Source organism: Streptomyces sp. V3I8 (assembly GCF_030817535.1).
GTDB lineage: Bacteria > Actinomycetota > Actinomycetes > Streptomycetales > Streptomycetaceae > Streptomyces.
This window is the reverse complement of the sequence record NZ_JAUSZL010000002.1, coordinates 8,047,671-8,103,058: the sequence shown is the minus strand read 5'-3', so window position 1 is coordinate 8,103,058 and position 55,388 is coordinate 8,047,671. Positions and strand designations below refer to the sequence as shown.

Genomic DNA, 55,388 nt, shown 5'->3' with positions numbered 1-55,388 from the left:
CCCTCGCTCAACCGGGACGGCGTCGGCGCGTCGTTCCTCGCCCAGAACGCGGGCAAGAAGTCACTCGAACTCGACCTCAAGGACACGGCCGACCGCACCCTCTTCGAAGACCTGCTCACCGGCGGCGACGTACTGCTGGAGAACTTCCGGGCGGGTGTCCTGGACCGGATGGGCTACGGCGCCGAACGCCTCGCCCAGCTCAACGAACGCCTCGTCTACTGCTCCATCTCCGGTTTCGGGCACACCGGCCCGATGAGCGACGCCCCCGCCTACGACCAGATCGTCCAGGGCCTGACCGGCATGATGAGCGTCACCGGCACCCCGGACACCGCGCCGCAGCGCATCGGCTTCCCGGTGTGCGACACCACCGGCGGACTGATGGCGGCGTTCGCCATCAGCACCGCACTGCTGCACCGGGAACGCACCGGGGCCGGCAGCAGACTCGACGTCTCCATGATGGAGGCCTCACTGTCCACGATGGGCTGGGCCGTCTCCAACTACCTGGTCAGCGGCATCCCGCCGCAACCGCTGGGGGACCAGAACCCGACCGCCGCGCCGTCCGGCACCTTCCACGCGTCGGACGGCCCGCTGAACATCGCCGCCAACCAGCAACGCCAGTTCGAGGCCCTGTGCCGGCTGGCGGGCGTCCCCGAGCTGATCACCGATCCCCGCTTCGGCGAGCGGGAACAGCGCAAGATCCACCGGGCCGAACTCAACACCGCGCTGGACCGGGCCCTGGCCGCACGCCCGGCCGCCGACTGGGAACGCGAACTGAACGCCGCCGGCGTGCCCTCGGCCCGGGTCCTCACCGTGCCTCAGGCTCTGGAGCAGCCGCAGCTGGCGCACCGCCGCTTCGTCACCGAACTGAGCCACCCGGGACGTGCCGACCAACCGCTGCGCGTGGTGGGAAACGGCGTGCTGTTCGACGGAGAGGCGTTCGCTCCCCCCTTCCCCCCGCCCCTGCTGGGCGAGCACAACAGCGAGCGCCGGCTCCTCGCGCAGCGCTGGTCCGGCGCGGCCGCCGAGGCCACCGCGTCCGCCGAGGAGGCCGCCGCCTCATGACCGACGACCAGAGCGAGGCCGCTCTGTGGTGGGCCACGGCGGTCAGTCACATCGAGCCCGGCCGTATCGAGCTGCGCGACCGGCCGGTCCAGGAACTCATCGGCAGGACGAGCCTGGTCGACGTCATCTGGCTGATGCTGCGCGGCACGATGCCCTCGCGGCCGGAATCCGCCCTGCTCGAGGCGGCGCTGGTCGCCGGTGTCGACCACGGCCCGCAGGCTCCGTCCATCGCCGCCGCCCGTATGGCGGCGACCTGCGGCGTCGGCCTGAACAACGCGATCGCCACCGGGGTCAACATGCTCGGCGACGCCCACGGCGGGGCGGGCCAGCAGTGCGTGGAGATGCTCACCGACATCCGTACCGCCCACGACGACGGCCTCGGCTGGGACGACGCGGCCCGTGACGTCATGGCCGAGTGGCAGAGCCGCTCCCGCTACCTCCCCGGATTCGGACACCGCTTCCATCCCGTCGACCCACGGCGCGACCCTCTGCTGAGTCTGGTGCGGCAGGCGGTGAGCGACGGCGTGGTCGACGGCGACTTCCTCCACGCCGCCCTCGCCGTCGAGTCGGCTCTGCGGCAGCGCCGGGCCGGCGTCCGGCCGGTCCCGATGAACATCGACGGGGCGACCGCCGTCATCTACGCCGAGCTGGGCTTTCCCGCGCCCCTGGCCCGCGGTCTGTTCGTCCTCAGCCGTTCCGTGGGCATCCTCGCCCACGCCTGGGAGGAGAGCGGACAGGGCCGTCGCAACAAGGGCCCCGTCCCCCGCAGCGTGCTCCCGGCCCGGCTGCCCCAGCCGAAAGACGTGTGAACAATCCGCGTCACACCCCTTGTCACACCACCGGCGCATCCCTAGCGTGGCTTTCCGCCAATCGGCAACCACCGTACGGACCGCCCGAACCGTACAGCGGACCATGATCCGCCCCGCTCCTCCCTTCCCCCACGTGAGAACTCCGCAGCCCCGTCACGGACGAGTCCATCAGGCACCGTCACGAAAGAGGGACCATGGACAGACGCAGCTTCCTCACCTCGACCGCCGCCGGAACGGCCACCACCGTCACCCTGCTCAACGGCACCACCGCCGGGGCGGCCGCATCGGACACCCTGGCGCGGCCCGTACCCGCCCAGGCCCACGCCGCCACCGGCAAGGACTTCCCCAAGCCCGGCGGCAACCTCGGCAACCAGAACCACTCCTCGCTGAAGAAGATCGACGCCGGCAACGTCCGCAGGCTCGGCGGCGCCTGGCACATCAACCTGGAGAACGGCTCCACCGCCGCCCACCAGCAGTGCGCCGTCATCGCCCAGGACGGCATCCTCTACCTCGTCACCACCCAGCAGAACGTCTTCGCCGTCGACGGACGCACCGGCAAGGTGAAGTGGAAGACGAACATCGGCGCCGAGACCACCAACATGCGCGGTCTCGCCCTCGGCGGGGGCCTCGCCTACACCATCTCCGGCGACAACAAGGTCCACGCCCTCGACCAGAAGACCGGTGCCGTCGCCTGGACCCGCGAACTCCTGGTCGAGGACCAGGGGGACCCGGACTGCGACCCCGCCGGCGGCCAGTGCGGGGGCAGCAAGGGCGGCCTTGCCGGAGCCCCCGTCCACTGGGACGGACTCGTCTACATCGGCACCCAGGGCAGCACCGCCGGCGCCCGGGGACGCGCCTACGCCCTCGACGCCGCGACCGGCGAGGTCGCCTGGGTCTTCTGGGGAACCCCCGGCCCCGGCGAGTACGGACACGACACCTGGGAGGGCGACTCCTGGAAGACCGGCGGCGCGGTGTGCTGGATCCACCCCGCCGTCGACCCCGAACTCGGCCTCGTCTACTGGACGTTCGGCAACCCGTATCCCCGCACCGACGGTTCCACCCGCGGCGGCGACAACCTCTTCGCCAACTGCATCGTCGCCATGGACGCCAAGACCGGCCGGCGGCGCTGGCACTTCCAGTCCGTCCACCACGACATCTGGGACTACGACAACGTCATGTCCCCCGTCCTCGCCGACATCCTGATCAAGGGGAAGAAGCACCGGGTCGTCGTCTACGGCAGCAAGACGGGCATGTACTACTTCCTCGACCGCGCGACGGGCAGGCCCGTGCACGGCATGGAGGAGCGGCCCGTACCGCAGCACGAGGCACAGAAGACCGCGCCCACCCAGCCCTTCCCCGGCGGAGAGCCCTTCGTCGAGAGCGAACCCCGCATCGACAAGGCCACCCGGCCCGTGCCCTTCTACGCCACCGGCGGCCTCTTCGAGGTGCACTGGGACCGCCCCACCATCCTCTACCCCGGCGCGGGCGGCGGCGCCGACTGGTCCTTCCCCTCCTTCAGTCACCGCACCGGCCTCGTCTACGTGGGCTACGGCCTCATCAACTCCGCCTACTCCAACACCCACGGCGGCCGGGTCAACACCGCCCGCCCGCTCGGCGAGTACTTCGCCGGGGGCCTGGCCGCGGTCGACCCCCGCACCAACACCGTCGCCTGGCGCCAGGAGGGCGACTGGTCCCTCGCCCACGGCAACGGCATCCTCAGCACCGCGGGCGGCGTGCTCTTCCAGGGCCGCCCCGACGGCGTACTCACGGCCCTCGACGACCGCGACGGCACCGAGCTGTGGACCTGGCAGTGCGGCGCGGGTGTCAACACCAGCCCGCTGACCTACGAGATCGACGGCGAGCAGTACGTCGCCGTACTCGCCGGCGGGAACGGACTGCCCTACCCGGACATTCCCAAGGGGGACCACCTGTGGGCCTTCAGGCTGGGCGGGAACGTCGGGCCCGCCCCGGCGCCCACACCGCCGTCCAGACGCAACCAGGTCCGTGCCGCCGCCGTCACCGGCGACACCGCCGGGAACACCGTCACCCTGGGCCGCGTCTGGGACAGCGCGAAGAACGCGCCGGGCACCACTGAGAACCTCGTGGCGCAGAACGCCATGTCACCGCAGCACCTGAGCATCACCAGGGGCACCGCCGTCACGTTCGCCAACCCGGCCGACAACAAGGCCGCGCACGGCGCGGTCTCCTTCTTCGAGGCCGAGTTCGACACCGGCCTCCTCATGCCGGGGCAGTCCCACAGCCACACCTTCGACACCCCCGGCGAGTACTTCTACAACGACCCGATCGCCCCGCAGAACACCGGCAAAGTCGTCGTGAAGTAACGATTCACTCCACACGCTTCAGCCTGGACGGCACGTCTGCCCTCCTGGCGTCACCACACCGGACACCATCACACCGGACACACATCGCGAGGACTGCCGCATGACGACAACACCCGGACAAGGACGCCGCGTCCGGCCTCTCGCCGCCGCCCTCACCAGCGTCGTCGGCACGCTCGGCGTCACGGTCGCCCTGGTGGCGACCGGCACGATCAGCGTGGCCCAGGGACGTGCCGGCCAGGGAGCCCAGCAGCTCGGCGACCCCGACCACGGCGTGTGCCGCGGCGTGGACGCGCGCTGCTACCACGACTGGGGCAACTTCGACACCTCCAAGGGCTTCAAGGTCCTGCTGTACACCCGTACCGCCGGCCCCCGCCACGCCAACCTCGGCCCCGCGCTGGCGCCCGGGACAAACCCTCCGCTCAGCGACGCCAACGCCGTACAGAAGGCCGTCGTCAAGATGGGCGCCGACCACGGCTTCCAGGTCGACCACACCGAGGACGTCTCCCAACTGTCTTCCCCTGCGGCCCTGTTCAAGTACAACGCCGTCATCTTCTACTCCACCAGCCGTGACGCCCTCGACGACGGGGCGCAGACGTCGCTGCGGCAGTACATACGCGGCGGCGGCGGTTTCGTCGGCGTCCACAACGCCTTCGGCACCGAGTACAACTGGCCCTGGTACGAGGGCCTGCTCGGCAACGCCAACTTCTACGACCACGGTCCCGCCCAGCCCGGCACGGTCCGCACCGTGAACCGCAGGGACGTCTCCACCAAGTCGCTGCCGTCCAGGTGGGACTTCTCCGACGAGTGGTACAACCTCGTCCCCGCCCCGACCCGGGTCCGCGTCCTCGCCGAGGTCGACGAGAGCACCCTCTCCCAAGGCGTCAGGGGCAACTACCACCACCCCGGGCACGGGGACGACCACCCGGTCGCCTGGTGCCAGTACTACGACGGCGGGCGCGCCTGGCTCACCACCCTCGGGCACGACGCCAAGGACTTCAGCACCGACGGTTCCTTCCCCGGAGCCGCCGAGTTCCAGAAGCTGATCCTCGGCGGCATCGAGTCGGCCATGGGCAGGAAGCCGTTCTGCAAGTGACCTGTGGCTGTCGCCCGCCGGGCGGCGGTCACAGGGCCGCGCGGGGCCCGAAACCCGCGGCCTGTTCCTCACCCACCATGAAAGGCAAGGCCGTCATGAACAACGAACCGCAGACGCAGCACCGGGACCAGGCGCCCGCGCAGACCGGCGGCAACTGGCAGACCCCCGACTTCACGGTGGTCGACACCGCCCTGGAAGTCACCGCCTACCTGCTGCGCGAGAAGTAGGCGACCGCCGTGCTGCTGCGCATCCTGGGGACAGCAGCCGGCGGCGGCCTTCCCCAGTGGAACTGCGCGTGCCCCGGCTGCGCCGGGGCACGCCGGCACCCTTCCCGCCGCCGTCTCCACGACAGCCTGGCCGTCCACGGCCAGGACCCGGGCGCCTGGTTCCTCGCCAACGCCACACCGGACGTCGCCGAACAGCTCGAAGGCCGGCCCGCCCTGCGGCCCGGGGCGGGGCAGGAACGCACGCCCGTGATCCGGGTCGTCCTCACCGACGCGGAACTGGACCACACCCTCGGGCTGCTGCGCCTGCGGGAGGCCGCACGCATCGACGTCTGGTGCACCCGACCCGTACGCAAGGCCCTGACCACCCGGCTGCCCCTCACCGGCATCCTTTCCCCCTACACCACGCTCACCTGGCACGACCTGCCGCTCACCGGCGCCGGACAGCCGGCCGAGATCGCGGGACTGGAGGTGAGCGCCCTGCCGCTGTCGGCCAAGCGCCCCCGGTACGCGGCCGACGAACCCGCGCACCCCGCCTGGACCACGGCACTCAAGGTGCGCGACCCCGGCACGGACACAAGCGCTCTGTACGCACCGGCACTGGCCGCCTGGAGCGACCCCCTGGACGCCGAGATCGCCGGAGCCGACTGCGTGCTTCTCGACGGCACCTTCCTCGACGAGGACGAACCGCGCCGCACCGGTGTCTCACGGCGCACGGCCACCGGGATGGGACACCTGCCCGTCGAGGGTTCCGGCGGCACCGCCGAACGCCTCCACCGGGCCGGGGCGCAGGTCCTCTACACCCACCTCAACAACACCAACCCGCTGGTCGACCCCGGCGACCCCGCCCACGAACGGCTCGCCGGCCTCGGCCTGCGCGTGGCCGAGGAGAAGATGGTGGTGCACCTGTGACCACGACCGTTTTCCGGACCGCAGTCCCCGTTCCACCGCATGCGAACGGGACGGACGACAGCCCATGGGACGAGGAGCGACTGGAGGCCCGGCTGCGTGAGCTGGCCACCGCCCGCTACCACGACCGCCACCCCTTCAACCAGCGCATGCACCGGGGTGCGCTGAGCCCCGGCGAACTGCGGCTGTGGGTCGCGAACCGCTTCTACTACCAGTGCAACATCCCCGTCAAGGACGCCTACATCCTGGCCAAACTCCAGCTCCCCGCCCAGCGCCGCTCCTGGCTGCGGCGCATCCAGGACCACGACGGGACGGGCGACCGGGAGGGCGGCATCGAAAGGTGGCTGCGGCTCGGCGAAGCGGTCGGGCTCGACCGGCGCGACCTGTCGGCACACCGGCACCTGCTGCCCGGGGTCCGGCTGGCCGTCGACGGTTACGTCAACTTCTGCCGCAACAACAGCGCGCTCGAAGCGGTGGCCTCGTCCCTGACCGAGCTGTGCGCGCCCTCGATCATGCTGACCCGCCTGGAGACCTTCCCGCTGCACTACCCCTGGATCGACTCGGGGGGCCTGTCCTACTTCCACAGCCGCGTCCCCCAAGGACGCCGCGACGGAAGCGAGGCGCTGTCCTGGGTGAAGGAGTGGGCGGTGACCCGCGAACAGCAGGACCGGGCGCTGGCAGCCCTGTCGTTCAAGTGCGACGTCCTGTGGAGCCTGCTCGACAGCGTGCAGGGCGCAGCACAGCAGGAGACACCGCGATGAGCGGCGACCCGCCCTGGCGCCCCTGTGTCCTCGCGGCCGCGGTGCTGCGCCACGACCGGGTCCGGGGAACCGACGTCCTGCTGCTGCCCGAACGCGTCGTCGTACTGCACGGTTCAGGACGCGCCGTTCTCGACCTGTGCGACGGCAGCCGCACCGTCGACGAGATCGCCGACCTGCTGTCGACCGGCGCCGACACCTCCTGCGTACGCCACGAGGTCTCCTCGTTCCTGCACCGGCTGCGCACGGAAGGCTGCCTGCGATGACGACTCCCCCTCCGCCCTGGGCCCTGCTCTGCGAACTCACCCACGCCTGCCCCCTGCACTGCGGGTACTGCTCCAACCCACTGGAACTGACGCGTCGTTCACAGGAACTGAGCGCCTCCCGATGGGCGGACGTCTTCCGCCAGGCGGCCGGCCTCGGCGTACTGCACACCCATCTCTCCGGCGGCGAGCCCCTGCTGCGCGGGGACCTGGAGGAGATCACCGCGAGCGCGGTGGACGCCGGGCTGTACACGCAGTTGGTGACCAGCGGCGACGGACTGTCCGCACAACGACTCGACGCCCTGGCGGGCGCCGGTCTGCACAGTGTGCAGCTGTCCGTCCAGCACTCCGATCCCGGCCGGTCCGACGAGATCGCGGGCCGTCGGTCCTTCGACGCCAAGCGGGCGGCGGCCCGGCTCGTGAAGGAGCGTGGCCTTCCCCTCGGCATCAACGTCGTCCTGCACCGGCACAACCTCGACGCCGTGGACGACCTCGTACAACTGGCCGTCGACTGGCGGGCGGACCGCGTCGAACTGGCCAACACCCAGTTCTACGGCTGGGGTCTGCTCAACCGCGCCGCTCTCATGCCGAGCCGGGAGCAGCTCCGGGTGGCCGCCGAAACCGTGGAGCGCCGGCAAGAACAACTGGCCGGCGCTCTCGACATCACCTGGGTGGTGCCCGACTACTTCTCCGGCACGCCCAAGCCCTGCATGGGCGGCTGGGGTGCGGTGTCCCTGACCGTCACGCCCGACGGAACAGCGCTCCCCTGCCCCGCCGCGGCAGTCCTCCCCGGCCTGTGCCCGCCGAACGTCACCGACCGGTCACTGCGCTGGATCTGGGAGGAGTCACCGGCCTTCAACGCCTACCGCGGCACCGACTGGATGCCCTCCCCCTGCCGTACCTGCGAGCGGCGCACCGAGGACTTCGGAGGCTGCCGGTGCCAGGCCCACGCCCTGACCGGGGACGCCACCCGCACCGACCCGGCCTGCTCCCTCTCCCCCGATCACGCCGCCCTGGTCGCCCTCACCGAGCCCGGGGCCCCACCACGGCTCGTGCCACGGCGCCCCGCCTCACCGCACCGGCCGATCCCGGCCGAACGCGGCAGACGGTAACCGCCCGAGGACCGCTCGCCGCCCGAGGGCCGGTCTGCGACAGCAGGGCGTCCGCGGCGTGCAGGAGGCGGACGGCGCAGCCGGCATGGGGGTGTTCGGCTGCGCGCCCTACGTCGGCACCGCATCCGCATGGTGCGGACACAAATGGGACTGCGGACCGTTCAACGACCCACAGGGGTACTTCCTCGACCACACCAACGACCAGGTCACTCCCAACACCTACGCGGCCCGACGCAGTGTCGCCTGCCACGAGATGGGGCATGCGCTCGGCCTGGACCACGACGGAGCGGTGCTGGACGCCTTCTCCGGCAAACCGAGCACGACGGGACCCCGGCGTACGATGCCACCAGCCCTTCTCGTCGGCGTCCGGGCCCGGGCAATGGCGATACCGGGCGCTCAGAGCTGCCGGGCAGGCCGGCACCGCACACTGCTCGCTTCACGCCTTCCGCGCTGCGTCGTCCGTGGCCGTCACTGTCGACGGTGAGGTCTCAAGGTCGACAGTGACGAGCTGGTGGTCGGCCCAGATGTAGCTTTCGGGAAGCAGATCGGTGACGGAGACGGTCCGGAGCCGGTCGCCGGCCCCCACGATGACCTTCAGGGCCGGAAAGTAGTCGAGAAGGACCTGGCGGCACCGTCCGCACGGGGGAACGACCCCCCGGCCGCGGTCGCCCACGGCGACGATCGTGTCCAGCCCATAGACGCCTTGGGCAGCTGCCGTGCCGAGGAGAACCAGCTCGGCGCAGGGGCCGCCGGTGAAGTGGTAGGCGTTCACCGCGGTGATGATGCGGCCGTCCCGGGCACGGCCCGCGGCCGCCATGGTGTGGTTGTCGCCCCGGCAGCGAGTACGTGCGACATGGTCCGCGGCCTGGATGAGCTCGTGGTCGACGCGGGGAGCCTGCGTGGTCATCTTCTCCGCCTTCGTGAGGATGTCAGGCGACGTCCACCCGGATGACGACGGTGCGCAAGCGAATATCGACCGTGTGCTCGCTCCGCCGAATGATGCTTCTCCGCCCTGTGTCAAGGCGTCCACCCGGGCCTCCTGCACCGTGTCGGAATGCCGCACCCGGTGCGGCGGATCAAGACCGGCCCAGCAGCCCCGCCGTCTCGAGTTCAGCCGAGCCCGCAGCGATCAAGCGCGGCACGAACCTGGTTGAGCCCCTCCGCTCTCCGATGGTCCCGGTCAGACATCTGGTCGTCTCGGCGCCAGCGCCAGGCCGAGAACAACGCCCAGTTCAGAGCGCGGCACCGGTGGATCAGGTCGTGGTCGGCCCCCGCGCAGTGCTTTCCCACCTCCTCGGGCGCATGGGCGAGGTCGAACTCGATCGGTCCCCGGCAGCAAGTGGCGAGGTCCACGAAAAGCGGCCCTCTCCTTGTGTTCAGGAGGTTGCCCGGATGCGGCTCACCGTGCAACAACTGGTCGCCGGTCTGGTCGCTGCCGATCGCGGCACTCAGACCACCGAGTGTGCGACTGAGGAGTTCCCGGTCGGAATCGGGCAGTTCGGGGGACTGCTCCCGGTCGTTCACCTTTCTCAGCGCCAGGGCGACTCGATCGGTGAAATGCGGTGCCGCCAGATCGATCTGACGCAGGGCGGCATGGTGCCGTATGAACGCGTCCGCGTAGTCGGCCGGCGCGATCTGTGATCCCACAGGTTCGTAGTAGGTCCAGAGCGAGACGGCGAAGCCATCACGCAGGAAGACCCGCGGTTCGACCCGAGGATCGAGCTCGGCCACCGGAGCGCCGACGTCGGCGAGACGGCGGGCGACCTCCACTTCGAACTCGGAATCGGCCAGATGTCCCGAAGGTGCGACCCGGGCCAGAACACCGCAAGGGACCAGGCGCAGCGCGATCCGGTCCGAGTTGTGGATGACGACCACGTCGTCGGCCCGGAGGCCCAGCTCCGAAGCGGTCGCCCGTCCTGCCTCGACCGCGCGGCGAAGTGGTGATGGTTCCATGCCGTTCTCCCTAACTCGGTGGGCCTGAACAACATCTTCGGGCTGACCTGGAGCATCAGGAGTTCCCAGAAGGCAGGGCGGATCATAGGCTCGTCGGTGCTCAGTTCGCGAGGGTCGCGGTGGCCGGGGCTGGAGAGTCAGTGGATGCAGGACAGGTCGCAGGCCTGGGCGGGTTCCCGGGTGAGGCGGATCGGCGCGTCGAGCCCGGAGGTCCCGATCACCGGGACGTGAGTCCACAACCGTGCACCGTCATACGTTCCGTCGCTCGTCCATGAAACACACCGCCCGTCGGCCCGACGTCGTCGTGGTGGGTGCCGGGGGCAGCGGCGCCGTCCTCGCGGCGCTGCTCAGTGAGGACCCCGGTCGCAGTGTGCTGGTGCTGGAGGCGGGTCCCGCGCCCCGTCACCTCCCGGGGTTCCCCGCCGGGTTGCTGGACGCCCGGCTCGTCCCCGGCGCCCAGCCCGGACACACCGCCGTGCAGCCGTGGGCGGTACGTCTCACACCGCGTCATCCCTACACCGTCGCCCGCGGACGCTTCCTCGGCGGCTCGACCACCGTCAACGGCGGGTACTTCGTCCGTGCCCGGCGGGAGGACTTCGACCGCTGGTCGGCCGCCGGCGGCCCGGCGTGGTCGTACGACCGGGTGCTCCCGTTCCTGCGCTCCATGGAGACCGACCTCGACCACGGCGCCGATGACCTGCACGGCGGCAGCGGTCCGGTGCGGATCCGGCGCTCACGACTGGGGCATCCCGCCGCCGCGGCGTTCCGGGCCGCCGCCCGTCAGCTGGGTTTTCCCGAGGAGCCGGACAAGAACGCCCAGGGCGCGCCCGGCTTCGGTGCGGTGCCGTCCAACTCCGTGGACGGTCTGCGGCTCAACACCGGCGTCAGTCATCTTCTGGCCGCGCTCGGCCGCCCCAACCTCATGGTGAACGGCGACAGCCCGGTGCGTCGAGTCGTCGTCGAGCGCGGCCGGGCGACCGGCGTGGTCGTCGAACACGACGGGCGCCGCACGACCGTGCGCGCGGGCGAGGTCGTGGTGTGCGCCGGCGCGTTCGCCTCGCCCCACCTGCTGCACCTGTCGGGCATCGGACCGCGCCGCGAGCTGCAACGCCTCGGCATCCCCGTCGTCCACGACGCCCCCGCCGTCGGCTCCCGGTTCGGTGACCATCCCCAGGTGGTCATGGAGTGGATGCCCAGGCGGCCGATGCCCGCGCCCACCGGCTCCTGGCTGGGGGGCGCCCTGCATCTGTCCTCGTCGGACGGAGAGCACCCCGGGGACCTGGAGATCCTGCAGTCACTCGTCCCCATGGCGGGGCTGGTCGGCGGACGGGTGTCCGTCCCCGGCGCTCCCCTCGCGTTCCTCGTGTCCGTCCAGACCCCACGAACCAGCGGCAGGCTGCGCACCCGATCCGCGGACCCGGCCACCCCGCCGAGCATCGACTACGGCTATCTCGGCACCGCCGACGACAGACGCCGCCTGCGGGAGGCGGTCCGCGCCGCCGCCACGCTCGTCACCACCGGCGCGTTCGACGAGGTCTCCCTCGGGCTCGCGCATCCGGGGCAGGACGTGTGGAACGACGACGGACTGCTCGACCGATGGATCGACGGGCGTCTCGGCACCTCCCACCACACCTGCGGCACCGTGCCCATGGGACCCGCCGGCGACCCGGGGGCCGCTGTGGACGGCTACGGAAGGGTGCACGGTGTCCGCGGTCTACGGGTCGCGGACACCTCCATCCTCCCCACCGCCCCCTTGCGCGGTCCTGCGGCGACGGCCGTCCTGATCGGCGCACTCGTCGCCGACGCCATGCGGCGGGATCTGCCCTGACTCAGGATCCGGTCCGGCGGAGCACCGGCGCCGGGACCGGTGTGCAGGCGGCTCCGCATCCGCGGACGCCCGTCCGACCGGCCCGGGGACGACCGGATACAGTGCGCGGGACGGCAGCCTGGTCAAGGAGGGGAAGCGTGACCGACACCAGCGACACCCGACCCGCCGACAGTGCGGCGCGAGCGCCGCGGCGCAGCCTGCTGCACCGCCTGATGCGCCACCTCCCTCTGATCGCCCCCGTCCTGCTGTGGGCCGTGCCCTGCGGGGTCCTTCTGCACACCGGCCAGCACTGGCCGCTGCCCGTCACGCTCGCCGGCACCGCCCTGTTCGTCCTCGGCCTCCTCGGTATGCCGCTCGCGATGGCGCGCGGCCACGGCCGGCGCCAGCAGGACCGGGCGGCGATCGTCGGTGACACCCTGCTGGGTATCAGCTGGGTCCTGTTCACCTGGTCCGTCCTGCTCGGTGTCGTGCTGCGGCTCGCCCTGACCGTGAGCGGCGTCGGCGAGGGCCAGGACCGGGCGCGGATCGTGACCTGGGCCGTCCTCGGCACAACCGCCGTACTGCTCGCCTGGGGGTACGCCGAAGCCCGCCGCGTGCCACGCGTACGCCGGCTCGACGTGCAACTCCCGCGCCTGGGCGCCGGGTTGGACGGCCTCCGCGTCGCCCTCATCACCGACACCCACTACGGCCCGCTCGACCGCGCCCGCTGGTCGGCACGGGTGTGCGAGACGGTGAACACCCTGGAGGCCGACCTGGTCTGCCACACCGGCGACATCGCGGACGGCACGGCCGAACGCCGCCGCGCACAGGCCGCCCCACTCGCCACCGTGCGGGCCACCCGGGCCCGGGTCTACGTCACCGGCAACCACGAGTACTACAGCGAGGCCCAGGGCTGGGTCGACCTGATGGACGAGCTGGGCTGGGAGCCGCTGCGCAACCGCCATCTGCTGCTCGAACGAGGCGGCGACACCCTCGTGGTCGCCGGCGTGGACGACGTCACCGCCGAGTCCTCCGGCCTGGCCGGCCACCGCGCCCACCTCGCCGGAGCCCTGCGCGGCGCCGACCCCGACCTGCCCGTCCTGCTCCTGGCCCACCAGCCCAAGTTCGTCGACCGGGCCGCGGCGGGCGGCATCGACCTCCAGCTCTCCGGCCACACCCACGGCGGTCAGATCTGGCCCTTCCACCACCTCGTCCGCGTCGACCAGCCGGCCCTCGCCGGCCTCAGCCGCCACGGCGCCCGCACCCTCCTCTACACCAGCCGCGGCACCGGCTTCTGGGGCCCGCCGTTCCGCGTCTTCGCCCCCAGCGAGATCACCCTGCTCGTGCTCCGCTCCCCGCGGCAGCCCACCTCGATGTAGGACCGGCCGGGCGGACACGTCCGTCCGGAACGGCACCACGGCCGGCAAGGGCCGGAGTTTTCCCCTTGGTCACCGTCGTGCACATCGCTTTCCGGCACACCTACGGTGTCCCGCGTACCCATGCCGCACCGCACCACCCGGGCCGGCGGGTGAACCGCGAGCGCGTCGCCCGAGTGATGCGTGAGCGCAACATCCACGACATCCGCGGCGTCACCACCCGGCGCAAGAGACGTTCGCCGACCCGGCCGGACCCGAAGGCGAAGTCGACACCGGGCGAAGCCGACACCGGGCGAAGGCGATCCGGCGGCCGCTCAGAGGTGGCCGTCCAGGAACTTCCGTACCTCGGCGACGGTCATGGGCCCCGTGGCGTGCGCCACCGCCTCTCCCTCCTTCAGCAGGACGCAGGACGGGGCTTCGGTGATCCCGTACCGCCCGGTCGCGGCCGGACAACGCGTGATGTCGGCGCGGACGGCCGTCAGGCGGCCCGCGCAGTCGTCGGCGATGCCACCCACGACGAGGTCCATCACCCGGCAGGGCTCGATCGCCTTGGGCCATGTCCCGGTGAAGTACGCGAGGACCGGAACCGCGCTCATCCCGAGGATGAAATCGAACTCCGCGTCCTCACGGGGTCGGTGAACCCGCTTCGCCATGGAAGCTCCTGACCTCACGTCCGTTGTTCCCTCCCCATCATCCCCCACGCGGTGTGCCGGGCCGGACCGGTCGGCCGCCCGGTCGATCCGGCGGAAGCGGGGCGCGATTCCCGGACCGCTCGCGGACACGGTCGTGGACGGTCGAAGTAGGCGTCAGCTGGCCCCGAGACCGACCGCCAGCGTCAGTTCAAGGACCCGGTGCGGCGATGCGAGATCCGGAAACAGCTCCCGCAGCTGCGCCATCCGGTACCGGACCGTCTGGGGATGGACGAACAACGCCGCCGCCACCTCCTCCCGCCTGCCCTGGTGCAGCAGCCACGCCCGCAACGTCTCCTCCAGCCGCCGTGCGGTCGCGACAGGCAAGGTCCGCAACGGTGCGAGGGCCCGGGCCCGCAGGTCCGCGAACGCGTCCACGTCGGCGCTCAGCACCAGCTCGGGCAGGTGGTCCTCGGTGTCGCGGATATCGCAGGAGAGGGAGCGCGCGCGTACGGCTCGTGCGTACGAGGCGGACGCACGCGTCCATGGCCGGGCCGGGCCGACCACGGCGGCGCGGTCGGTCAGCTGCCGCAAGAGATGTGACCGGTCCGCATCGGGGACGAGCAGCACACCGGTGGCGTCCGGCAGATCGTCGAGGACGAGGGTGCTCGGGTCGAGCGCGCGGTAGGCGGGCCGCGCCTGGGCGGCGGGCAGCAGGACCGCGGTCAGCGAAACCGGAGGCTGCCACCCGGCCCGTTGGACAGAGGCCAGCAGCACGTCCGGGCTCGCGCCGGCGAGGAGGTCGCGGGCCAGATGTTCCAGTTGGCGCTCGTGGGCCCTGCCCCGGGCGGCCAGTTCGTCGGCGTGGCCCGCGGCGCTCGCGGCGGAGAGCTCGTCGATGTAGGCAAAGGTCAGCTCGGCGAACTTGGCGACCTCGGCGGCGGGCAGGCCCGCGGGCACGGCGCCCGCCGCCAGGCATCGCCAGGCCACGCGGGCGCCGACGCGGTAGGCGCTGAGCAGGGCGTCCATCGAACGGCCGTCGCGCACCTCGCCGCGGCCCAGCTCGTAGGCCGCGTCACCGGCGTCGCCGCCTGTGGCGTTCCCGCTCGCGAGGTCCAGGTAGTGCCCCAGGGCGGTGCGGACGGCTCGGCGGATGGTGACGCCCATGCGGCCAGAAAGGGCGTTGGCGTAGGGAGGGACCTCGTCGATGATCGCCTGGACGACCTCGTCGGCGGTGGTCCTCAGCGCGGCCCGCAGTGCGGTGACCGTCGTCTCACCCAGGGCCAGTTCACTGGCCCTCTGGATTGCATGGCTCATATTTTTGTTCCCTGCGAACAATTCAACCGACCAGATTCACATCCTGCGGTCAGGACTTTACGCCTTGAGGCACAGCAAGCTGGAGTCATGACAAGTGCAGCCCTCCGCAGCAGGGCGTGGAAACTGCTGGAGACGGTCACGACGCCGCTGCTGCCGTCGGATTACCTCGACCTGGTCAGCCCGCTGCGTGCGGGCGCCGACCTGCGGGGGCGCATCGAGGCCGTGCACCCCGAGACGGGTGACGCCGCGACCGTCGTGATCAGACCGGGACGGGGCTGGCGCGGCCACACAGCCGGTCAGTACGTGCGGATCGGGGTCGACGTCGACGGGGTGCGCCTGTGGCGTGCCTACTCCCTCACCTCGCCGACGAACCGCCGGGACGGCCGTGTCACGATCACCGTGAAGGCGATCCCGGACGGCAAGGTCAGCAACCACCTGGTCCGCAGGGTGAAGCCGGGCACGCTGATCCAGCTCGACCAGCCGACCGGTGACTTCGTGCTGCCGCGGGCCAGGCCCGCCAAGGTGCTCTACCTGACGGCCGGCAGCGGCATCACGCCCGTGATGGGCATGCTGCGCGACACCGAGCTCGACGACGTCGTCATGGTCCACTGCGCGCCACAGCCGCAGGACGTGATCTTCCGCAACGAACTGCACGACCTGGTCGCGGACAAGAAACTGCGGCTCACCGAGGTGCACACCGACACGGACGGCATGCTCGACATCGCCCGTCTCGACGAACTCGTGCCCGACTGGGCCGAGCGCGAGACCTGGGCCTGCGGGCCCGCGGGCCTGCTCGACGCCGCCGAAGAGCACTGGACCGGGCACGGCGTCCAGGAGCGCCTGCACACCGAACGCTTCCGCCCCGGCATCGTCGTCGCCGGCGACGGCGGCGAGGTCACGTTCAGCGTCACCGGCAGGACCGTCGACGCGGACGGCGCCACGCCGTTGCTGGACGTCGGCGAGGAGGCCGGCGTGCTCATGCCCTCCGGGTGCCGCATGGGCATCTGCTTCGGCTGCGTCACGCCGCTCAAGGCGGGCGCCGTCCGCGACCTGCGCACCGGCGAGCTCACCGAGGCCGAGCCGGGCGTCCTCATCCAGACCTGTGTGTCCGCCGCGGCGGGCCCCTGCGACATCGAACGGTAGGAGCACCTTGACCGCCATCGACCCCACCGCCCACCTGACCGCGGAGCAGATCGAGGAGCTCGGCCGCGAGCTGGACGCGATCCGCGACGAGGTGATCGCCGACCGCGGCGAGAAGGACGCCGCCTACATCCGCAAGGTCATCTCCGTGCAACGCAAGCTCGAGCTTGCCAGCAGGGGTGTACTGCTGTTCTCGATCTTCCCGCCCGCGTGGCTGCTCGGCACCGCCGGGCTGTCCGTGGCGAAGATCATGGACAACATGGAGATCGGCCACAACATCCTGCACGGCCAGTGGGACTGGATGCGGGACCCGAAGATCCACTCCACCACCTGGGAGTGGGATCACGTCTCGCCGTCCGAGCAGTGGAAGCACTCGCACAACGAGCTGCACCACACGTACACCAACGTGATCGGCAAGGACAACGACCTCGGCTACGGCATCATGCGCGTCGACGAGGACCAGAAGTGGCACCCGTTCCACCTCGGCCAGCCGCTGTGGAACTTCCTCAACGCCTGCTTCTTCGAGTACGGCATCGCGGCGTACGACCTGGAGCTCGGCAAGAACCTGCACAAGCGCCGCCGCAAGAACCCGGAGTTCCGCGCGCGGGCCAGGGCCGTGGGCCGCAAGATCCGCAAGCAGGTGCTCAAGGACTACGTGATCCACCCGCTGCTGTCGGGCCCGTCGTTCCTCAACACGCTCGCCGCCACCTTCACCGCGAACCTGGTCCGCAACCTCTGGACCCACTCGGTGATCATGTGCGGGCACTTCCCCGAGGGCGTACAGGTCTTCGAGCGCCGGTCGATCAAGGGCGAGACGCGCGGTCAGTGGTACCTGCGCCAGATGATGGGCTCGGCGAACATCAGCGGCAGCAAGGCCATGCACTTCATGACCGGCAACCTGTCACACCAGATCGAGCACCACCTGTTCCCGGACCTGCCGAGCAACCGGTACGCCGAGGTCGCGGTGAAGGTGCGCGCGCTGTTCGAGAAGTACGAGCTGGAGTACGTCACCGGCCCGCTGCCCAAGCAGGTGTTCTCCGCCTGGCACAAGGTCTTCCGGCTCTCGCTGCCGAACAAGAAGCCCGAGGTCAGGACGCCGGACCGCGAGCAGGAGCTCATCGCGGCCTGAATGTCGGGTACGTACGCGCACTCGGTCTGCCGGCGGGCGGGCCGGGTGTAAGGCACGGGCTGCGACGTGGACACTGTCGGAACCGACTGCACCCATGCCCTGCCGGACCCCGGCCGACCTGCGGATTTCGGCGTAGGCCCTACTCGTGTGGCGCGATCCGTGATTCGTGATCGCTCCATCGAGATGGCCACGGGTTCGCTCGGTGGCTGCCAGGTGTCGTGAGGCGAGGCCGATGATCACGTCACGGGCCCTCCCCCGCGGACCTGGGCACCATCCTTGTTCCCGGCCGATCGCCCCGCAGGAGGCGGTGTTTGCCGAGCGGCGCTCACAACACGGAAGAGGTGGAGGCGGCAAGGTTCGCCCTGCCTCCCCCGCCGACACCCTCACCACGCGCGCTGACCGAGGTCCTCTCGGGACCCTCTCCCGTAGGTGCTGTTTTGAATGTAAAAGTTATCGATCAAGCAAACCAAAGGGCCTGTTATTACGATCACGGCAGTATCTGGCCCTGCACATGCCGCAATGCCCGCGGCGCCGAAACCCGTCCGCGCAGAGGCTGGCCTTCGCGCCGGTGAACGCCACCGTCTGCGAACTGGTTCGGGTAGCCGGTGCCCGGTGGGCCATCGAGGAGTGTTTTCAAGCCGCGAAGAACGAGTGCGGCCTGGACCGGTACGAAGTCCGCCGCCACGTCGGCCGGTGTCGCCACATCACCCTGGCCCGGCACCGGTCGCCCGTACAGCGGCTCCACCGGTCCCGCCGGCGCCGACGCCACCAGGCCGTCGCCCGCCACTGCCACTGCCAGCGCCGCCCGCGCCCCGATCGAGCGAGTCACGAACCATCACCAACCTGATGCGGCATCAGCCGACCAGACTCGGAAAGGTCCCCGTGAGCAGGGCATGTGGAGAAGTGCAACTGGAGTACCAGGGCTGTGCCGGGCCGACCGGTGAGCGCGTGCCGCGCCCTCCGTCACCGCGTGAGCGGCCGGACCGGTCCTCCAGGGGGCCCGGGTTCCCAGCCGGCCGGTCTGAGGATTCCCAGCAGTTGTCGCACCAGTTCGTCGACCACCTCGTCCAGCGTGGCGTCCACCCACCCCGAATTCCAGTCGTGGAGGAGGCCGTTGACGCTGCCGATGAAGGCCGTCGCCGCGAGACGGTAGTCCCGGGGGGGCCGCCTCTCCGCGGGCGGCCGCGGCCGTCGCCTCGGCGCAGATGAGGTCGACCCAGCGGGCTCGGCGGGCCAGCCGCTGCTCCTCCAGCCGGGGGCTGACGCCGACGATCTCCACGAAGGTGATCCGGACGCGGCGCGGGTCGGCGGTCACGTTGGCCGCGTAGGCCCGGAAGATCGCGGTGACCCGCTCGACGAGCGGCGCGTCCCCCGCGGCGGCGAAGGCCGCCAGGACCGCCTCCTCGGCCCAGTCGTTGACCTGGAGGTGCAGCGCCGCCAGGACGTCCTCGAGGGTGCGGAACTCCTCGTAGAACTGGCGGGTCGACAGACCGGCCGCCTCGCTGAGCGACGCCACCGTGGTGCCGCGGTAGCCGGGGACGCCCCCGAACGACTGCAGCGCCGCCGCCAGAAATCTCCCGCGCCGCTCGGCCTGCCGCTGCTCGGCGGTCCGGCCACCGTAGCGGCCGGTCGGCGCCCTGAGCCTGCCCGCCACTGACCCTCCCTCGTCGGTCCGTACTCCCCTGCCGTCAAGTTTGTCGCGTACGGGGTCTTGTGGCGAAGGGCGACCTTCCTTACTTTCCAGTAAGTCAATTCTGAATGCACCCGTGTTCAGATTCGGGGCGGGCAGTTCCGCCCTGCCCCCACACCTTCCGCCCAGAGGAGAGAGCAGCCATGCCTGCCTTCCGAACCAGGCACCTTTGCTCCGTAGCCGCCGCCCTCGTCCTGACCGTCACCGCCCCCGCGACCGCCGCCACCGCGGTCTCCGACGCCTCCGACGCCGCCGCGCTGCGCGAGGTGCTGTTCGTCGGCAACAACTGGGAGGGCACCGCGGACGTCATCAAGTCCAGCGGTGACTTCGCCAAGATCGGCCGGATCAACGTGATCCCCGACAAGAACGCCCGGATGGCGGCGATCAACGCCGACCCGATCAAGTGGATCTACTTCCAGGCGATCCGCAACGGGGTCGGCGAGGGCCACGACCAGTTCGCCGACGACATGTACACCACGCCGGACGGCACGTCGGTGGTCGTCTCCCGGCCCAGTTTCGCCGACGTCGTCTCCATCAACCTGGCCACCGGGAACATCGACTGGCGCTTCCCGGTGTCCGGCTACCGCTCGGACCACATGGCCGTCTCGCCCGACGGCACCCGGGTCGCGGTCTCCGCCTCGATCTCGAACACCGTGCACGTGCTGGACATCAACACCGGCAAGCAGCTGGGCTCGTTCAAGACCGGCGACAAGCCGCACGAGAACATCTTCACCAAGGACGGCAAGTACATCTACAACATGGCGATCGGCGACGTGAACACCTCGCAGGACGCGCCGTGGCAGGACTTCACCAAGGGCGACCGGCGCATCACCGTCGTCGACGCGAACACCTACCAGCAGGTCAAGATCATCGACATGCGGCAGCGGCTGGACGCGATCGGTCTCAAGGACTACTCGGACGCCGTGCGCCCGGGGGTGTTCTCACCGGACGAGTCCAAGCTGTACTTCCAGGTCTCGTTCTTCAACGGCTTCTTCGAGTACGACCTCGCCACCGACCGCATCACCCGGACGAAGACCCTGCCGAAGAACCCCGCGACCAGCGACGACCGCACCACGTACGTCAACGACTCGCGCCACCACGGCCTCTCCATGAGCCCCGACGGAACCAAGCTGTGCGTCGCCGGCACGATGGACGACTACGCCACGGTCGTCGACCGCGCCACGCTCCAACAGGGCCCGCTGGTCACCGCCTCCAAGCCCTACTGGGCCACGGTCAGCGGCGACGGCAAGAGCTGCGTCATCTCCGAGAGCGGCGCCGACCAGGTCACGGCGATCGACTTCGCCACCGGACAGAAGCTGGTGTCGGTCCCCGTGGGCGACCATCCGCAGCGGGTCCGGCTCGGCCATGTGGCGGCGAACTGGACCGGAACCGGCAGCTGACGGCTCCCGGGACACGACAGGGGTGTACCACCGGAGCGGTCGCCATGTCCGACTCGGCTCGTACACCCAGCGGGTCCGCCCGGCCGGCGCCGGTGCGGAGAGCCCCGGCAGTGACGGATCACCCTCGCACGAACGGGAGAGACTCCCGGCGCGGCGACTGCGCCCAGGGCGTTTCTTTCGGATCAGGTCGGATCGGGCACATCCCGCAGGTACAACTGTGCGACCGGCAGCATCGCCATGGACCCCTCATACGGTGCGGTGGCCGCCCTCGGCGGAAACTTCCGAGGAGGGCGGATTCGCTCCAGGGCCTCTCGTTCCTGCGGGGTCGGGCTCCTGCCGCGCCAGGTCGCACGGATCTCCCGTTCCAGCCTCACGTCCGCCGGGGACAGCGGAGTGACAGAGGTGACATCCATAGCCACGATCTTGCCAACTGCCCCTGACAGAGCTCCGAGGGCTTCCCCCGGAACGTCAAGGACTCCTGCCGAGGTCAACGGCTCGGCTGTCCGAGGAGAGTTCGGTGCCGGTGCAGCTCTGCGTGTGCCGGCACACGCCTGGCACCTGGCCGTGTCGAGCGCGGCGGCCGTGCCCGTCTCGGCGGTGTTCCTCCATGAGGGTGTGCGCCGGGCCGCGCGCTTGTTGCGGATGTTGAGTGCGCCTGTGCGCCCTGCCCGCGCGGGTCACGGAGGTCACGGCCAGGGCATGAATCCTTCGGGTGCCGCCGCTCGGCGCCCCGGGCGGACTGCCCGTCGCGGGCCGGGAGGGGCACAGTGGCCGGTACTGACAAAGTACTGGGTACCGGCCCGCTCCACCTGGCCGGCATCCGCGCCGACGTCGATACACACCTGGCCGCCTTCCTCGACGGCAAGGCCCGTGCCGCCGCCGAGCATCGGCTGCCCGGCGAACTCGTCGAGGTGCTGAGCGAGTTCCTCTTCGCGGGCGGCAAGCGGATCAGACCCTTGCTGTGTGTGATCGGCTGGCACGCCGCCGGCGGCGAAGGCCAGGCCGGACCGGTGGTGAGCGCGGCGGCTTCGCTGGAGATGTTCCACGCCTTCGCGTTGATCCACGACGACGTCATGGACGAGAGTGCCATCCGCCGCGGGCAGCCCACCGCCCACCGCGCTCTGGCTGCCCGCCATACCGGGCGGGCGGATGCGAGCCGGCTCGGCGCCAGCGCCGCGATCCTGCTCGGTGACCTCGCGCTGGCGTGGTCCGACGAACTCCTTCACACCGCCGGGCTCACCCCGCACCAGCTCACCGACGCCCTGACGGTGATCGACACCATGCGGACCGACCTCGTGCACGGCCAGTACCTCGACCTGCTGGCCACCGGCGGACCCACCACCGACACCGGGCGTGCGCTGACCATCGCCCGCTACAAGACTGCCAAGTACACCGTGGAGTGTCCGCTGCATCTGGGTGCCGTCCTTGCCGGAGCGGGAACGGCACTTCGCGCTGCCCTGTCCGCCTTCGCCCTCCCGGTCGGTGAAGCCTTCCAGTTGCGCGACGACCTGCTCGGCACCTTCGGTGACCCGACGGTGACGGGCAAACCGGGCCTGGATGATCTGCGGGCCGGCAAGGACACCACCCTGGTCGTCCTGGCGATGCAACGCGCCGACCCGGCCCAGCGGCGCACCCTACGGGCGCTGATCGGCAACCGCGCCCTGGACGAGGACGACGCCGACCACGTTCGCCGGATCCTGGAGGCCACAGGCGCCCGCGCCGCCGTGGAACGCCTGGTCCGGGACCGGCAGGACCAGGCGTGCGATGTTCTGCGGCGAGCCTCGTTCCCGCCCGCGGTGACCGCCGCCCTGCTGGAGATCGCCTTCGCCGCCACTGTGAGGACCGCATGACTGAACACCTCCCCTCTCCCGCAGCGTCTCGTCTGCCGCGGATCGCTGCGGACCCATCCGAATGGAAGCCGCGGCGCGCAGCCGCATCGGCCGCCCTGGCCGTCACCGACACGGTCGTTGCCGCTCGGCTCTCCCAGTGGACGCACAGCCTGGGAGCGCCTTTCACCCAGGACGCCGTGCCACTGAGCGCGGTCTACGCCACCCACGTCGCGCCCTGGAACACGCCGACTGCCACTTTGACCACGGCCAAGACCGTCCTGTGGATCTGCACCGTCGACGACTGGGCCGAGCACGAGGACACAGCCCTGCTTGGCCTGGCGCATCTGCGGGAGGTCGCCGAAGGCAAGGCCCCCGACCCGCACATCGCCCTTTCCCGTGCCCTCGCCGACATTCGCGACACGGTACGAGAGGCGGCACCGTCGGCGTTTGTCGTCTCTCAGTGGGTGAAGGCCGTCACCGGTCTGCTGGCGGGCATGACGTTCGAGCACCGTGCATCCGCCCGCATCAAGGACGGAGGCCCACCACCTGACCTCCCCCTCTACCTGCACCACGCCGGCCAGACCATCGGCGTCCCCCTGCTCATGGCCACACTATGGGCCCTAGCACCCCAACCGGCCGGTGACAGCAGCCTTGTACAACTGGAGCCCCCGCTCGCAGCGGCCTCCCAGGCCATCCGCCTGGCCAATGATCTCCAGAGCTACGAACGCGAACGCCGCACCGGCGACCTCAACGCCCTCTCCCTCGGCGCATCACCCGCTTTCCTCAGGAAGCAGATCGCTCACCAGGTCCGGCGCTGTCTGACACAGCTGCGCCCCCATCTCACCGGCACCTGCCCCGAAGCCCACGCTCTGCGCTACCACCTGCATTTCTGCCTGCGTCTCCACCAGTTCGGCGATGTCGGCCACCTGCACGAGCCGGAGCAGCAGAGACACCCGACGAACCACGAGCGCTGAACTGCCCCGGGGTTTGCCCGCGGCCGGCTTCCGGACGACGACCTGATCGGCCGGCACGGTGCGCCCACGCGTCTCCAGGACAAGCAGGGAGAGCCACATGCACGATGCGGTGACCGAAGCCGAAAAGATCGTCAGGGACATCGGCGGCAGAACGATCGCCTCCACCGCCTACACCACAGCCTGGGCCGCCCGCATGACCACCCCGGACGGCCAGGAGATCTTCCCCCGCGCCCGACACTGGCTGACCACGCATCAGCACCCGGACGGCTCTTGGGGCAGCGACGCCGTCCACAACCCCTACGACCGCCTCGTTTCCACTCTCGCCGCCATCACTGCCCTCAACGAGGCGTCCGACGCCGTCAGCCGACGCGCAGTACACGCAGGCGTGGACTTCCTCGAGCACCACGCCGTCGACTGGCGCGGCGCTCCCGGAGAAACCGTCGGCTTCGAAGTGGCCGCCCCCTTCCTCCTGGAGCAGGCCCGCCGACACGGACTGGACGTGTCCGTGCACGGCGAAGAAGAACTGCACCGCCTGCGCGCGGACAAACTCGCCACCGTCGTCGACTCCGGCGCGCTGCTGCGCGAACCCACCAGCCTGCTCTACTCCGTCGAAGCCCTCACCGACCTCGTCCCCGCCCAGGAACTGGCCCGCTTCACCCTGCCCAACGGCTCCCTGGCCGACAGCCCTTCCTCCACCATCGCCCTGTGGCAGGCCACCCGCGATCCCGCGGCCCTGTGGTACCTGTGCAGCGCCGCCCGTTCCACCGACGACGGCGGCATGCCGGAAGTGCACGGTTTCGATGTCATGGAACCGGCCTGGGCCCTCTACACGCTCGCCCGCGCGGGCCTCAAGCCCCCCTCCGCGACAGCCCACATCGCACGCCTGGAAACTCTGGGTGAACGCTCACCGGCGGGGCTGGCCATGAGCGCAGGCTTCCAGGTCGCCGACTCCGACGACACCTCGATGGCCGCCAACGTCCTGCACGCCTACCACCGCCCCACCAGACCCCTGCTCGAAGCCCTCACCTCCTTCGTCACCGACACCCACGTCGCCTGCTACCCCCACGAACGCGGCCTGACCGTCACCGTCAACGCCCGCGCCCTTGAAGCCTTCGCGCCTCACCCCGACATCTACGCCGAAGAAATCCGCACCGCCCTCGGCTATCTCCTGGACGTACGCAAGGACGGTGCCTGGTGGGTGGACAAGTGGCACACCTCGCCCTACTACGCCACCGCACAGGCCGCCTTCGCCTGCGCCCTCGCAGCTCCACACGAAATGGCGGCCGCCTGGCAGTGGCTCCTGGACAGCCAGCACCCGGACGGATCCTGGGGCACCGGCGCAGGACCGGCCGAGGAGACCGGCCACGCCGTCCTCGCCCTCAACGCCCTCGAACCCCACTTCGGCCCAGCCCTCACCGAGGTCTACCAGCGCGCCCACACTCAGCTGTGCACACACCTGAACAACCCCGACCTGCCTGCCTTGTGGATCGCCAAGACCCTCTACACCCCCGTCAATGTCGTCCGCGCCGTCATCCTCTCTGCTCACACCATCGCTGTCCGCCGCGCCGGCCAGACACCCGCCCGATGCGCCGTTCAGGAAACACCCTCATGAACGGGCTCAACGGCCCTTACTCGGAATGCAGTTGAGTACGCGTGCTCATACCCGGCGCGTGCAGCACGGCCCGCCACACCGCTCCCGCCGGCGCCCGCGACGGCTCGCCGGCCTTCACCACCGGCGTCGCGGCGTCCTCCGATGTCAAGAGCGTGAAGGTGCTGGCCTGGCCGGCGAACTCGTCCTTCGCGACGAAAGGGCTGACGGCCGAGGACATGGCCGGTGCGCAGTCGGCCGTCTGCAAGCCTTCGGGCGCGGACAGCCGGCGCTGCACGTACAAGGTCGCCGTCACCCGCGCTGACGCCGGAGGCTCCCCGACATCCGGGCGGCCGACTTCAGGATGGTCTGATCATCCAGCATACTGATCCGAACGTACTGTGCCTCGTCTTCGGGGCGGGGAAAGCAGGTGGTGATGGTGGCGAACGAGCCGTGGCGGGTGTCGGTGGACGCCGAGGAGTTCGAGGTCAGCCAGCCGGACGGGAAGCCGGGTACCTACCACTTGACCTGGCTGACCGGGCCCGACCCCCAGTACGGATTCGGGTTCAGTACCCACCCTGCGGTGCGCGCCGACAGGGAGCAACTGGAGGAGGCCGTGCGGGAGTTCCTCGCACAGGTGAACCCCGACACCGGACACATCGAGTGATCGCCGGCACCGGACCGCACCGTTCGTCGAGGTGATCCGGCCTCTTGCCCGCACGTACACGGCCGTGCGGGCAGAGGAGCGGATGAGGTCCGCGTCGTGATGGCTTTGCGACTTGACCCGGGCCGGGGCAGAGCCAGGCGGAGTGCTTCGGCTTCGCCGCAGGACGCTCTCGCTTCGTCACCGATTCCTGGAGAGCGACCGTCAGGTCCAGCGTCCGGCCCGGCTGCCCGGCCGGCTCCGGCGCGGCCTATGGCCTGCGGCGCTCGCGTTTCGCCTCGATCGGCTTCGCGAGGGCCTGCGTACAGGTGTCCTGCAGGCTGTCGTCTTCGAGGTCGTCGCGGGTCATGCGGTCGATCAGTGCCAGTGCCTGGCCCATCTCCTCTTCCCTCACCTGCTCGTCCGGTGTGCCGACGGCGGCCGGGTCGCGGATTTCGTCGGGCCAGCGCATCGCGTGCAGGACGATCACATCATCGCGCGCCCGCAGCACGCGCAGCCGCTGCGCGGCCCGGCCCGGCGTATGTGGCGATCGCGACCCGCGCCGAGCGGCGCAGAGCCTGCTGAGCAGCTTGTACGGTTTCGCCGCGACCTGTCCGTGGGGCACCAGGCAGTAGCCCTCGGCGATCCGGATCGGGTCGATCGACTCCAATCACGATCTCGTCCTCGGTCAGCGGCACCGGTGCGTACGACACGCTTCAGCTCCCCTCGGCCACGGGCGCCGGGACCTCCGCGAGATCCCGGCCGACCGGGGCGTCCGGCCACGGCCGCAGCGCACGCTGAAGGGTCACCGACTCCCGCCGCATACGCGCCGAGCGGGTCTCTGCAGCAATGTCCGCGACCGTGCGGGCGATCCCCAACGCCTGATCCGGCTGGCCTGCTCACGCCGCCGCGGTGGCGTGAGCAGGCCAGGTCCACGCCGCGATCCCGGCGGGCACTCGTCCCCGTCGTACCGGACGACGCCCGCGGCGGGGACGGCCGTGGCGGGCGCCGCTGCCATCGGGGCCGGCACGGACGCCGCGAGCATCGCCGCGGCGAACAGACGGCGGGAGGGGCGCGTCGCATGTGGGGGCGCTTCTTCCAGCTCAAGGGCTCGGATGGCGACGTCGCCCCCCGAGCCCCGGCTGAAGGCCCCGTCCCGTACGCCGTCCGGCGAGTCCACTCGTTCGGAGCCACCCGGGGCTCCGATGCGGCCTCGGCCGTGAGCCCTGGCGGCCTCCGGTTCAGCCCTCCCGGGTACCGCACCGGCTCGCCCCGGTCGGGCGGCGAGCAGTGCGCGGCGGGTCGCCTGCGGGCGCCGCCTACGGCCGCAGCTGGGCCGCGAGTGCCTCGGTGACCTTCTTGAGCGACTCGCCGGCCAGGGCCGGGTCCGCCTTGGTGACGGGCCATCCCTGGGAGACCACGAGCGCCAAGTCGCCCTTGCCCGCCACCGCCACCCGTGCGACGGCGACCGTGCCCCGGCCCGGGGTGACCCTGGTCTGGCCGATCCCGGCCTTGTCCTTGGAGAACGCCGTTACCTCGGCGGCGCGGAGGTTGCCGAGGTAGGCGATCTGCGGCAGTGCCAGGTTCACCGCCACCCCGCCCTCGGACGCGGCCACGAGGTCGATCTCCACCGGGGCTTCCGAAGCCGTGAATTTGCAGACGACGGACGCGTTCGGCGGGACGGCGGGGTTGGAGGGGACCCCGGACGGCGTGGGCTGCCCGCTGGGCCAGGCCTCGGCCGGCCGGCCCGGGGCGACGGTCCCCTGAGCCGCGGGGTGGCCGCCGGACGCCGCCGGGGTGACGGTCCGTTCGGCACCGGCCGCCTTCAGCGCCGCCGCCGGGTCGAGGCCGAACGGGCAGGCCGACGTACCCGTCAGCTGCTTCGCCGTCGAGGCGACCCGGTCGTAGGACAGCCTCTCACCGCCCGAGGCGGCCCCGCCGGAACTCCCGGACGAGGAACAGGCGCTCCCGGCAAAGGCCATCCCGGTCGCGCCGGCCAGGGCGAGAATGCGGCGGTACCTGGCTGCAGCGGATGGGTGCGGGTCGACTGAGCGATCAGCTGTCATCCGGTCAGCCTAACCAACTCGCGAGCCGACGACCGCCGACGACGTCGACGCCCGCGGGCTCGCCGCTGCCCTGGGTGCGCATGTGGCTCAGTTCGTGCTTCGTGCTCGCCCGGATGCCGCGCAGGTTGACGTTCTGAACGCGGTCGAACTGGTCAGCGGTCTCATCGACGGCTTCGGTGGGCGGGGGCCTGACGGCGGCGTTGTCGTAGGCCATGTCGAGCCGTCCGAAGGTGGTCACCGTGCGGTCGACGGCGGCGGCGACCTGGTCCTCGTCGGAGACGTCGCACATGACCGCGAGGGCCCGGTGGCCTGCGTCGGTGAGCTGCTTCGTGGCGGCCGTGAGGGCGTTCTCGTCGATGTCGGTGAGGGTGACGGCGGCGCCGGCTTCGGTGAAGGCGCGCGGCTCCTTGTGCGGGAGTTGGGGCTCAGACGGTCTGGCCGCCGTCGACGACGAGGGCGGTGCCAGTGGTGAAGGCGGCGTCGTCGGAGCACAGCCAGAGCACGGCCGAGGCGATCTCCTCGGGCTTGCCGAGGCGGCCGACGGGTTCGTCGGCGATGAGTCCTTCGCGTCCGCCGGGGCGGGTGTCGCCGAAGCGGCGGATCATCTCGGTGTCGATGATGCCGGGGCAGACGGCGTTGATACGGATGCCGTCGGCGGCGTGGTCGAGGGCGGCGGAGCGGGTGAAGCCGATGACGCCGTGCTTGGCGGCTGCGTAGGCGGCCTGTCCCTTGAAGCCCTTGACACCTGCGCCGGAGGAGACGTTGACGATCGCGCCGCCGCCCTGGCGGAGCATCTGCCGGACCTGCGCCCGGGTGCACAGGAACGCGCCGGTGAGGCTGACGCCCAGGATGCGGTCCCAGTCGTCCTTGGCGGTATCGGCCGCGGACCGGACGGGCTGCTCGACGCCCGCGTTGTTGAACGCGGCGTCCAGGCGTCCGAAGTGCTCCACGGTCCGGTCGACGGCTGCTCGGACGTCTTCTTCGCCGGTGACGTCGCAGGTCAGGGTGAGGGTCTGTCCGCCGTCGGCCTCGATGAGGCGGGCGGTCTCGCGCAGCCCGTCGGCGGACCGGTCGACGAGTGCGACGTGTGCGCCGGCGCGAGCGAAGGCGAGGGCGGTGGTGCGGCCGATGCCGGAAGCTGCGCCGGTGACGAACGCGGCCTTGCCGTGGAAGTCGTAGGTGACGTTCATGTGAGTTCTCCTTCGATGGCCGAGGTGCGTGTCCGGGCGGATGTCAGGGGCATGACGGTGCCGGTGCGGAGACGTCGGCCCGTGCACGGGCCGGCGTGGTGCGCTGGGCGACGATCCGCGCCGGACGTGCTGTGCCGCCGAGCGCGAGGGCGGAGCCGGCGGTGATGCCGGTGTCGTAGGCGGAGATGGTGAGCGCCGAGGTCACCGGCGATCTCCGAGAGCAGTCCGGCGATGACGAACTCGGTGGCGTCCATCAGGAACGTGCCGGCGGCGAGCACCCGCACGGCGAAGGGCAGCTTGCCGGGGGCGGGCCCGGTGGTGGAAGGCATACGGAGACCTCTTCCCGTACGAAAGGTGGGCGAGGTCAGGAGGCGACTTCGATGGTGACGCGCCGGGCCCCGCCGAGCTGTTCGGCGCTGACGTCGAGGTGGCCGAGTATGAGCAGGTCGGCGGAGGCGGCAGGCCCTTCCCGGTAGAAGAGGGCCAGGTTGCCCCAGGGCGCGTAGTAGGCGATGTCGCCGACCCTGGCCGCGGCCGGTTCAGGGGCGCCGGAGGTCTCCAGCTTGCGCGGCAGGTCGGCCACCCGCTCCGTGCCGTGGAAGTCCTGAAGGTCCAGGGTGAGCGGGAGCAGCTCGGCGAAGCCGCGGGCGGCGGGGCTGTCGTTCAAGGTGGCGCCGACGCGGCGGCCGTCGAGGGTGAACTGGATGTCCATGGTGGTGGTGCTCCTGTCGGACGGTGCGGGGGCCTCACTCGCCGGGCCCGGCCCTTGCGAGGACGAAGCGGACGGGGACCGGGCGGACGGGCTGTCCGGTGAACCACCAGGGCCGCAGGCCACCACCGCCGAGGCCAAGGCCACGACGGGAGCAGTGCGAAGGAGAGCGTGGGGCACGAGCCTGCCTCATCCCGTCCGGTCGGGCAGCGGCTCGGAGTAGTGCCGGAAGTCGCCGCGCTCGGTGTGGATCGCGTACAGCCGCTCGGCCAGCACCGTAGGGCTGGAGTGCTCGGCGTCCTGGCTGATCGCACCAGGGATGATCAACTGGGCGGCGTGGATGTTCTCCTCGGCGAGCGCGTCGTGGAGCATCGCTGCATACGCGCTCTCTGCGGCGAACGCGATCGAGGTACCGGCCACCTTGGAGTTCGGGCGCACGGCGCTGGAGCCGTTGACGAACAACAGCGTGCCGCGTCCCAGCTCCCGCATCCCGGGCAAAACCGCGTTCACGCAGGTCACCGGGCCCTTGACGGAGAAGGACAGCGGGGCGTCCAGGTCGCCGGCGGTGGTGTCCAGGACCGGCTTCATGAAGTCGGCCCGGGGCACCGGGCTGAACTGGAGGATCTCGATCGGCCCGAGCTCCCCGGCCGCCGCGTGCAGGGCCGCGGTCAGGGAGGCGGAGTCGAGGACGTCAGCGGTGAAGCCGCAGGCCCGGATGCCCTCACCGTCCAGTTCGGCCACGAGGGCATCGAGGTGGTCGGCGTTGCGGGAGACGAGGGCGACGCCGTGGCCTGCGGCACCGAAGCGGCGGGCGGAGGCCAGTCCCAGGCCGGGGCCGGCACCGATGAGGGCGAAAGTGGTCACGGTGAACCTTTCACACGAGGACGTGGACGACGAGGTCGCAGGGGACGGGCGGTCGCAGGGGACGGGCGGGCACAGGGGACGGGCGGGCCCGAGCTTCAGCCGGTGACCGGGGTGGCGGTGTATTCCTCGTCGGTGACGGGGTTCAGCCAGTGCACGACGTCGTGGGTGTCGTCGCCCTCGTTGATGGCCAGGTGGACCATGAGCCGGTTCGGGGTGGCGCCGTGCCAGTGCTCCTCGTCGGCTTCGAACAGGACGCGGTCACCGGGCCGGATGACTTCCACCGGTCCGCCGCGGCGCTGGCACAGGCCGACGCCTTCGGTGACGAAGACGGTCTGGCCAAGGGGGTGGCGGTGCCAGTGGGTGCGGGCGCCGGGCATGAAGTGCACCAGGGACGCGGTGACCCGGGACGGGGCGGGCGCGGCGGCGACGGGGTCGATGTAGACGTCACCGGTGAACCAGTCGGCGGGGCCCTTGACGGTGTCGATCGAGCTGCGGGTGATCTGCACGATTGCTCCTTGTGCGGTAGGGGGGTCAGGGCCTGAGGAGGGTCTTGACGGCGCGGCGCTCGTCCATGGCCTTGTAGCCCTCGGCGACCTGCTCCAGGGGCAGGGTGAGGTCGAAGACCTTGCCCGGGTCGATCCGGCGCTGAAGGACGCGGTCGATCAGGTCGGGCAGGTAGCGGCGTACCGGGGCGGGGCCGCCGCGCAGGCCGACGTGGGAGAAGAACAGCTCCTGCCCGTCGACGGCGACCTCGTGGGGGACGCCGACGAAGCCGACGTTGCCACCGGGCCTGGCGCAGTGCAGCGCCTGGCTCATGGCCTGGGCGGTGCCGACGCACTCCAGGACCGAGTCGGCGCCGATACCGCCGGTCATCTCCTTGATCCGGGCGACGCCCTCCTCACCGCGCTCGATGACGATGTCGGTGGCGCCGAACTCCCGGGCAAGCTTCTGGCGGGACTCGTGACGGCTCATGGCGATGATGCGCTCCGCGCCCATCTCCTTGGCCGCGATCACCGCACACAGGCCGACGGCGCCGTCGCCGACGACCACGGCGGTCGAGCCGGGCTTCACCTCGGCGGCGTCCGCGGCCCACCAGCCGGTGCCCATCACGTCGGAAACGGCCAGCAGGCCGGGCCACAGCTCCTCGCCCGGCACCTCCTGGGTGGCGACCAGCGTGCCCTGGGCGTTGGGGATGCGGACGAACTCGGCCTGGCAGGTGGACATGAACTCGCGGTTCAGGCAGTTCGACTGGAAGCCGTTGCGGCAGTTCGCGCAGGTGTTGTCCGAGGTGGCGAACGAGCCGACGACGAACTGGCCCGGCTGCACCGAAGTGACCTCGGACCCGACCTCCTCGACGAAGCCGACGTACTCGTGGCCCATGGGGTGGGCGTGCTCCGTCGGCTCGGCACCGCGATAGGGCCACAGGTCGGAACCACATACGCAGGTGACGGCCGTCCGGATGACGGCGTCGGTCGGCTTGAGGATCTTGGCATCGTCCACGGTCTCGAAGCGGATGTCGCCGGGGGCGTGGATCACTGCTCCGCGCATAAGAAAAGCTCCTTGCCTGCGAGGCTTGCCGGCACCGGGAGGGTTGCGACAAGCCACCGAACGGATGAGGGGAACCGGCGCAAACAGCGAATCCGCCGCCTGCGGGCCCGGGCACGGCGACCGGCCCACCCGCCGAGACGGGCGGACGGCGAGCGCCATGCCATCCAGGTAACCCCCATCCCGGGCAGTCAGCGAGTCACTGACGAGGGGTGTACCAGCAGTACATCCCTCCTGCCGTGCGCAGGCCGTACCGTCGAAGGCATGGACAACCGCGAGGAGGTCCGCGAGTTCCTCACCTCGCGGCGAGCCAGGATCACCCCCGAGCGGGCCGGACTGCCCGCAGGCCCCCGGCGCCGCGTTCCCGGCCTTCGCAGAAGCGAGGTCGCTGCCCTGGCCGACATGAGCGTCGAGTACTACGCCAAGCTCGAACGCGGCAACCTCGCCGGCGTCTCACCGTCCGTCCTGGAAGCCCTCGCCCGGGCCCTTCAGCTCGATGACGCCGAACGCGCCCACCTGCTGAACCTGGCCCGGTCCGCCGACGGATCCGACGTCCTCAACCGCCCCCGCCGACGGCGTACGAAGGACCGGTGGCGGCCGCACCGCAGCCTGCAATGGACCCTGGACGCCATCACCGCAGGTCCCGCGTTCGTCCGCAACGGCCGCACGGACATCCTCGCCGCCAACCCGCTCGCCCGCGCGTTCTACGCCGACGTCCACGCCGCCCCCGGCAACCAGGCGAACCTCGCTCGCTTCAACTTCCTCGACCCCGCCTCCCGGCGCTTCTACCCCGACTGGAACCTCTTCGCCGACGTCACCGTGGCCATCCTGCGCACCGAGGCCGGCCGCAACCCCCACGACAAGGACCTCCACGACCTCGTCGGCGAGCTGTCCACCCGCAGCGAGGAATTCCGCACCCGCTGGGGCGCCCACAACGTCCGGCACCACGGCACCGGCACCAAACGGTTCCACCACTCGGTCGTCGGTGAGCTCACGCTCGCCTTCGAGGGCCTGGAGATGGCAGCCGAACCCGGCCTCACCCTCACCATCTACACGGCCGAACCCGGCTCACCCTCGGAAGAAGGATTGCGCCTGCTCGCCTCGTGGGCGGCCACCCAGAACAGCGACAGCCCCTCCACCACCACCGGGAATGCGGGCCGGTAGCGACACCACGTCGGGTCAGCCGGGACCCGAAGCCATGGCGGTCACCGCTCATGGTGCCCGGCGCGGAGCCGGCACCCGAACGCGCTGGCCTCTTGCAGGATCCGGGCCGTTCCCGGGCCGACGGCTCCGACGAGCTGCCCGTAGCCGCCGAGCGCGCAGGTCGGCGATACGTCGCCGCTGTACCACCAGCAGACGAAGAATCTGCCGGTAGGGCTTCGTCTCCCCTGCCGACGCCAGTCACTCACCGTGCCTGCAGCGGTGTCACAGACCGGCCGGCTCCCCCACCGCCGCCGCCTCGCAGCACGGCCGACGCAGGTCAGGGGTGCGGACGACCGTACAGACGCAGGTCAGCGTTGCCAGGTAGGCAACTTCATGACGAAGTTCCCCCGCTCTCCCCTCACCGAGCCGGCCCTGTTCGCGCAGCCGCGCACGTGACCTTCGCTGCTGCAAGGTCGATACTGCCGATGACGGCACCGTCACCGACCCTCATCCAGCCACACAGAGGGACTCACGGATCGTCAGCAAAGTCAGCATCAGGTCAACATCACTACCGCCACAACCCGCTTCCAGCCGCTGCGGAACGCCAAGATCCAGAACTCGCGCAACACCGCTTGCCCAGCAAAAACGCAGGTCGAAAGCCCGCCTGCCAAGCTTTCCAGGAGGTATCGATGAAAATGCTCATCAATGTCGCGGAAACGGTGGTCGCGGACGCGCTGCGGGGCATGGCCGCCGCGCATCCCGAGCTGACCGTGGATGTCGAGAACCGGGTGATCGTACGGCGGGACGCCCCCGTGGCCGGAAAGGTGGGGCTCGTCTCCGGCGGCGGATCGGGGCACGAGCCGCTGCACGGCGGATTCGTGGGCCCCGGGATGCTGTCCGCGGCCTGTCCCGGTGAGGTGTTCACGAGTCCGGTGCCCGACCAGATGGTGCGGGCCGCGGCCGCCGTGGACAGCGGCGCCGGCGTGCTGTTCATCGTGAAGAACTACACCGGTGACGTGCTCAACTTCGACATGGCGGCGGAGCTCGCCGAGGACGAGGGCGTCCAGATCGCCAAGGTGCTCGTCGACGACGACGTGGCCGTCACCGACAGCCTCTACACCGCCGGCCGCCGCGGCACCGGCGCCACCCTGTTCGTGGAGAAGATCGCCGGCGCCGCCGCCGAGGAGGGCCGGCCGCTGGAACAGGTCGAGGCACTGGCCCGCCGCGTCAACGCGAACGCGCGCAGTTTCGGCGTCGCGCTCAGCGCCTGCGCCACACCCGCCAAGGGCAGCCCCACCTTCGACCTGCCGCCCGGGGAGCTGGAGCTGGGCGTCGGGATCCACGGCGAGCCGGGCCGGGAGCGGCGCGCGATGATGACCTCGCGGGAGATCGCCGACTACTCGGTGAACGTCGTCCTGGAGGACATGAACCCGCGCAACCCCGTCCTGGTCCTGGTGAACGGCATGGGCGCCACCCCGCTGCTGGAGCTGTACGGCTTCAACGCCGAGGTGCAGCGGGTGCTGGCCGAGCGCGGCGTACCGGTGGCCCGCACCCTGGTAGGGAACTACGTCACCTCGCTCGACATGGCCGGCGCCTCGGTGACCCTGTGCCAGGTCGACGAGGACCTGCTGCGGCTGTGGGACGCGCCGGTGCGCACGGCGGGCCTGCGCTGGGGCATGTGAACCGCGGTCCCCTCCCGTCCCCGCCGGGCGGCCGGAGCGAACGGTCGCCCCTCCCCTCACGCAAGGAGATCCAGTGCTCGACGCCGACTTCTTCCGCCGTTGGATGACGGCGACCGCCGCGTCCGTGGAACGCGAGGCGGAACGGCTCACCGCCCTCGACTCGCCGATCGGCGACGCCGACCACGGCAGCAATCTGCAGCGCGGCTTCCGGGCCGTGGCGGAAACCCTGGAGAAGGAGCAGCCGGCCACTCCGGGAGCCGTCCTGACGCTCGCCGGACGCCGGCTGATCTCGACGGTGGGCGGCGCCTCGGGGCCGCTGTACGGGACCCTGCTGCGCCGCACCGGCAAGGCGCTCGGCGACGCGGCCGAGGTCGGCGAGCAGGACCTCGCCGAGGCGCTGCGCACCGGCGTGGACGCGGTCAGGCAGCTCGGCGGCGCGGCGCCCGGCGACAAGACGATGATCGACACGCTCGTGCCGGCCGTCGACGCGCTCGGCGAGTCCTTCGCCGCGGCCCGCGCCGCCGCCGAGCAGGGCGCCCTGGCGACCACGCCCCTGCAGGCACGCAAGGGCCGGGCGAGCTATCTGGGCGAGCGCAGCGTCGGGCACCAGGATCCGGGTGCCACCTCCTCGGCGCTCCTGATCGCGGCTCTCGCGGAGGTGGCCGGTGAGTGACGCCGCGCGGGACGTGCCGGACACGGCGGCGCGGGACGGGGACGGGCTCGTGGGCATCGTGCTCGTGTCGCACAGCGCGGCGGTGGCCGCCTCGGTCGCCGAGCTGGCGACGGGGCTCGCGGGCGGCGGCACGACCGCCCCGGTGGCGCCGGCGGGCGGCGACGGGGACGGCGGCCTCGGCACCAGTTCCGAGCTGATCTCGGCCGCGGCGGCCGCCGTGGACCGCGGCGCCGGTGTCGCCGTGCTCACCGACCTGGGCAGCGCGGTCCTCACCGTGAAGGCCCTGCTGGCGGAGGGTGACGAGCTGCCGTCGGACACCCGGCTGGTGGACGCGCCGTTCGTGGAGGGCGCGGTGGCGGCGGTCGTCACGGCGTCCGCCGGGGCGGACCTCGCCGCGGTGGAGGCGGCGGCCGCCGAGGCGTACACGTACCGGAAGGTCTGACGCGGGCGAGCTCCGACGCGGGCGGGGCCGTCCGGGTTCAGTCCCGTCCGACGAACCGGCGGGCGAGCCGCTCCCCCTGGGCGGCGGCCGCCCGCCTGCTCTCGATGGGCGAGGCGCCCGGGCCCTTGAACAGGATGTAGGTGACCCCGGACGCCGCCCCGCCGCCGCGCGGGTCGGAGCGGATACCGAGGTCCCGGGCCAGGGCGTACGACGCCTCACCGATGATGTCGTCGGGGCCGACGTCGCCCACCACCGCGTATCCGACCCGGTCGCGGTGGACGACGGCGGCGACCGTTCCGCGCCGGATGCCGTGCTCGCGGTGGTTCCAGCGGCGGCTCGGTGCGGGCACGACGACGTACGGCAGCCGCTCGGCGCTGAGCTGGCGTCCGTCGGACTGCTGGTAGGCGGTGCTGTCGTGGAAGAGCGGGTCGGTACGTTCGTTGCAGTGCCGGCCGGGCCTGCCGTCGCAGTCGATGTCCATGTCGGCCTTCCAGAAGACGGCGTCGCGCCCGCCGCAGATCTCGATGTCCGCGGGCTCGTCGTCGTCACTGCGGAAGCGGCCCCGCGAGACGGGTACGCAGTCGCGCGCCGCGGCCAGCAGTTCGGCGGCCCGGACGTCCCCCGTCCCCTGCGGCCTGAGCACCTTCCGCCCGCCCGGTGTCATCGGTGCCATCGGCGCGTTCGGGGTGTTCGGTGCGACCAGTGCGTTCGGGCCGCTCAGAGCGCTGGTACCGCTCGAGGCGTCGACCGTGGCCGGGGTGTACGCGACACGCTCGTGCCCGGTCTCGGAGGGCGGGTCCGCCCCGGGGAGTGCGGCAGGGGCGATCAGCGCGGCACCGGCCGCAACCAGCATCAGTGACCGGACTCGCACGACAGGACCCTCTCCTGGGCGGCATCGACGAACACGCAGCCCAATCTGGTGGGGGTCCGGACGCCCGGCCACCGCTGGGGGGCCGTACGGCGCACGGCGGGTGACATGCCGTCGGGGGCCGGGTGGCCGCAGCCGTCAACGGCTGCGGCCACCCGGCCGCCCTCGCCGGCGCGGGATCAGCGACGACAGCGTTCCGCACCGCGGCATGAACTGCGCTTCGACAGAGGCGAGTTCATCCGTCCAGAGGATCAGCATACGTAACGCCCGGTCGATATCGCGAACGGCGGCCCTCTTGCTGTGGACGCACCGGCGGCGCCATATTGGTCCGGACCAATTACGTCGAGGACGGGTCGAAGGAGGCGGGACTGTGCGACGCGTACTCCTGCGAGCGGCCGTGGCCGGGGGCGCGCTCCTGACGACCGTGTCCTGCGGCCTCGGCGGACAGGACACGGGCGGCGGGAGCGGCCCGCCCGGTGCTCCGGCCGGTGTCACCGCGGCGGCGGGCAGCGCGAGCAGCGTGCACGTCATGTGGAACCGGGCCGCCGGCAGACCCGCGGTCACCCGCTACGAGGTGTACCGCGGCACCACGAAGGTGAAGGAAGTGCCCGGTTCGGAGCACATGGCCGACATCACCAGGCTGGAGCCGTCGACCGAGTACGCCTTCTCCGTCCGGGCGCGGGACGCCGACGGCAGGCTCGGCCCGCCGAGCGAGCGGGTACGGGCCACCACGCCCACCGCGACCGCCGCCGACGAGCGGGCCCCGAGCCGTCCGGAGGACCTGCGCGGCAGGGCGGCCGGGAGCAGGGCCGTCCAGCTCTCCTGGTCCCGGTCCACGGACGACCGGGGCGTGGCCTCGTACGACATCCAGCAGGGCGCCACCAAGATCCACAGTGTGGGCGGGTCGCAGACGGCGGCCGTGGTCACCGGGCTGCGGCCGGGCACGCGCTACTCCTTCACGGTCCGGGCACGCGACGCGGCGGACAACCTCTCGCCCGTGAGCCGGACCGTCCGGATCAGCACGCCGACGGACGGCGGCGGTGGTGGCGGTGGCGGTGGTACGGCCGCCGGGACGGGCATGGCGCCCACCGGGTTCCGGGCCGCGACGCACCGGGCGGACGGGGCCCACTACCTCGACCTGTCCTGGACCGCGCCCGAGGTGGACGGGGTGATCACGGAGTACCAGATCCAGCTCGACCGGAAACCGGTCACCTCGCTCGTCTGGGGCGCCACACCGCCCCGCGGCAGGGCCACGTACAGCTTCTACGTCGGCCGGGAGGCCGGACTCACCCAGCGGGTACGGATCCGGGCGAAGCTGCCGGACGGCACCTGGGGCGCCTTCTCGGCGGAGCGGACGGTGACGACCGGGGGCCGGACGGCACGGTGACCGCCGGCCGCCGGACGCCGTCGGTGGCGGGCCGGACGGTGGAACCGTTCACCTGCACGGCCCCGGCCGGGGTGCGGGATCGGCGGCCGTCGCTTTGGCTCGGTCCGAAGGCACGGGCGTTCCCCACCCTCGGCGGCTCATGGGATGTACCGCCACCGTGCCGTCGGAGGGCAGTCCTATGCGTATGACACAGACACTCGTCCGCTCCGGCCCGGCCGTGGCCGCCGCCGCGCTGCCGCTGGTCCTCGTCCCCGGCCCGGCCGCCGCGGCCACCGGCATCGACGTCACCACCAGCGGCACGACCGTGCAGGTGACCACCTCCGCGTGCGCCGCCCGGTCCAACGGTTCGATGGGGAACGCCTCCCTCCTCTCCCGCGGCCAGGCGAACTTCGCACAGGGACGCCAGGTGACCCTGTCCGGGACCAGCGGCAGCCAGTCGGCCGCCTGGTCGAGCGTCACCTCCGGGACCTACACCGTCATCGTGGTCTGCGCCGACGGCTCGACGGCGGGCACGCAGTCCGTCACCGTCTCGCCCGCCTCGACACCCACGATCTCCGCGACGGCCACGGCGACGGCGAGCGCGACGGCGTCCCCGTCGCGCGGGGTGATGGGCGGGATGGGCGGCACCACGAAGGACTACAGCGGTGTCACCTACGCGGCGGGCGGGATCCTGGTCGCCGCCGGTGTCGGCGGCACGGTGTGGGTCCTGCGCCGCCGCTCCGGGCCGAACCGGCCGTGAGACCGGACCGCGCGTGAACACGGCGGTGGTGGCGGTGGTCCGGAGTTCCGATCTCGTCGGGCTCCGGAGCGGGACCAGGACATGGGGCCAGGACGTGGGGCCAGGACATGGGGCCAGGACATGGGGTCAGGACGTGGGGTCCTCGGCCGCAGGCCGCTCGAACTCCTCCAGCGCCCGGGTGAGCCAGCCGGTCCAGAAGGTCTCCAGGTCGATCCCGGCCCGCAGGACGAGGTGCTGCAGCCGGTCCGCCGCGGTCGCCCTGCCGGGCGGGAAGTCGCGCTCCTGGATCTCCTCGTACTCCGTCAACTGCCGCCGGTGCAGGTCGAGATGACGACGCAGATCCGCCTCGATGCCCTCGGTGCCGACCACCGCCGCCGCCCGCAGCCGCAGCAGCAGCGGGTCCCGCATGGGCCTGGGGTCCTGGGACGCGGCGGTCCAGCGGGCCAGTTCGGCACGGCCCGCCGGCAGCACCTCGTACCGCTTCTTCTGCCCGCGGGCCGGCTGCTGCGGGGCGAGGGCCCTGATGGAGCCCCCGGCCTCCAGCTTTCCCAGCTCGCGGTAGATCTGCTGGTGCGTCGCCGACCAGAAGTAGCCGATCGACCTGTCGAAGCGACGGGTCAGCTCCAGTCCCGACGACGGCTTCTCGAGCAGGGCGGTGAGGATCGCGTGCGGGAGTGACATGCGGTCATCCTAGGGACGGCCCCGAAGGGTTCTCACGGACCGGCGGCCGCGGACCTACAGGGCCGCCGCCAGCTCGGTGCCCTGCTTGATGGCGCGCTTGGCGTCCAGCTCGGCCGCGATGTCGGCGCCGCCGATGAGGTGCGCGCTGCGGCCCTCGGCGCACAGCGCGTCGTACAGGTCGCGGCGCGGTTCCTGGCCCGTGCAGAGCACGACGGTGTCGACCGGCAGGACGGAACTCTCGCCGTCGACGGTGACGTGCAGTCCGGCGTCGTCGATACGGTCGTACCGCACCCCGGGGACCATGGTGACGCCGCGGTGCTTCAGCTCGGTGCGGTGGATCCAGCCCGTGGTCCTCCCGAGGCCCGCGCCGACCTTGGACTCCTTGCGTTGCAGGAGGTGGACGCTGCGCGGCGGGACCGGCCGTTCGGGGGCGCCGAGGCCGCCGGGTGCCCGGTAGTCCATGTCGACGCCCCAGTGCCGGAAGTACGTCGCCGGGTCCTCGCTCGCCTTGTCGCCGCTGTCGGTCAGGTACTCGGCGACGTCGAAACCGATGCCGCCGGCACCGAGGATCGCGACCCGGTCCCCGACGGGGGCGCCGTCGCGCAGCACGTCGAGGTAGCCGACGACGCTCGGGTGCTCCACGCCGGGGATCTCGGGGGTGCGCGGGCCCACTCCGGTGGCGACGACGACCTCCTCGTACGCGGTGAGGTCCCCGGCGGCGACCGGGGTGTTCAGCCGGACGTCCACACCGTGCAGGTCGAGCTGGGTGCGGAAGTAGCGGATCGTCTCGTCGAACTCCTGCTTGCCGGGGACGCGGCGGGCCACGTTGAGCTGGCCGCCGATCTCGCCCGCGGCGTCGTAGAGGGTGACGTCGTGGCCGCGCTCGGCGGCGCCGACCGCGCAGGCGAGTCCGGCCGGGCCCGCGCCGACGACGGCGATCCGCTTGCGGGTACGGGTCGGGGTGAGGACGAGTTCCGTCTCGTGGCAGGCCCGCGGGTTCACCAGGCACGAGGTGATCCGGCCGCTGAAGGTGTGGTCGAGGCAGGCCTGGTTGCAGCCGATGCAGGTGTTGATGGCCTCGGGCCGCCCCGCCGCGGCCTTGGCGACGAAGTCGGGGTCGGCGAGCATCGGCCGCGCCATGGACACCATGTCCGCGTGTCCGTCGGCGAGCAACTGCTCGGCCAGTTCCGGGGTGTTGATGCGGTTCGTCGTCACGAGCGGGATCGACACGGCGCCCATGACCTTCTTGGTGACCCAGGTGTACGCGCCGCGCGGGACCGAGGTCGCGATGGTCGGGATGCGTGCCTCGTGCCAGCCGATGCCGGTGTTGATGACGGTCGCGCCGGCGGCCTCGACGGCCCGGGCGAGGGTGATCACCTCGTCCAGGGAGGAGCCGCCGGGGACCAGGTCCAGCATGGAGAGCCGGTAGACGATGATGAAGTCGTCGCCGACCGCCTCGCGCACCCGGCGGACGATCTCCAGCGGGAAGCGGATGCGGTTCTCGTACGAGCCGCCCCAGCGGTCGTCGCGTTCGTTGGTCCGGGCGGCGATGAACTCGTTGATCAGATAGCCCTCGGAGCCCATGATCTCCACGCCGTCGTAGCCCGCGCTCCGGGCGAGGCGGGCGGCCCTGGCGTAGTCGTCGACGGTCCGCTCGACCTCGTCGTCCGTGAGGGCGCGGGGGGTGTGGGGGCTGATGGGGGCCTGGAGGGCGCTGGGCGCGACCAGGTCCTGGTGGTAGGCGTAGCGGCCGAAGTGGAGGATCTGCATCGCGATCTTCCCGCCCTCGCGGTGCACGGCGGCGGTGATCGCGGCGTGCTGTTCGGCCTCCGCCTCGGTGGTCATTTTGGCGCCGCCCTCGTAGGGACGGCCCGCCTCGTTGGGCGCGATGCCGCCGGTGACGATGAGGCCTACGCCGCCGCGTGCTCTGGCCGCGTAGAACTCGGCCATCCGCTCGAAGCCGTGTTCGGCCTCTTCGAGGCCTACGTGCATGGAGCCCATGAGCACGCGGTTCCTGAGCGTGGTGTGTCCCAGGTCCAGCGGCTGCAGCAGATGGGGGTAACGGGTCATCGGGCCCTCCGTACGCGGTGTCGTCCCCGCTGTTGTAGACGACGGGCGCGGCTTTGTGCAACAAGTTGCATAAGGTTGCCCCACCAATGTGACGAGTGCCTCGCCGGGACGGCCGACGCCCTGGGGGCGCCCCGGCACGGCGGATGCGGGCGCGGGCCGGTGGTGGCTGACCGCGCAGCTCCCCGCGCCCCTGAAAACCCGGGGCGCCCCTCAGGGGCATGAGGAACGGCGCACCCGACCACGACGGACCCGCCCCTCAGGGGCGCGGGGAACTGCGCGACCGGCCACGGCGGACCCGCACCCTCACACCCCGCGGCATCCCACCCACCTCACCCCAGGGGCGCGGGGAACTGCGCACTCAGCCACAGCCGGCCCCCGCCCCGTCACACACCCCGCGGAGCTACCTCGTGCCTATGACCACGTTCGCGTACAGCTCCTCCGACACCTCCAGCCGAGGCGTCAGGCCCGCGGCGGCGAAGACCTCCAGCGCCCGGTCCGCCTGCCGCTCGCTCGTCTCGGCGAGCAGCACCCCGCCCGGCGCCAGCCAGCGCGGCGCCTGCGCGGCCACCCGCCGCAGTACGTCGAGCCCGTCCCCGCCCCCGTCCAGCGCGACGAGCGGCTCATGATCGCGGGCTTCCGGGGGCAACAGTGCCACCTCCCCGGTCGGGACGTACGGCACGTTCGCGGCCAGCACCCCCACCCGCCCGCGAAGTCCCGCCGGCAGCGGTTCGAAGAGGTCGCCCTCGTAGACACGGCCCCGCTCGCCCACGTTGCGGCGGGCACACCGCACAGCGGCGGGGTCGATGTCGGCCGCGTGCAGTTCGGCCGCGGGCAGCGCCGCGGCGAGCGCGGCCCCCACCGCCCCCGACCCGCAGCACAGGTCCACCACGACCGGCGCCTCGGAGGCGAGCCGCACGGCTTGCCGGACCAGGAACTCGGTACGCCGCCGGGGCACGAAGACACCGGATTCGACAGCGATGCGCAGCCCGCTGAATCCGGCCCAGCCCAGCACGTACTCAAGGGGCCGGCCCGCCGCCCGGCGGTCCACCATCGCGGTGAGTTCGGCCGGGGTGCGGGCGGTGGAGAGGATCAGTCGCGCCTCGTCCTCGGCAAAGACACAGCCGGCGGAGCGGAGCGCGGTGACGACATGATCGTAAGAAGGTGGCATCGAAGCCGGGAGCCTTTCGGAAGCCGAAGGGCGCTCCTGAGGATCACCTGCTGTCGGTGAGGTCCTGAGGCGGGAGCACCCGAACTGACACAGCGGTAATGGGGCTCACCTCCTCGGTCCGTCATGGCTGGGGCGGTCCGCAGCCGGACGGCAACATTACACGGCCGCGCCCGCCGGTACAGCCGCCGGTCGCCCCGCGACAACCGGTGGTTGTATTATGCAACCACTACCGGGAGGACAGACCGTGAGCGCAGCCGACGAGGCCGTCGAGACCATCCATCACGAGATGACCGCCTTCGCGCGGCGGGCCCGGGCCTCGGCGGGCCGGATGCACCCCGAGCTGTCCCTGGTCTCGTACACCCTGCTCGGCCATCTGGAGGTGAGCGGCGGCTGCCGTGCCACCGACCTGGCCGCGCACCACGCCCTCGACAAGTCGACGGTGAGCCGGCAGGTGTCGGCCCTCGAAGGCGCCGGGCTGATCGCGCGGCGTCCCGACCCGCGGGACCAGCGCGTCCAGGTGCTGGACCTCACGCCGGCCGGGACGGAGATCCTCGCCCAGGTGACCGAGCGCCGCCGGGCGGCCTTCCGCGCACGCCTGGCGGGCTGGCCCGAGGACGACCTGCAGCGGTTCGCGGCGTACCTGCTGCGCTACAACGCGGCGGCCGAGGGGCCGGGGGGATCCACGCCCGCCCCCGCGGACGCCCCCGGTACCGGCCCCGGCCCCACTCCCGCTTCCGCTTCCGCTTCTGCTCCCGCGGACGGCTGAAGGTCGGCCCGGGGCGGTCGTCAGCCCACCGCCACCGACCGCCCGTCCTCCTCGGGCCGCAGCTCCGGCACGCGTGCCGACAGGAACCTCGTCCTGCGCCGCAGCCTGAACCCCAGGGACTCGTAGAGCCGGACCGCTCGGGTGTTGCCCGCCCCGGTGTGCAGGAACGGGGTCTCGCCCCGCGCGCGGATGCCGTGCGCGACCGCCAGTGTCAGCCGGGTCGCCAGTCCCTCGCCGCGGAAGCCCGCGTCCGTGCAGACCGCGCTGATCTCGGTCCAGCCCGGCGGATGCAGCCGCTCCCCCGCCATGGCGACGAGCGCGCCCTCCCGGCGTATCCCGAGGTACGTGCCGAGTTCGACCGTGCGCGGCAGGAACGGGCCCGGCCTGGTGCGCGCGACGAGGTCGAGCATCTCCGGCACGTCGGCGGGACCGAGCCGTACCGCCTCCGGGTCCGGCGCCGCGGCCAGGCCGTCGTCCACGAACTGCACGCCGTCCACGTGGAACGTCACCTCCCAGCCGTCCGGGATCTCGCCGCGGAAGCCGGGCAGCGCGATCTCCTGGCCGGGTCCCGCGAGGGCCGCGACGTCCGCCCAGTCGTCGGCGCCGGGGTCCTCGGGCAGGGCCAGCCAGGGCGACACGTCGACGGGGTAGCGCAGGACGCGGCCACGGCGCTCGGCGAAGTGGGCGTGCGGGCCGGTCAGCGAGGCCCGCGCGGGGTTGTCCAGTACGTGGTCCGCGGCCGTCCGGCCGGCGGTCACCCGCTCCGCGGCGCTCATGCGGCGACCTCGATCACGATCTTGCCGCGGGCGTGGCCCTCCTCGACGGCACGCAGCGCCCCGGCCGCCTCGTCGAGGGGGAAGGTCCGCGTCACCAGGGGGTCCAGTGCGCCGTCGGCGACGAGTCGGGCCACCTCGTCGAGCACCGCGGCGCTGCGGGCCCGTACGACGGGCGAGCCGCCGAGGTCCGCCACGATGTCCTTGCCGCCCGCGGTGATCAGCTTCGTGCGGTCCGCCACCAGTTCGGCCGCCGCCCGCAGGACCTCGCCGCCGACCAGGTCGTACACGGCGTCCACCCCGTCCGGCGCCAGGGCCCGGACGCCCTCGGCGAAGTCCGGGCCGGAGGGCACGTGCGCCGCGCCGAGCGATTCGACCAGGTCCTTCTTGCCCGCGCTCGCGACACCGATGACGTGCAGTGCGCCGGCGCGGGCGATCTGGGCGACCGCGACGCCCACGCCGCCGCCCGCCCCCGTGAGCAGCAGGGTCGCACCGGCCGGCAGGCCCAGTTGCCGCAGTCCGTCGTAGGCGGTGGCCGCCGCCACCGGCAGGGCGGCGGCGTCGGTGAAGGAGACACCGGCGGGCTTGTGGGCGGTCACCTCCACGGGAAGCAGGGCGTACTCGGCGTAGCCGCCGGCCACCGGGTTGCCGAAGACCTCGTCCCCGACCGCGAAGCCGGTGACGCCCTCGCCGACCTCCTCGACGACCCCGGCGGCCTCGTTGCCGAAGACGGCGGGCAGCGCGCGCCGCTGCTGGCCGGGCCGCTGGTAGCCGGTGCGCTGCTTGAAGTCGACGGGGTTGACGCCCGCCGCCCGGACGGCGACCAGCAGCTGACCGGGGCCGGGCGCCGGCCGGTCCTGCTCGACCAGGGCCTCGGTCTCCGGACCGCCGTACTGGGTGAAGACGTACGCCTTGGGCATCGCTCCGTCACTCTCCTTCGCGCCGAGGTTCACACCGATGGGGGCACCGGCCGATGCGTTCACCGGCCGGTGGGCACTATCGGCAAGGAAGATCGCGGGTGCCGCTATTCCCGCGGCCGTCCGGGTCCGGCGAGTGTTCATACGGCGGCAACGATCCGAGGACGGGGCGGGCCGGCGCGCCCGGTACCGTGGAGGGCGTACCCGACGAATCAAGGGCCGCCGGCCGGCGGCCTGGAGGCACCACCCCCATGAGCGTGACCCGATGAACGTGACCCGCGGTTTCGCCGGACGTCCGCGCGTGCGCAACGACGGACTGCCGCCCGGCCAGTACGACGCCGGCGACGACTGGCCCGTCCTGTCCGCCGAGGTCACGCCGGAGCTGGCGCCCGCGCAGTGGACGTTCACCGTCGACGGGCTGGTCGCCGAACCGCGCACCTGGAGCTGGGACGAGGCGCACGCGCTGCCGCCGTCCGCCTACGAGGGCGACATCCACTGCGTGACGAGCTGGTCGAAGTTCGGGGTGCGCTTCGGGGGTGTGTCGCTCGACGCGTTCCTCGGGCCCGTCCGTCCGGCCGCGGAGACCACCCACGCGCTCGCCTACTCGCACACGGGCTACACCACGAACCTGCCGCTCGCGGACCTGACGGGCGGGCGGGCCTGGATCGTCTGGGAGTACGGGGACGGACCGCTGCCCGCCGAGCACGGGGGTCCGGCGCGGCTGCTCGTGCCGCACCTGTACTTCTGGAAGAGCGCCAAGTGGATCGCGGGTATCCGTCTCCTCGACCACGACGAGCCGGGCTTCTGGGAGCAGAACGGCTACCACCACCGCGGCAACCCCTGGGAAGAGCAGCGTTACTCCGGTGACTGAGACCCCGACACCCCCCTTCCCGCCCACGGCGCCCGCTCCCTCGACCCGGTTCGCCGTCCCCGGCCGGATCGCCGTGAGCGACCGCACCGCGGCCACCTGGCAGCGCGCCACCCTCACCGAGGTCCGCCGGGAGACACCGCACGCGTCGACGTTCCGGTTCGCCGTGCCCCGGTGGGAGGGCCATCTGCCGGGGCAGCACCTGATGCTCCGGCTGCGGGCGCAGGACGGCTACGTGGCGCAGCGGCACTACTCGATCGCCTCACCTCCCGACGACACCGGCCACGTCGAACTCACTCTCGACCACGTCGACGGCGGCGAGGTGTCCGGCTGGTTCCACACGGTCGCGAAGCCGGGCGACGAGGTCGAGCTGCGCGGACCGCTCAGCGGCTTCTTCGCCTGGCCCGGTGACCGGCCCGCACTGCTCCTCGGTGCGGGGTCCGGTGTCGTGCCGCTGATGTCGATGGTCCGCCACCACCGTGCGCGGAAGCTGTCGGTGCCGCTGCGCCTGCTCGTGTCGGCGCGCGGTCCCGAGGAGCTGATCTACGCGTCGGAGTACGGTCCCGAGACCACCACGGTGTTCACCCGCAGCGCCCCACCGGGTACGCCCGTGGGCCGGGTGTCGGCCGCACGGGTCGAGCGGCTCCTGGCCGACCCGCCCGAGGGCGGGTGGGAGGCCTACGTGTGCGGCTCGAACGGGTTCGCCGAGCACGCGTCGCGCCTGCTGGTGGGCGCGGGTCAGCCGGTGGACCGTATCCGGATCGAACGCTTCGGCTGAGGCGTCCGTCCCGGAAAGGTGTGCGGTCAGCCGGACCAGGTCCACTCGGCGACCTCCGGCAGGTCGGTGCCGTGTTCGCGGATCCAGGCGTCGTGGCGGGTGCGGACGTCCGCCATCCGCTGGCGTACGGCGGCGGCCCGCACGGCGAGCCCCGGGACCCGGTCGATGACGTCCATGACCAGGCGGTACCGGTCGAGGTCGTTGCGGACGACCATGTCGAACGGGGTCGTGGTGGTGCCCGACTCCCGGTAGCCGCGCACATGCAGGTTGCTGTGGCCGGTGCGCCGGTAGGCGAGCCGGTGGATCAGCCAGGGATAGCCGTGGTAGGCGAAGATCACCGGCTTGTCCGGGGTGAAGAGGGCGTCGTACTCGGAGTCGGCCATCCCGTGCGGGTGTTCGCCCTGCGGCATCAGCCGGGCGATGTCGACGACGTTGACGACCCGGACGGCCAGGTCGGGCAGGTGGGTGCGCAGCAGCGAGGCCGCGGCGAGCACCTCCTGGGTGGGTACGTCGCCGGCGCAGCCCAGCACCACGTCCGGTTCGCGGTCGCCGTTCTCCGTCCCGGCCCACTCCCAGATGCCGGCGCCCCGGGCGCAGTGGGCGCGGGCCTGTTCCATGGACAGCCAGTCGAAGCAGGGCTGCTTGCCCGCGACGATCACGTTCACGTGGTCGCGGCTGCGCAGGGCGTGGTCGGCCACGGACAGCAGGGTGTTGGCGTCCGGCGGCAGGTAGACCCGGACGACCTCCGGGCTCTTGTTGAGGACGTGGTCGACGAAGCCCGGGTCCTGGTGCGAGAAGCCGTTGTGGTCCTGGCGCCACACGTGCGAGGTCAGCAGGTAGTTGAGGGAGGCCAGCGGCGCCCGCCAGGACAGCTCCCGTGACGTCTTGAGCCACTTGATGTGCTGGTTGACCATGGAGTCGACGATGTGCACGAACGCCTCGTACGAGGAGAACAGGCCGTGCCGTCCGGTGAGGAGGTAGCCCTCCAGCCAGCCCTGGCAGAGGTGCTCGGACAGGACCTCCACCACGCGGCCGTCGCGGGCGAGGTGCTCGTCGGTGTCGAGGGTCCCGGCCTGCCAGGCCTTGCCCGTCGCCTCGTACAGCGCGCCCAGCCGGTTCGACTCGGTCTCGTCGGGGCCCACGACACGGAAGTTCCGCCGCTCGCTCGTGTCGGCCATGATCCGGGCGAGCAGTCCGCCGAGGACGCGGGTGGGTTCGTGCATGCTCGCGCCGGGCTTGTCGAGGGGGACGGCGAAGTCCTCCAGGCGCGGCATGGGCAGGGCGTTCACCAGCAGTCCGCCGTTGGTGTGCGGGTTGGCACCGAGCCGGCGGTCGCCCTCGGGCACGCAGTCCAGGACGAGGCGGGTGGGGCGGCCGTCGGCGTCGAAGAGCTCCTCGGGGCGGTACGAGCGCAGCCAGGCCTCCAGTTGCCGCAGGTGCTCGGGGTTCTCGCGGACACCGGAGAGCGGGACCTGGTGGGAGCGCCACGTCCCCTCGACGGGCTGTCCGTCGACCTCGGCGGGTCCGGTCCAGCCCTTCGGGGTGCGCAGGACGATGACGGGCCAGCGGGGCCGCCCCCTTTCCGCGCCCCGGTCCCTGCCGCCCCGGCCCTTCCGCCCGGCGCGGGCCTCCTGCTGGATGCGGGCGATGCGGTCCAGCGCCAGGTCCATCGCCTCCGCCAGCTCCCGGTGCACGCGGCCGGGGTCGTCGCCGGTCACGTGGATGGGGTCGTGACCGTAGCCGCGCAGGAGCTCGTCGAGTTCGGCGCGCGGCAGACGGGCCAGCACGGTGGGGTTGGCGATCTTGTAGCCGTTGAGGTGCAGGACGGGCAGGACGGCGCCGTCGTGGACCGGGTCCAGGAACTTGTTGGAGTGCCAGGAACCGGCGAGCGGTCCCGTCTCGGCCTCGCCGTCCCCGATCACGCAGGTGACCAGCAGGTCCGGGTTGTCGAAGGCCGCCCCGTACGCGTGGGCGAGCGAGTAGCCCAGTTCGCCGCCCTCGTGCAGGGAGCCGGGGGTCTCGGGGGCGACGTGGCTGGGGACGCCGCCGGGGAAGGAGAACTGCCGGAAGAGGCGCTCCATGCCGGTGACGTCCCGGGTGATGTCGGGGTACGTCTGCGTGTAGCTGCCCTCCAGCCAGGAGTTGGCGAGGACGGCGGGGCCGCCGTGGCCCGGTCCCCACACACAGATCGTGTCGAGATCACGCTCGGTGATGACACGGTTGAGGTGGGTGTGCACGAGGTTGAGGCCGGGTGAGGTGCCCCAGTGGCCGAGCAGCCGGGGCTTGATGTGCTCGGGCCGCAGGGGTTCGGTCAGCAGTGGGTTGGCGAGCAGGTAGATCTGACCGACGGCCAGGTAGTTGGCGGCACGCCAGTGTGCGTCGAGCGCTGCCATGCGGTCCTTGGCCATGGGAAGGGACTCCTGTTCGAAGGGGGATGGGGCGCGGGTTCCACGCACCGCGCCGATCAGTCGTCGGGAACCGCGTTGTTCGGCCGTCCGTGTCGGGCGACGGCCCCTGCCGGCGGTGCCGTGACGGCGCCGCTCGGGGTGTCCACGGGCCGCTCGTACCGCGGGCCGCCCGGGCGGGAGCACCGGATCAGCCTCCGGAGGGGTCCGTCCGGCCCGTGCGGGGCAGATGTTCACCGTACGGCGGTGCGGGACCGGCGAGCGGCCGGTGCCGGCCGGCCGCGGCGGTGCGGGACGGCCGTGCCCGGTGAGGGGCGGTCGACGGTGCGGAGGAGGCGGGACATGCGCACGCGGGAGTCACGGACGCGGGTGAACGGACGGCGGCAGCGGCACAATCCGCTGCGCCGCCGGTGCGACGTGGTGGAGGCGTGGACCGCCTTCGCCGTCGCCGTCGTGCTGTGTGTCGGCGCGCCCCTGGCCGGGCTCGCCGCGGGCCTGCAGGCGTACGACGTGGCGCGGGCCACGGCGGCGGAGCAGCGCGCCGAACGCCACCGGGTGCGCGCCGAGGTCGTCGAGGGCACGTCCGCCTCCGTGCCGGCGTCCGGCGCCGAGGGGGACCGGCGGCCGGTCCAGCGGGTGAGCGTGCGCTGGACCGAGCCGGGCGAGCGGCCGCATGCCGCGACGACCCGGGTGCCGGCCGCCACGCGGACCGGCGACCACACGTACGTCTGGGTGGACGGCCGGGACCGGATCGTCCCCGCCCCGACGAGCCGGACGGTGATCTGGCAGCACGCGCTGGCGGTGGGCGCGTGCGCCGCCGGGGTGGCCGCGGCGGGCGTGCTGGCCCTGCATGCGCTCGTGCGGCGGAGCGCCCTGCGCCGGCGCCTGGCCGAATGGGACCGGGCCTGGGCCCGTACGGGACCGGACTGGGCACGGCACCGGGCCTGACGGACCGGCGCGCGACCGGCCGCCGGGTCCGGAGCGGAGTCCGGCGCGACCGGCCACGGGGCCCGGAGCGGGGTGGTCACAGGGGCCGGGAGGGGAAGCCCAGGACCGGGACCGCCTCCTCCAGGGCGCGCACGACCCGGACGCGCAGTCCCGTGATCACGGTCTCGTGGGCCCGCAGGCCGAAGATGGTCGACCGGATGATCTTGATGGTGGTGTCGAGGTCGTCGACGGCCCGGCCGAGCCGTTCGGCGGCCTGCGGGTGCTGTACGAAACGCTGCGCGCTCTGCAGGGTCATGCCCGTCGCGAACAGCCGCTGGATCTCGTCGAGCCGTAGTTTCGGCAGCTGTTCCCCGGCCGCGCGGCCGTCTTCCCCGACGCCGTTTCCACCCCCGCCCATGCGCCCCTCCACCACGGGACCCGACGAGGCGTCAGCGCCCGCTCTCTCACCGTAACCGAACGAACGCGACTGCGGCAGCGCGGAGTTGGGCCCGGTGTCCGCGCGTGTGCGGCGGGCGGGCGCGAGCCGGTCCGCGGACACGGCCTGGCGAGCCGCCGACGGCGGCCGTACGGTGTGATCATCCGCACCCTCGTCCGCAGCAAAGGCGGTTCTCCATGGCCTTGTTCGACCTTCCCCTCGATCAGCTGCGGGAGTACCGCAGCGTGTCCGTCGAGCCCGAGGACTTCGACGCGTTCTGGGCGAAGACGCTGCAGGAGGCGCGCGGGTACGGTCTGGACGCGCGTTTCGAGCCGGTGGAGACCCGTCTGCGGACCGTCACGGTGCACGACGTCACGTTCGCCGGGTTCGGCGGGCATCCGGTGAAGGGCTGGCTGACCGTGCCCGCCGGGGCGAACGCCCCGCTGCCGGCGGTCGTGGAGTTCATCGGGTACGGCGGCGGGCGCGGCCTCGCGCACACGCACCTGCTGTGGGCGTCGGCCGGCTTCGCGCACTTCGTGATGGACACCCGGGGCCAGGGCGGCGCGTGGGGCGGCGGCGGTGACACGCCCGACCCGGTGGGCAGCGTGCCCGCCTATCCCGGGTTCATGACGCGGGGCATCGACGCCCCCGAGAACTACTACTACCGCCGGGTGTTCACGGACGGGGTGCGGGCCGTGGAGGCGGCCCGGTCCCATCCCCTCGTCGACGCCTCGCGCACCGCCGTCGTCGGGACGAGCCAGGGCGGCGGCATCTCGATCGCGGTGGGCGGCCTGGTGCCGGATCTCGTGGCGGTCGCGCCGGACGTGCCGTTCCTCTGCGACTATCCGCGCGCCACCCGGCTCACCGACCGGGACCCGTACCGGGAGATCGGCAACTACCTGAAGACGCACCGGGGGCGTACCGAGGGGGTGCTGCGCACGCTGTCGTACTTCGACGGGGTGCACTTCGCCGCGCGGGGACGGGCGCCGGCGCTGTTCTCGGCGGCGCTGGAGGACCAGACGTGTCCGCCGTCCACGGTGTTCGCCGCGTTCAACGCGTGGGGGCACGAGGACAAGGCGATCGAGGTGTACGACTTCAACGACCACGAGGGGGGCGGACCGTACCAGGAGGCGGTCAAGCTGACCTGGCTGCCGGCGTACGTCTGACCGGCGGCCGGCCGCGGGCGCCGTGGGTCGGCGGCCGGCCCGCGGGTCGGCCGCGGCCTGTCGCGCAGTTCCCCGCGCCCCTGACGGGGCACTGTCCTGATGCACCACTTCCTACGCGGTCCGGAGGGGTCATGTCCGAGGTACACGGTCGGTGCGAGGCACGCTTCTCGGCGGTGCGCGACGCGTTCGAGGAGAACTTCAGGGAGCGCGGTGAGCTGGGCGCGGCCGTGAGTGTCACGGTGGGCGGCAAGAGCGTGGTGGACCTGTGGGGCGGGTGGGCGGACGCCGGCACCCGGCCGTGGCAGCGGGACACGCTCGTCAACGTGTGGTCCACCTCCAAGGGGCCGACGGCCCTGTGCGCGCACATCCTCGCCGACCGCGGGCTGCTCGACCTGGACGCGCCGGTGGCCGTCTACTGGCCGGAGTTCGCGGCCGCCGGCAAGGAGGGCGTGCTCGTACGGCATCTGCTGTCGCACCGGGCCGGGCTGGCCGGGCTGCGCGAGCCGCACTCGCTGGAGCAGCTCTACGACTGGGAACTCACCACGAAGCGGCTCGCGGCGACGGAACCCTGGTGGGAGCCGGGGACGGTGTCGGGCTACCACGCGCTGACGTTCGGTTTCCTGGTCGGGGAAGTGGTGCGCCGGGTCTCGGGGCTGCTGCCCGGCGCGTTCCTGCGGCGGGAGGTGACCGGGCCGCTCGGCATCGACTTCACCCTCGGACTGCCGCGGGAGGACTACGGGCGCGCGGCCGAGCTGGTGCATCCGCAGACCGTCGGTCCCGGCGAACAGGCGGCCGCGTTCGGCCGGATGCCGCCGGTGGCGGTGGCCGCGCTCACTAATCCGCAGACGGGCGTCGCCGCCGCCGGCACGGCGGCGTGGCGGTCCGCCGAGATCCCGGCGGCCAACGGGCACGGCACGGCACGGGCGGTCGCCGCGCTGTACGGGATCTTCGCCGGCCGGGGCAGGTACGGGACGCACCGGATCCTGTCCCCGGAGGCGGCCGAGCGGGTCCGTACGGGACAGGGCGCCTGTCGTGACCTGGTGCTGGGCGCCGGCTTCGCGAGGGACACGGAGATCGCCCTGGGCCTCTGGCTCGGTGGCGCGAACCACTCCTACGGCCCCAACCCACGGGCTTTCGGACACGACGGCTTCGGAGGTTCCTGCGGTCTGGCCGACCCGGAGGCGGGCGTCTCCCTGGGGTACGTCATGAACCGTATGGGGCCGCGCATCGCCGACGACCCACGGAAAACGGCGCTCGTCGACGCCGTCTACCGGGCGCTTCGAGGGGACGGTCCGAGCCGGCCCGGGCGCGGGGGCGCACGGGCTGGATCCGGCCTGATGTCGGCCGACCCGCCGGAACCCACTTCCCGTGTGGTTTAGACCAATGCTAGAGATGGTCGTGTACGAGGGTCCGCGCTCCTCGGCCCCGTGACCAGGGCTGTGGGCGCGCGCCCACAGCCCGCACGGCTACGTCTTGTCATCAAGGGGAGCGGACATGGCCCGCAGCACCACGCACGACGACCCACAGCCGCTCTACGCGCGCATCGCCTCGGAGCTCCTCGGGGCGCTGCGCGACGGAACCATCGCGCCCGGCGAACGGCTGCCGGGCGAGAGACGGCTGGCGGCCCGCTTCGGCGCCAGCCGGGAGACGGTCCGCCAGGCGCTGGACATCCTGCGCCGGGACGGTCTGGTCTCCACCGACCGGCGCGGCACCCATGCGGAGCTGCCCGGCCCGCCGGCCGGGCAGCTGCCGTCGCTCGGCTTCCCGCTCGGCGCCCAGACGGCCCGGTCCTTCGCCGTGGACCGCGCCACGGTGAACTGGGAGACCCCGCCGCCGGAGCACGCGGCGGCCCTCGGACTGGCTCCGTGGCGGCCGACGCTGGTGCACCGCTACGAGTCCGCCGCACCGGACGGGCACGGGCGGCGGACGGCCGTGACCTCGTTCTCGGCCGTCGCCCTGTCCGAGGTGGAGGAACTCGCCCGCTACCGCGACCGCGCGGACGGCAGCTCGTCGGCCCAGCTGCGGCGCGTGTACGACTGGATGCGCCGGGCGGGGCTGACCCTGCACCACCGCGACTCCATCACCGGGCCCGGTGACGCGGCCTCGGTCCGGGTGCGGCGGCGGGTGCACGATCAGTACGCCCGCCCCCTGGAGATCACCGACCTGGTGGTGAACGCCCAGCAGGACGCGTTGGTCTACGAGTTCACCCTGCCGGCGGTCGACGCGACCGCCGGCCCCCGGTGAGCCTCTAGCGGGAACCGCGGGCGCCGACCGCCTCCCGGTACTCGTCCTCCTGCCCGGCCGGGACAGGTGCCGGGAGCTTGGCGCCCTCGATGTCCACGTCGGGGGTGACGCGGTCGAGCCAGCCCGGCAGTCCCCAGGCACGGCGGCCGATGAGGGCCATGGCGGCCGGCACGAGGGTCATCCGGACGACGAACGCGTCGATGAAGACGCCGAACGCCAGCGCGAAGCCGATGGACTTGATGATCGGGTCGTGGTTGAAGACGAAGCCGCCGAAGACCGCCACCATGATCAGTGCGGCGGCGCTGACCACCCGGCCGCTGCGCGCCACCCCGTGGACGACGGCCTCGGCCGCGTCCCCCGTGTGCTCGTAGTGCTCGCGCATACGGCTGACGAGGAAGACCTCGTAGTCCATGGCCAGCCCGAAGAGGACTCCGATGAGGAGCACCGGGAGGAAGCTGGTGACGGGACCGGCGGACGGGATGTCCAGGACGCCGTTGAGGTGGCCCTGCTGGAAGACCCAGACGGTGGCGCCGAGGGACGCGGCGACCGACAGCAGGAACCCGAGGGCGGCCTTCACCGGGACCAGCAGGGACCGGAAGGCGACCATCAGCAGGATCAGCGCGAGGATCACGATGAGGGCGATGAACAGGGGCAGGGCGCCGGACAGTTTGCCCGCTATGTCGATGGCCGCGGGGGTGGCGCCGGCGATGTAGAGGGTGCCGCCCGCCTTGTCGACGGCCGGGGCGTTGTCCCGCAGCCGGTGCACCAGGTCGGTGGTGGCCCGGGCGTCCGGGCCGGTCCGCGGGACGACCGAGATGACGGCCAGGCTGCCGT

Annotated in this window: 54 protein-coding genes and 3 pseudogenes (2 of these 57 cut by a window edge); 34 read left to right on the top strand and 23 right to left on the bottom strand. The window is 72.0% G+C overall.

Translation table 11 applies throughout. From position 1 onward, the window contains the following. From QFZ75_RS35835 to pqqE, 9 genes are all read left to right on the top strand, one after another. Positions 1-1,062: the 3' portion of a CaiB/BaiF CoA-transferase family protein gene (locus tag QFZ75_RS35835; RefSeq protein WP_307543592.1), read on the top strand. Its footprint begins 156 nt before the window's first position; 1,062 of the gene's 1,218 nt are visible here — the last part of the coding sequence; the start codon falls outside the window, past its left edge; its stop codon occupies positions 1,060-1,062. Further along, a complete protein-coding gene (locus QFZ75_RS35830; protein ID WP_307543591.1) occupies positions 1,059-1,871 on the top strand; it encodes a citryl-CoA lyase in 813 nt (270 codons plus the stop codon). The genes QFZ75_RS35835 and QFZ75_RS35830 overlap by 4 nt, the downstream gene beginning before the upstream one ends. A gap of 194 nt (positions 1,872-2,065) precedes the next feature. Next, positions 2,066-4,213: a PQQ-binding-like beta-propeller repeat protein gene (locus QFZ75_RS35825; RefSeq protein WP_307543590.1), complete on the top strand. Its 2,148-nt coding sequence runs from the start codon at positions 2,066-2,068 to the stop codon at positions 4,211-4,213. 100 nt (positions 4,214-4,313) lie between these two features. Continuing rightward, positions 4,314-5,306, top strand: coding sequence for a ThuA domain-containing protein (locus QFZ75_RS35820; protein WP_307543589.1), 993 nt, complete (start codon positions 4,314-4,316; stop codon positions 5,304-5,306). Positions 5,307-5,383: 77 nt separating this feature from the next. Beyond that, complete coding sequence (gene pqqA / locus QFZ75_RS35815) at positions 5,384-5,533, top strand: pyrroloquinoline quinone precursor peptide PqqA (protein ID WP_307543588.1); 150 nt, start codon at positions 5,384-5,386, stop codon at positions 5,531-5,533. 9 nt (positions 5,534-5,542) lie between these two features. Beyond that, positions 5,543-6,442, top strand: a complete 900-nt coding sequence (pqqB, locus tag QFZ75_RS35810; RefSeq protein WP_307543587.1) for a pyrroloquinoline quinone biosynthesis protein PqqB — start codon at positions 5,543-5,545, stop codon at positions 6,440-6,442. Then, positions 6,439-7,200 (top strand): pyrroloquinoline-quinone synthase PqqC, encoded by a 762-nt coding sequence (gene pqqC, locus QFZ75_RS35805; RefSeq protein ID WP_373465993.1) that lies wholly within the window; start codon positions 6,439-6,441, stop codon positions 7,198-7,200. Before pqqB ends, pqqC begins: the two co-directional genes overlap by 4 nt. Beyond that, a complete protein-coding gene (pqqD, locus tag QFZ75_RS35800; RefSeq protein WP_307543586.1) occupies positions 7,197-7,463 on the top strand; it encodes a pyrroloquinoline quinone biosynthesis peptide chaperone PqqD in 267 nt (88 codons plus the stop codon). The genes pqqC and pqqD overlap by 4 nt, the downstream gene beginning before the upstream one ends. Further along, positions 7,460-8,572 carry a pyrroloquinoline quinone biosynthesis protein PqqE gene (gene pqqE / locus QFZ75_RS35795; protein WP_307543585.1) on the top strand — a complete coding sequence of 371 codons (1,113 nt, stop codon included), beginning with the start codon at positions 7,460-7,462 and terminating at the stop codon, positions 8,570-8,572. The genes pqqD and pqqE overlap by 4 nt, the downstream gene beginning before the upstream one ends. A 436-nt stretch (positions 8,573-9,008) precedes the next feature. Here the strand turns inward: pqqE and QFZ75_RS35790 are convergent, their stop codons facing one another. Next, positions 9,009-9,479, bottom strand: a complete 471-nt coding sequence (locus QFZ75_RS35790) for a cytidine deaminase (protein WP_307543584.1) — start codon at positions 9,477-9,479, stop codon at positions 9,009-9,011. 203 nt (positions 9,480-9,682) lie between these two features. Then, entirely contained in the window at positions 9,683-10,525 is an 843-nt protein-coding gene (locus QFZ75_RS35785; protein WP_307543583.1) for a phosphotransferase, read from the bottom strand. Positions 10,526-10,796: 271 nt separating this feature from the next. Here QFZ75_RS35785 and mftG point away from each other — a divergent pair, with 271 nt between their 5' ends. From mftG to QFZ75_RS41275, 3 genes and pseudogenes are all read left to right on the top strand, one after another. Then, complete coding sequence (gene mftG / locus QFZ75_RS35780; protein WP_307543582.1) at positions 10,797-12,353, top strand: mycofactocin system GMC family oxidoreductase MftG; 1,557 nt, start codon at positions 10,797-10,799, stop codon at positions 12,351-12,353. A gap of 137 nt (positions 12,354-12,490) precedes the next feature. Further along, entirely contained in the window at positions 12,491-13,711 is a 1,221-nt protein-coding gene (locus QFZ75_RS35775) for a metallophosphoesterase (RefSeq protein WP_307543581.1), read from the top strand. A gap of 77 nt (positions 13,712-13,788) precedes the next feature. Further along, positions 13,789-13,911: pseudogene (locus QFZ75_RS41275) on the top strand (IS3 family transposase); the annotation flags it as partial. A gap of 111 nt (positions 13,912-14,022) precedes the next feature. Here the strand turns inward: QFZ75_RS41275 and QFZ75_RS35770 are convergent. Together QFZ75_RS35770 and QFZ75_RS35765 are read right to left on the bottom strand one after the other, a co-directional pair. Further along, positions 14,023-14,361: a co-chaperone YbbN gene (locus tag QFZ75_RS35770; protein WP_307543580.1), complete on the bottom strand. Its 339-nt coding sequence runs from the start codon at positions 14,359-14,361 to the stop codon at positions 14,023-14,025. 153 nt (positions 14,362-14,514) lie between these two features. Then, the gene (locus QFZ75_RS35765) at positions 14,515-15,654 is read right to left on the bottom strand and encodes a CdaR family transcriptional regulator (protein ID WP_307543579.1); all 1,140 of its coding nucleotides are present in this window, start codon (positions 15,652-15,654) and stop codon (positions 14,515-14,517) included. An 87-nt stretch (positions 15,655-15,741) separates the two neighbouring features. Between QFZ75_RS35765 and QFZ75_RS35760 the strand changes: the two genes are divergently transcribed. The 3 genes and pseudogenes from QFZ75_RS35760 to QFZ75_RS35750 all read left to right on the top strand — a co-directional run. After that, positions 15,742-16,797, top strand: coding sequence for a ferredoxin reductase (locus tag QFZ75_RS35760; RefSeq protein WP_307543578.1), 1,056 nt, complete (start codon positions 15,742-15,744; stop codon positions 16,795-16,797). 7 nt (positions 16,798-16,804) lie between these two features. Then, positions 16,805-17,923: an acyl-CoA desaturase gene (locus QFZ75_RS35755; RefSeq protein WP_307543577.1), complete on the top strand. Its 1,119-nt coding sequence runs from the start codon at positions 16,805-16,807 to the stop codon at positions 17,921-17,923. Positions 17,924-18,506: 583 nt separating this feature from the next. After that, positions 18,507-18,638 (top strand): annotated as a pseudogene (locus QFZ75_RS35750) (IS701 family transposase); the annotation flags it as partial. A gap of 248 nt (positions 18,639-18,886) precedes the next feature. Here the strand turns inward: QFZ75_RS35750 and QFZ75_RS35745 are convergent. After that, positions 18,887-19,577 (bottom strand): annotated as a pseudogene (locus tag QFZ75_RS35745) (TetR/AcrR family transcriptional regulator). 179 nt (positions 19,578-19,756) lie between these two features. Between QFZ75_RS35745 and QFZ75_RS35740 the strand changes: the two are divergent. The 6 genes from QFZ75_RS35740 (at position 19,757) to QFZ75_RS35715 (ending at position 26,071) form a co-directional block, all read left to right on the top strand. Further along, a complete protein-coding gene (locus QFZ75_RS35740) occupies positions 19,757-21,013 on the top strand; it encodes a YncE family protein (RefSeq protein ID WP_307543576.1) in 1,257 nt (418 codons plus the stop codon). Positions 21,014-21,780: 767 nt separating this feature from the next. Continuing rightward, on the top strand, positions 21,781-22,863 hold the full coding sequence (locus QFZ75_RS35735; RefSeq protein WP_307543575.1) for a polyprenyl synthetase family protein: 1,083 nt from the start codon (positions 21,781-21,783) through the stop codon (positions 22,861-22,863). Then, a complete protein-coding gene (locus tag QFZ75_RS35730; protein WP_307543574.1) occupies positions 22,860-23,816 on the top strand; it encodes a terpene synthase family protein in 957 nt (318 codons plus the stop codon). Before QFZ75_RS35735 ends, QFZ75_RS35730 begins: the two co-directional genes overlap by 4 nt. Before the next feature lie 109 nt (positions 23,817-23,925). After that, entirely contained in the window at positions 23,926-25,428 is a 1,503-nt protein-coding gene (locus QFZ75_RS35725; RefSeq protein WP_307543573.1) for a prenyltransferase/squalene oxidase repeat-containing protein, read from the top strand. A gap of 41 nt (positions 25,429-25,469) precedes the next feature. Beyond that, positions 25,470-25,793, top strand: coding sequence for a DUF5707 domain-containing protein (locus QFZ75_RS35720; RefSeq protein ID WP_307543572.1), 324 nt, complete (start codon positions 25,470-25,472; stop codon positions 25,791-25,793). A 47-nt stretch (positions 25,794-25,840) separates the two neighbouring features. Next, positions 25,841-26,071 (top strand): hypothetical protein, encoded by a 231-nt coding sequence (locus QFZ75_RS35715; protein ID WP_307543571.1) that lies wholly within the window; start codon positions 25,841-25,843, stop codon positions 26,069-26,071. 247 nt (positions 26,072-26,318) lie between these two features. On the opposite strand, the gene QFZ75_RS35710 is transcribed toward QFZ75_RS35715, so the two are convergent. The 9 genes from QFZ75_RS35710 to QFZ75_RS35670 all read right to left on the bottom strand — a co-directional run bounded on the left by QFZ75_RS35710 (position 26,319) and on the right by QFZ75_RS35670 (position 32,424). Further along, positions 26,319-26,717 carry a hypothetical protein gene (locus QFZ75_RS35710; RefSeq protein ID WP_307543570.1) on the bottom strand — a complete coding sequence of 133 codons (399 nt, stop codon included), beginning with the start codon at positions 26,715-26,717 and terminating at the stop codon, positions 26,319-26,321. A gap of 649 nt (positions 26,718-27,366) precedes the next feature. Then, positions 27,367-28,113, bottom strand: coding sequence for a hypothetical protein (locus QFZ75_RS35705; protein WP_307543569.1), 747 nt, complete (start codon positions 28,111-28,113; stop codon positions 27,367-27,369). Positions 28,114-28,117: 4 nt separating this feature from the next. Next, on the bottom strand, positions 28,118-28,579 hold the full coding sequence (locus QFZ75_RS35700; RefSeq protein ID WP_307545021.1) for an SDR family NAD(P)-dependent oxidoreductase: 462 nt from the start codon (positions 28,577-28,579) through the stop codon (positions 28,118-28,120). Beyond that, complete coding sequence (locus QFZ75_RS35695; protein WP_307543568.1) at positions 28,539-29,303, bottom strand: glucose 1-dehydrogenase; 765 nt, start codon at positions 29,301-29,303, stop codon at positions 28,539-28,541. Before QFZ75_RS35695 ends, QFZ75_RS35700 begins: the two co-directional genes overlap by 41 nt. Before the next feature lie 43 nt (positions 29,304-29,346). Then, a complete protein-coding gene (locus QFZ75_RS35690) occupies positions 29,347-29,508 on the bottom strand; it encodes a hypothetical protein (RefSeq protein ID WP_307543567.1) in 162 nt (53 codons plus the stop codon). Positions 29,509-29,667: 159 nt separating this feature from the next. Then, on the bottom strand, positions 29,668-30,015 hold the full coding sequence (locus QFZ75_RS35685) for a cyclophilin-like fold protein (protein WP_307543566.1): 348 nt from the start codon (positions 30,013-30,015) through the stop codon (positions 29,668-29,670). Between the two features lie 186 nt (positions 30,016-30,201). After that, the gene (locus tag QFZ75_RS35680) at positions 30,202-30,876 is read right to left on the bottom strand and encodes an SDR family oxidoreductase (RefSeq protein WP_307543565.1); all 675 of its coding nucleotides are present in this window, start codon (positions 30,874-30,876) and stop codon (positions 30,202-30,204) included. 95 nt (positions 30,877-30,971) lie between these two features. Continuing rightward, a complete protein-coding gene (locus QFZ75_RS35675) occupies positions 30,972-31,382 on the bottom strand; it encodes a cupin domain-containing protein (RefSeq protein WP_307543564.1) in 411 nt (136 codons plus the stop codon). Positions 31,383-31,407: 25 nt separating this feature from the next. Further along, positions 31,408-32,424, bottom strand: coding sequence for a zinc-dependent alcohol dehydrogenase family protein (locus tag QFZ75_RS35670; protein ID WP_307543563.1), 1,017 nt, complete (start codon positions 32,422-32,424; stop codon positions 31,408-31,410). Between the two features lie 261 nt (positions 32,425-32,685). On the opposite strand from QFZ75_RS35670, the gene QFZ75_RS35665 reads away from it, so the two are divergent. From QFZ75_RS35665 to QFZ75_RS35650, 4 genes are all read left to right on the top strand, one after another. Beyond that, positions 32,686-33,585, top strand: a complete 900-nt coding sequence (locus tag QFZ75_RS35665; RefSeq protein ID WP_307543562.1) for a helix-turn-helix transcriptional regulator — start codon at positions 32,686-32,688, stop codon at positions 33,583-33,585. A gap of 668 nt (positions 33,586-34,253) precedes the next feature. Beyond that, the gene (gene dhaK, locus QFZ75_RS35660; protein ID WP_307543561.1) at positions 34,254-35,246 is read left to right on the top strand and encodes a dihydroxyacetone kinase subunit DhaK; all 993 of its coding nucleotides are present in this window, start codon (positions 34,254-34,256) and stop codon (positions 35,244-35,246) included. Between the two features lie 73 nt (positions 35,247-35,319). After that, positions 35,320-35,919, top strand: coding sequence for a dihydroxyacetone kinase subunit DhaL (dhaL, locus tag QFZ75_RS35655; protein ID WP_307543560.1), 600 nt, complete (start codon positions 35,320-35,322; stop codon positions 35,917-35,919). After that, the gene (locus QFZ75_RS35650) at positions 35,912-36,361 is read left to right on the top strand and encodes a PTS fructose transporter subunit IIA (RefSeq protein ID WP_307543559.1); all 450 of its coding nucleotides are present in this window, start codon (positions 35,912-35,914) and stop codon (positions 36,359-36,361) included. The genes dhaL and QFZ75_RS35650 overlap by 8 nt, the downstream gene beginning before the upstream one ends. Positions 36,362-36,398: 37 nt before the next feature. On the opposite strand, the gene QFZ75_RS35645 is transcribed toward QFZ75_RS35650, so the two are convergent. Then, complete coding sequence (locus tag QFZ75_RS35645; RefSeq protein WP_307543558.1) at positions 36,399-37,232, bottom strand: glycoside hydrolase family 75 protein; 834 nt, start codon at positions 37,230-37,232, stop codon at positions 36,399-36,401. A gap of 367 nt (positions 37,233-37,599) precedes the next feature. Here QFZ75_RS35645 and QFZ75_RS35640 point away from each other — a divergent pair, with 367 nt between their 5' ends. Further along, on the top strand, positions 37,600-38,616 hold the full coding sequence (locus QFZ75_RS35640) for a fibronectin type III domain-containing protein (protein ID WP_307543557.1): 1,017 nt from the start codon (positions 37,600-37,602) through the stop codon (positions 38,614-38,616). 178 nt (positions 38,617-38,794) lie between these two features. After that, positions 38,795-39,355 (top strand): hypothetical protein, encoded by a 561-nt coding sequence (locus tag QFZ75_RS35635; protein ID WP_307543556.1) that lies wholly within the window; start codon positions 38,795-38,797, stop codon positions 39,353-39,355. Positions 39,356-39,481: 126 nt separating this feature from the next. Here the strand turns inward: QFZ75_RS35635 and QFZ75_RS35630 are convergent, their stop codons facing one another. The 3 genes from QFZ75_RS35630 to QFZ75_RS35620 all read right to left on the bottom strand — a co-directional run bounded on the left by QFZ75_RS35630 (position 39,482) and on the right by QFZ75_RS35620 (position 43,274). Beyond that, positions 39,482-40,036, bottom strand: coding sequence for a PadR family transcriptional regulator (locus QFZ75_RS35630; RefSeq protein ID WP_307543555.1), 555 nt, complete (start codon positions 40,034-40,036; stop codon positions 39,482-39,484). A gap of 54 nt (positions 40,037-40,090) precedes the next feature. Further along, on the bottom strand, positions 40,091-42,106 hold the full coding sequence (locus QFZ75_RS35625; RefSeq protein WP_307543554.1) for an FAD-dependent oxidoreductase: 2,016 nt from the start codon (positions 42,104-42,106) through the stop codon (positions 40,091-40,093). A 400-nt stretch (positions 42,107-42,506) separates the two neighbouring features. Continuing rightward, positions 42,507-43,274, bottom strand: coding sequence for a putative protein N(5)-glutamine methyltransferase (locus QFZ75_RS35620; RefSeq protein WP_307543553.1), 768 nt, complete (start codon positions 43,272-43,274; stop codon positions 42,507-42,509). A gap of 217 nt (positions 43,275-43,491) precedes the next feature. Between QFZ75_RS35620 and QFZ75_RS35615 the strand changes: the two genes are divergently transcribed. Next, the gene (locus QFZ75_RS35615; protein ID WP_307543552.1) at positions 43,492-44,040 is read left to right on the top strand and encodes a MarR family winged helix-turn-helix transcriptional regulator; all 549 of its coding nucleotides are present in this window, start codon (positions 43,492-43,494) and stop codon (positions 44,038-44,040) included. Positions 44,041-44,060: 20 nt separating this feature from the next. Here QFZ75_RS35615 and QFZ75_RS35610 read toward each other — a convergent pair whose 3' ends face one another. Next, complete coding sequence (locus QFZ75_RS35610; RefSeq protein WP_307543551.1) at positions 44,061-44,816, bottom strand: GNAT family N-acetyltransferase; 756 nt, start codon at positions 44,814-44,816, stop codon at positions 44,061-44,063. Then, complete coding sequence (locus tag QFZ75_RS35605) at positions 44,813-45,733, bottom strand: NADP-dependent oxidoreductase (protein ID WP_307545020.1); 921 nt, start codon at positions 45,731-45,733, stop codon at positions 44,813-44,815. Before QFZ75_RS35605 ends, QFZ75_RS35610 begins: the two co-directional genes overlap by 4 nt. A 262-nt stretch (positions 45,734-45,995) precedes the next feature. On the opposite strand from QFZ75_RS35605, the gene QFZ75_RS35600 reads away from it, so the two are divergent. Continuing rightward, positions 45,996-46,601, top strand: coding sequence for a sulfite oxidase-like oxidoreductase (locus QFZ75_RS35600; protein ID WP_307543550.1), 606 nt, complete (start codon positions 45,996-45,998; stop codon positions 46,599-46,601). Then, entirely contained in the window at positions 46,594-47,376 is a 783-nt protein-coding gene (locus tag QFZ75_RS35595) for a ferredoxin reductase (protein ID WP_307543549.1), read from the top strand. The genes QFZ75_RS35600 and QFZ75_RS35595 overlap by 8 nt, the downstream gene beginning before the upstream one ends. A gap of 26 nt (positions 47,377-47,402) precedes the next feature. On the opposite strand, the gene QFZ75_RS35590 is transcribed toward QFZ75_RS35595, so the two are convergent. Beyond that, positions 47,403-49,784 carry a phosphoketolase gene (locus tag QFZ75_RS35590; RefSeq protein WP_307543548.1) on the bottom strand — a complete coding sequence of 794 codons (2,382 nt, stop codon included), beginning with the start codon at positions 49,782-49,784 and terminating at the stop codon, positions 47,403-47,405. Between the two features lie 339 nt (positions 49,785-50,123). Between QFZ75_RS35590 and QFZ75_RS35585 the strand changes: the two genes are divergently transcribed. After that, entirely contained in the window at positions 50,124-50,729 is a 606-nt protein-coding gene (locus QFZ75_RS35585; protein ID WP_307543547.1) for a hypothetical protein, read from the top strand. 76 nt (positions 50,730-50,805) lie between these two features. Here QFZ75_RS35585 and QFZ75_RS35580 read toward each other — a convergent pair whose 3' ends face one another. Beyond that, entirely contained in the window at positions 50,806-51,126 is a 321-nt protein-coding gene (locus tag QFZ75_RS35580; protein WP_373465992.1) for a hypothetical protein, read from the bottom strand. A 215-nt stretch (positions 51,127-51,341) separates the two neighbouring features. On the opposite strand from QFZ75_RS35580, the gene QFZ75_RS35575 reads away from it, so the two are divergent. The 3 genes from QFZ75_RS35575 (at position 51,342) to QFZ75_RS35565 (ending at position 54,554) form a co-directional block, all read left to right on the top strand. Then, the gene (locus QFZ75_RS35575; protein WP_307543546.1) at positions 51,342-52,310 is read left to right on the top strand and encodes an acetylxylan esterase; all 969 of its coding nucleotides are present in this window, start codon (positions 51,342-51,344) and stop codon (positions 52,308-52,310) included. 131 nt (positions 52,311-52,441) lie between these two features. Then, a complete protein-coding gene (locus QFZ75_RS35570; RefSeq protein ID WP_307543545.1) occupies positions 52,442-53,689 on the top strand; it encodes a serine hydrolase in 1,248 nt (415 codons plus the stop codon). 115 nt (positions 53,690-53,804) lie between these two features. Continuing rightward, entirely contained in the window at positions 53,805-54,554 is a 750-nt protein-coding gene (locus tag QFZ75_RS35565; RefSeq protein ID WP_307543544.1) for a GntR family transcriptional regulator, read from the top strand. Positions 54,555-54,558: 4 nt separating this feature from the next. Here QFZ75_RS35565 and QFZ75_RS35560 read toward each other — a convergent pair whose 3' ends face one another. Beyond that, positions 54,559-55,388, bottom strand: partial view of an MMPL family transporter gene (locus QFZ75_RS35560; RefSeq protein WP_307543543.1) — the end only. The gene runs 1,369 nt beyond the window's last position; the window shows 830 of its 2,199 coding nt (coding positions 1,370-2,199); its start codon lies off the right edge, out of view; its stop codon occupies positions 54,559-54,561.

Bases quoted from the DNA above. Each gene is read 5' to 3' on its own strand.
- QFZ75_RS35590 (WP_307543548.1), bottom strand. From the start codon at position 49,784: ATGGCCAAGGACCGCATGGCAGCGCTCGACGCACACTGGCGTGCCGCC.
- QFZ75_RS35785 (WP_307543583.1), bottom strand. From the start codon at position 10,525: ATGGAACCATCACCACTTCGCCGCGCGGTCGAGGCAGGACGGGCGACC.
- QFZ75_RS35565 (WP_307543544.1), top strand. From the start codon at position 53,805: ATGGCCCGCAGCACCACGCACGACGACCCACAGCCGCTCTACGCGCGC.
- QFZ75_RS35615 (WP_307543552.1), top strand. From the start codon at position 43,492: ATGCAACCACTACCGGGAGGACAGACCGTGAGCGCAGCCGACGAGGCC.
- QFZ75_RS35575 (WP_307543546.1), top strand. From the start codon at position 51,342: ATGGCCTTGTTCGACCTTCCCCTCGATCAGCTGCGGGAGTACCGCAGC.
- QFZ75_RS35715 (WP_307543571.1), top strand. From the start codon at position 25,841: ATGGTGGCGAACGAGCCGTGGCGGGTGTCGGTGGACGCCGAGGAGTTC.
- QFZ75_RS35610 (WP_307543551.1), bottom strand. From the start codon at position 44,816: ATGAGCGCCGCGGAGCGGGTGACCGCCGGCCGGACGGCCGCGGACCAC.
- pqqD (WP_307543586.1), top strand. From the start codon at position 7,197: ATGAGCGGCGACCCGCCCTGGCGCCCCTGTGTCCTCGCGGCCGCGGTG.
- QFZ75_RS35580 (WP_373465992.1), bottom strand. From the start codon at position 51,126: ATGGGCGGGGGTGGAAACGGCGTCGGGGAAGACGGCCGCGCGGCCGGG.
- QFZ75_RS35620 (WP_307543553.1), bottom strand. From the start codon at position 43,274: ATGCCACCTTCTTACGATCATGTCGTCACCGCGCTCCGCTCCGCCGGC.
- QFZ75_RS35770 (WP_307543580.1), bottom strand. From the start codon at position 14,361: ATGGCGAAGCGGGTTCACCGACCCCGTGAGGACGCGGAGTTCGATTTC.
- QFZ75_RS35705 (WP_307543569.1), bottom strand. From the start codon at position 28,113: ATGACAGCTGATCGCTCAGTCGACCCGCACCCATCCGCTGCAGCCAGG.
- QFZ75_RS35625 (WP_307543554.1), bottom strand. From the start codon at position 42,106: ATGACCCGTTACCCCCATCTGCTGCAGCCGCTGGACCTGGGACACACC.
- QFZ75_RS35630 (WP_307543555.1), bottom strand. From the start codon at position 40,036: ATGTCACTCCCGCACGCGATCCTCACCGCCCTGCTCGAGAAGCCGTCG.
- pqqE (WP_307543585.1), top strand. From the start codon at position 7,460: ATGACGACTCCCCCTCCGCCCTGGGCCCTGCTCTGCGAACTCACCCAC.
- QFZ75_RS35635 (WP_307543556.1), top strand. From the start codon at position 38,795: ATGCGTATGACACAGACACTCGTCCGCTCCGGCCCGGCCGTGGCCGCC.
- QFZ75_RS35685 (WP_307543566.1), bottom strand. From the start codon at position 30,015: ATGGACATCCAGTTCACCCTCGACGGCCGCCGCGTCGGCGCCACCTTG.
- QFZ75_RS35760 (WP_307543578.1), top strand. From the start codon at position 15,742: ATGACAAGTGCAGCCCTCCGCAGCAGGGCGTGGAAACTGCTGGAGACG.
- QFZ75_RS35790 (WP_307543584.1), bottom strand. From the start codon at position 9,479: ATGACCACGCAGGCTCCCCGCGTCGACCACGAGCTCATCCAGGCCGCG.
- QFZ75_RS35830 (WP_307543591.1), top strand. From the start codon at position 1,059: ATGACCGACGACCAGAGCGAGGCCGCTCTGTGGTGGGCCACGGCGGTC.
- QFZ75_RS35740 (WP_307543576.1), top strand. From the start codon at position 19,757: ATGCCTGCCTTCCGAACCAGGCACCTTTGCTCCGTAGCCGCCGCCCTC.
- QFZ75_RS35600 (WP_307543550.1), top strand. From the start codon at position 45,996: ATGAACGTGACCCGCGGTTTCGCCGGACGTCCGCGCGTGCGCAACGAC.
- QFZ75_RS35585 (WP_307543547.1), top strand. From the start codon at position 50,124: ATGCGCACGCGGGAGTCACGGACGCGGGTGAACGGACGGCGGCAGCGG.
- QFZ75_RS35665 (WP_307543562.1), top strand. From the start codon at position 32,686: ATGGACAACCGCGAGGAGGTCCGCGAGTTCCTCACCTCGCGGCGAGCC.
- QFZ75_RS35825 (WP_307543590.1), top strand. From the start codon at position 2,066: ATGGACAGACGCAGCTTCCTCACCTCGACCGCCGCCGGAACGGCCACC.
- dhaK (WP_307543561.1), top strand. From the start codon at position 34,254: ATGAAAATGCTCATCAATGTCGCGGAAACGGTGGTCGCGGACGCGCTG.
- pqqA (WP_307543588.1), top strand. From the start codon at position 5,384: ATGAAAGGCAAGGCCGTCATGAACAACGAACCGCAGACGCAGCACCGG.
- QFZ75_RS35695 (WP_307543568.1), bottom strand. From the start codon at position 29,303: ATGAACGTCACCTACGACTTCCACGGCAAGGCCGCGTTCGTCACCGGC.
- QFZ75_RS35670 (WP_307543563.1), bottom strand. From the start codon at position 32,424: ATGCGCGGAGCAGTGATCCACGCCCCCGGCGACATCCGCTTCGAGACC.
- QFZ75_RS35820 (WP_307543589.1), top strand. From the start codon at position 4,314: ATGACGACAACACCCGGACAAGGACGCCGCGTCCGGCCTCTCGCCGCC.
- QFZ75_RS35765 (WP_307543579.1), bottom strand. From the start codon at position 15,654: ATGAGCCATGCAATCCAGAGGGCCAGTGAACTGGCCCTGGGTGAGACG.
- QFZ75_RS35605 (WP_307545020.1), bottom strand. From the start codon at position 45,733: ATGCCCAAGGCGTACGTCTTCACCCAGTACGGCGGTCCGGAGACCGAG.
- QFZ75_RS35570 (WP_307543545.1), top strand. From the start codon at position 52,442: ATGTCCGAGGTACACGGTCGGTGCGAGGCACGCTTCTCGGCGGTGCGC.
- mftG (WP_307543582.1), top strand. From the start codon at position 10,797: ATGAAACACACCGCCCGTCGGCCCGACGTCGTCGTGGTGGGTGCCGGG.
- QFZ75_RS35730 (WP_307543574.1), top strand. From the start codon at position 22,860: ATGACTGAACACCTCCCCTCTCCCGCAGCGTCTCGTCTGCCGCGGATC.